At 54.5% G+C, this 41689-nt stretch carries 38 protein-coding genes, 1 tRNA gene, 2 rRNA genes and 1 pseudogene; 18 read left to right on the forward strand and 24 right to left on the reverse strand.

What is annotated here, in order from left to right; all coding sequences use genetic code 11:
- The 8 genes and pseudogenes from AC22LX_RS24160 to mdh all read right to left on the reverse strand — a co-directional run.
- A pseudogene (locus AC22LX_RS24160) lies at window positions 1-367 on the reverse strand (sodium-extruding oxaloacetate decarboxylase subunit alpha); the annotation flags it as partial.
- A gap of 15 nt (window positions 368-382) precedes the next feature.
- Window positions 383-631 (reverse strand): oxaloacetate decarboxylase subunit gamma, encoded by a 249-nt coding sequence (locus tag AC22LX_RS24165; RefSeq protein ID WP_059355816.1) that lies wholly within the window; start codon window positions 629-631, stop codon window positions 383-385.
- Window positions 632-770: 139 nt separating this feature from the next.
- On the reverse strand, window positions 771-1388 hold the full coding sequence (gene ttdB, locus AC22LX_RS24170) for a L(+)-tartrate dehydratase subunit beta (RefSeq protein WP_015703618.1): 618 nt from the start codon (window positions 1386-1388) through the stop codon (window positions 771-773).
- A complete protein-coding gene (gene ttdA, locus AC22LX_RS24175) occupies window positions 1388-2287 on the reverse strand; it encodes a L(+)-tartrate dehydratase subunit alpha (protein ID WP_487334257.1) in 900 nt (299 codons plus the stop codon). The genes ttdB and ttdA overlap by 1 nt, the downstream gene beginning before the upstream one ends.
- Window positions 2288-2319: 32 nt before the next feature.
- Complete coding sequence (locus AC22LX_RS24180) at window positions 2320-3588, reverse strand: SLC13 family permease (protein WP_045397215.1); 1269 nt, start codon at window positions 3586-3588, stop codon at window positions 2320-2322.
- A gap of 200 nt (window positions 3589-3788) precedes the next feature.
- Entirely contained in the window at window positions 3789-4454 is a 666-nt protein-coding gene (locus AC22LX_RS24185; protein ID WP_045397216.1) for a GntR family transcriptional regulator, read from the reverse strand.
- Window positions 4441-5070, reverse strand: a complete 630-nt coding sequence (locus AC22LX_RS24190) for a GntR family transcriptional regulator (protein WP_045397219.1) — start codon at window positions 5068-5070, stop codon at window positions 4441-4443. The genes AC22LX_RS24185 and AC22LX_RS24190 overlap by 14 nt, the downstream gene beginning before the upstream one ends.
- 131 nt (window positions 5071-5201) lie before the next feature.
- Entirely contained in the window at window positions 5202-6140 is a 939-nt protein-coding gene (gene mdh / locus AC22LX_RS24195) for a malate dehydrogenase (RefSeq protein ID WP_045397222.1), read from the reverse strand.
- 540 nt (window positions 6141-6680) lie between these two features.
- Between mdh and argR the strand changes: the two genes are divergently transcribed.
- From argR to yhcN-B, 3 genes are all read left to right on the forward strand, one after another.
- The gene (gene argR / locus AC22LX_RS24200; protein WP_015369474.1) at window positions 6681-7151 is read left to right on the forward strand and encodes a transcriptional regulator ArgR; all 471 of its coding nucleotides are present in this window, start codon (window positions 6681-6683) and stop codon (window positions 7149-7151) included.
- Window positions 7152-7531: 380 nt separating this feature from the next.
- Window positions 7532-7795, forward strand: a complete 264-nt coding sequence (gene yhcN / locus AC22LX_RS24205) for a peroxide/acid stress response protein YhcN (RefSeq protein WP_015369473.1) — start codon at window positions 7532-7534, stop codon at window positions 7793-7795.
- Window positions 7796-7895: 100 nt separating this feature from the next.
- Window positions 7896-8162, forward strand: a complete 267-nt coding sequence (gene yhcN-B, locus AC22LX_RS24210; RefSeq protein ID WP_015369472.1) for a DUF1471 family stress response protein YhcN-B — start codon at window positions 7896-7898, stop codon at window positions 8160-8162.
- 50 nt (window positions 8163-8212) lie between these two features.
- On the opposite strand, the gene AC22LX_RS24215 is transcribed toward yhcN-B, so the two are convergent.
- From AC22LX_RS24215 to aaeX, 4 genes are all read right to left on the reverse strand, one after another.
- Complete coding sequence (locus AC22LX_RS24215) at window positions 8213-8488, reverse strand: barstar family protein (RefSeq protein WP_045380213.1); 276 nt, start codon at window positions 8486-8488, stop codon at window positions 8213-8215.
- 84 nt (window positions 8489-8572) lie between these two features.
- Window positions 8573-10540 (reverse strand): p-hydroxybenzoic acid efflux pump subunit AaeB, encoded by a 1968-nt coding sequence (gene aaeB / locus AC22LX_RS24220; RefSeq protein WP_045397225.1) that lies wholly within the window; start codon window positions 10538-10540, stop codon window positions 8573-8575.
- A gap of 5 nt (window positions 10541-10545) precedes the next feature.
- Entirely contained in the window at window positions 10546-11478 is a 933-nt protein-coding gene (gene aaeA, locus AC22LX_RS24225) for a p-hydroxybenzoic acid efflux pump subunit AaeA (protein ID WP_045397228.1), read from the reverse strand.
- Window positions 11479-11485: 7 nt separating this feature from the next.
- Window positions 11486-11689: a p-hydroxybenzoic acid efflux pump operon protein AaeX gene (aaeX, locus tag AC22LX_RS24230; protein ID WP_002918640.1), complete on the reverse strand. Its 204-nt coding sequence runs from the start codon at window positions 11687-11689 to the stop codon at window positions 11486-11488.
- 130 nt (window positions 11690-11819) lie between these two features.
- Here aaeX and aaeR point away from each other — a divergent pair, with 130 nt between their 5' ends.
- Window positions 11820-12749: an HTH-type transcriptional activator AaeR gene (gene aaeR / locus AC22LX_RS24235; RefSeq protein ID WP_015703623.1), complete on the forward strand. Its 930-nt coding sequence runs from the start codon at window positions 11820-11822 to the stop codon at window positions 12747-12749.
- Between the two features lie 44 nt (window positions 12750-12793).
- Here the strand turns inward: aaeR and tldD are convergent, their stop codons facing one another.
- The 8 genes from tldD to csrD form a co-directional block, all read right to left on the reverse strand.
- The gene (gene tldD / locus AC22LX_RS24240; RefSeq protein WP_015369467.1) at window positions 12794-14239 is read right to left on the reverse strand and encodes a metalloprotease TldD; all 1446 of its coding nucleotides are present in this window, start codon (window positions 14237-14239) and stop codon (window positions 12794-12796) included.
- 114 nt (window positions 14240-14353) lie between these two features.
- Window positions 14354-18151 (reverse strand): AsmA2 domain-containing protein YhdP, encoded by a 3798-nt coding sequence (gene yhdP / locus AC22LX_RS24245; RefSeq protein ID WP_047047140.1) that lies wholly within the window; start codon window positions 18149-18151, stop codon window positions 14354-14356.
- 89 nt (window positions 18152-18240) lie between these two features.
- On the reverse strand, window positions 18241-19710 hold the full coding sequence (gene rng / locus AC22LX_RS24250; protein WP_015369465.1) for a ribonuclease G: 1470 nt from the start codon (window positions 19708-19710) through the stop codon (window positions 18241-18243).
- A 2-nt stretch (window positions 19711-19712) separates the two neighbouring features.
- Entirely contained in the window at window positions 19713-20294 is a 582-nt protein-coding gene (locus AC22LX_RS24255; RefSeq protein ID WP_015369464.1) for a Maf family protein, read from the reverse strand.
- An 8-nt stretch (window positions 20295-20302) separates the two neighbouring features.
- Entirely contained in the window at window positions 20303-20791 is a 489-nt protein-coding gene (gene mreD / locus AC22LX_RS24260; RefSeq protein ID WP_015369463.1) for a rod shape-determining protein MreD, read from the reverse strand.
- Window positions 20791-21789, reverse strand: coding sequence for a rod shape-determining protein MreC (gene mreC, locus AC22LX_RS24265; RefSeq protein WP_015369462.1), 999 nt, complete (start codon window positions 21787-21789; stop codon window positions 20791-20793). The genes mreD and mreC overlap by 1 nt, the downstream gene beginning before the upstream one ends.
- Window positions 21790-21859: 70 nt before the next feature.
- Window positions 21860-22903: a rod shape-determining protein MreB gene (mreB, locus tag AC22LX_RS24270; RefSeq protein WP_002918653.1), complete on the reverse strand. Its 1044-nt coding sequence runs from the start codon at window positions 22901-22903 to the stop codon at window positions 21860-21862.
- A gap of 300 nt (window positions 22904-23203) precedes the next feature.
- On the reverse strand, window positions 23204-25144 hold the full coding sequence (gene csrD / locus AC22LX_RS24275; protein ID WP_015369461.1) for an RNase E specificity factor CsrD: 1941 nt from the start codon (window positions 25142-25144) through the stop codon (window positions 23204-23206).
- Between the two features lie 214 nt (window positions 25145-25358).
- Here csrD and acuI point away from each other — a divergent pair, with 214 nt between their 5' ends.
- The 11 genes from acuI to fis all read left to right on the forward strand — a co-directional run bounded on the left by acuI (window position 25359) and on the right by fis (window position 34873).
- Window positions 25359-26333, forward strand: a complete 975-nt coding sequence (gene acuI / locus AC22LX_RS24280) for an acrylyl-CoA reductase (NADPH) (RefSeq protein WP_487334258.1) — start codon at window positions 25359-25361, stop codon at window positions 26331-26333.
- 77 nt (window positions 26334-26410) lie between these two features.
- Complete coding sequence (msrP, locus tag AC22LX_RS24285; protein WP_045397237.1) at window positions 26411-27412, forward strand: protein-methionine-sulfoxide reductase catalytic subunit MsrP; 1002 nt, start codon at window positions 26411-26413, stop codon at window positions 27410-27412.
- Window positions 27412-28011: a protein-methionine-sulfoxide reductase heme-binding subunit MsrQ gene (gene msrQ / locus AC22LX_RS24290; RefSeq protein WP_047047133.1), complete on the forward strand. Its 600-nt coding sequence runs from the start codon at window positions 27412-27414 to the stop codon at window positions 28009-28011. The genes msrP and msrQ overlap by 1 nt, the downstream gene beginning before the upstream one ends.
- Window positions 28012-28244: 233 nt before the next feature.
- On the forward strand, window positions 28245-28697 hold the full coding sequence (gene aroQ, locus AC22LX_RS24295) for a type II 3-dehydroquinate dehydratase (RefSeq protein ID WP_015369457.1): 453 nt from the start codon (window positions 28245-28247) through the stop codon (window positions 28695-28697).
- A gap of 22 nt (window positions 28698-28719) precedes the next feature.
- Window positions 28720-29181: an acetyl-CoA carboxylase biotin carboxyl carrier protein gene (accB, locus tag AC22LX_RS24300; RefSeq protein WP_015369456.1), complete on the forward strand. Its 462-nt coding sequence runs from the start codon at window positions 28720-28722 to the stop codon at window positions 29179-29181.
- A 10-nt stretch (window positions 29182-29191) separates the two neighbouring features.
- The gene (accC, locus tag AC22LX_RS24305) at window positions 29192-30541 is read left to right on the forward strand and encodes an acetyl-CoA carboxylase biotin carboxylase subunit (RefSeq protein ID WP_015369455.1); all 1350 of its coding nucleotides are present in this window, start codon (window positions 29192-29194) and stop codon (window positions 30539-30541) included.
- 110 nt (window positions 30542-30651) lie between these two features.
- The gene (locus AC22LX_RS24310; RefSeq protein ID WP_015369454.1) at window positions 30652-30894 is read left to right on the forward strand and encodes a DUF997 family protein; all 243 of its coding nucleotides are present in this window, start codon (window positions 30652-30654) and stop codon (window positions 30892-30894) included.
- Window positions 30884-32335: a sodium/pantothenate symporter gene (panF, locus tag AC22LX_RS24315; RefSeq protein ID WP_045397242.1), complete on the forward strand. Its 1452-nt coding sequence runs from the start codon at window positions 30884-30886 to the stop codon at window positions 32333-32335. Before AC22LX_RS24310 ends, panF begins: the two co-directional genes overlap by 11 nt.
- 11 nt (window positions 32336-32346) lie before the next feature.
- On the forward strand, window positions 32347-33228 hold the full coding sequence (gene prmA, locus AC22LX_RS24320; protein WP_045397245.1) for a 50S ribosomal protein L11 methyltransferase: 882 nt from the start codon (window positions 32347-32349) through the stop codon (window positions 33226-33228).
- 358 nt (window positions 33229-33586) lie between these two features.
- Window positions 33587-34552 (forward strand): tRNA dihydrouridine synthase DusB, encoded by a 966-nt coding sequence (gene dusB, locus AC22LX_RS24325; protein WP_015369451.1) that lies wholly within the window; start codon window positions 33587-33589, stop codon window positions 34550-34552.
- Window positions 34553-34576: 24 nt separating this feature from the next.
- Window positions 34577-34873 (forward strand): DNA-binding transcriptional regulator Fis, encoded by a 297-nt coding sequence (gene fis, locus AC22LX_RS24330; protein ID WP_000462905.1) that lies wholly within the window; start codon window positions 34577-34579, stop codon window positions 34871-34873.
- A gap of 85 nt (window positions 34874-34958) precedes the next feature.
- Here the strand turns inward: fis and envR are convergent, their stop codons facing one another.
- Entirely contained in the window at window positions 34959-35615 is a 657-nt protein-coding gene (gene envR, locus AC22LX_RS24335; RefSeq protein WP_045397249.1) for an acrEF/envCD operon transcriptional regulator, read from the reverse strand.
- A 355-nt stretch (window positions 35616-35970) separates the two neighbouring features.
- Here envR and AC22LX_RS24340 point away from each other — a divergent pair, with 355 nt between their 5' ends.
- From AC22LX_RS24340 to AC22LX_RS24350, 3 genes are all read left to right on the forward strand, one after another.
- A complete protein-coding gene (locus AC22LX_RS24340; RefSeq protein WP_045397252.1) occupies window positions 35971-37110 on the forward strand; it encodes an efflux RND transporter periplasmic adaptor subunit in 1140 nt (379 codons plus the stop codon).
- Between the two features lie 13 nt (window positions 37111-37123).
- Window positions 37124-40234, forward strand: a complete 3111-nt coding sequence (locus AC22LX_RS24345) for an efflux RND transporter permease subunit (RefSeq protein ID WP_063447774.1) — start codon at window positions 37124-37126, stop codon at window positions 40232-40234.
- A gap of 277 nt (window positions 40235-40511) precedes the next feature.
- Window positions 40512-40733, forward strand: coding sequence for a hypothetical protein (locus tag AC22LX_RS24350; protein WP_015369447.1), 222 nt, complete (start codon window positions 40512-40514; stop codon window positions 40731-40733).
- Window positions 40734-41334: 601 nt separating this feature from the next.
- Here AC22LX_RS24350 and rrf (AC22LX_RS24355) read toward each other — a convergent pair.
- From rrf (AC22LX_RS24355) to rrf (AC22LX_RS24365), 3 genes are all read right to left on the reverse strand, one after another.
- Window positions 41335-41450: ribosomal RNA gene (gene rrf, locus AC22LX_RS24355) — 5S ribosomal RNA — on the reverse strand.
- Between the two features lie 37 nt (window positions 41451-41487).
- Window positions 41488-41563, reverse strand: a tRNA-Thr gene (locus AC22LX_RS24360).
- Between the two features lie 14 nt (window positions 41564-41577).
- Window positions 41578-41689, reverse strand: a 5S ribosomal RNA gene (gene rrf / locus AC22LX_RS24365); the annotation flags it as partial.

Raw genomic sequence — 41689 nt, forward strand, 5'->3', positions numbered from 1 at the left:
TGCGCGGGTCGTTCATGGCATCGAAAACGCGGAACACGTCCATGCCGTTTTTGACGGCGCGCTCGACAAAGCGCGCCACCACGTCGTCGGCGTAGTGGCGGTAGCCGAGCAGGTTCTGGCCACGCAGCAGCATCTGCAGCGGGGTTTTCGGCATCGCCTTTTTCAGTTCGCGCAGGCGGACCCACGGGTCCTCGCCGAGGAAGCGGATGCAGGCGTCAAAGGTGGCGCCGCCCCAGCATTCCAGCGAGCGGTAGCCGACGTCGTCGAGCGCGGCCGCAACGGGCAGCATATCGTCGAGACGCAGGCGGGTGGCGAACAGGGACTGGTGGGCGTCGCGCAGGACGACATCGGTAATGGCAACGGTCATGAATTCCTCCGTGAATTAAGAATTAAGGCGGCGATGGTGGTGAATGGCGGCGACAATCGCCGGTTTTAAGCGGGCGAAGTCGTCGGCGGGCGCGACGGCGGCCGGCGCCGCTTTGGACGCGGCAGGCGGCTCAGGGAACAGACGGGTAACGGCGAGAGACATCCCCCGGATGGCGAAAATGAGCAGCAGCAGGAACGCCAGCACGAAGCCCATGCCAAGAAACATCAGGGTGAAGCCCTCGCCTAACAGCGCAGCATCAGTCATAAAATAGCCTTTGGAGGGGCGCAATAATGGCGTGATGAACCCGCGATAGCAGAGTGGATTTCCCCGGACCACATGGTCAGAGCCTCTTTATCGCGGAATTTAATTCTCGCCACTACTGCGCAATATATTTAGCCAGGAGTTATTTAATAAAACTTACGTGCTGACAGATCTCATCAGCGACAATCTCTTTGCGCTGATTAAATATCACTTTATTCTGCTCAAACAGGTTATTTCCATGGGTATCGATCGACACAATAAGTGGGCCGAATTCTTTTACCCGGCAAACCCATAAGGTTTCCGGCATACCTAAATCACGCCACTGGGCGTCTTCAATTTCTTCCACACAGACCGCGGCAACCACCGCGCAGCCGGCCGGGAATACGCAGTGCAGCGCTTTATGTTCGGCGCAGCCTTCTTCGGTACCTTTGCCCATGCCGCCTTTACCGACAATGAGTTTCACACCGGTCTTAGCAATAAATTCTTTTTCAAATTTCTCCATACGCATACTGGTGGTTGGTCCAACAGAGACCATTTCAAATTTATCTTCTGTACCTTTAATCGGCCGCACAATTGGCCCGGCATGTAATATCGCGCCGCCGGCAACGTTGACCGGCAATTCGCGACCGCCTTCAATTAAACGACGATGAGCAACATCACGACAGGTAACAATATGACCATTAAGATAAATAATATCGCCCGCTTTAATATCAGCTAAATCTTCATCTTTAATTGGCGTAGTAAGTATTTTTTTAGTCATCAGAAAGCCACTCCTGTGTGAGACGTAATGGTGTAATTCAAATCTTTATCGAAAACGATATGTCCTTTGCGGTGCGACCAGCAGCCGACGTTGACCGCCACGCCAATGGTGGAAGGGTGGCGTGCGGTATTTTCGATATTGACGCCCATCACGGAGGTATTGCCGGACATCCCCTGCGGGCCAAGGCCAATTTTATTAATGCCGTCTTCGAGCATTTTCTCCAACGATGCGGCGCGTTCATTCTCATTGCGCGATCCCACCGGACGCATCAGCGCTTTCTTCGACAGCAGCGCCGCCGTTTCAACGGAAGTCGCGACGCCAACGCCAACCAACAACGGCGGACAGGCGTTCAGGCCATAGCTGGTCATGACATCCAGCACGAAACGGGTTACGCCTTCGTAACCAGCGCCCGGCATCAGCACCATCGCTTTACCCGGCAGCGAGCAGCCGCCGCCGGCCATATAGGTGTAAATACTGCACTGGTCAGAATCAGGGACAATCTCCCAGAATACCGTCGGCGTACCTTTACCCACGTTTTTACCGGTGTTGTATTCGTCAAAGGTCTCTACGCTGTTGTGGCGCAGCGGAGAATCCACGGTGGCTTTAATCACCGATTCGCGCAGCAGCGCTTTCAGCTCGCCAATCAGCGGGAAGTTGGCGCCGCACTCAACCAAAAACTGAATCACGCCGGTGTCCTGGCAAGAGGGACGATCCAGCTCTTTGGCCAGACGCTGGTTTTCAATCATGGTGGTAAAGATGACGTCCGCCAGCTGGCTGGTCTCTTTCTTATGCAACTCTTTCAGTTTTGCAGTGACGTCATCAGGCAATACTTTGCCGGTATATCCCACGAATTTGGCCATAATATCGGTCATTCGGGATATCTGTTCGCTTTTGCTCATAAAGGCTCCTTAGTCAGAACAGCGTCCGTAAATTACGGGTGAAAAGGGAAAAGAATTGGCAGCAGTACAAGGCTGACAATGGTAGAAACGATAATCAGAGGAAGGCCCGATTTGGCGTAATCGACAAACTTATAGCCGCCTGCCGATAGCACCATCATGTTGGCGGGCATACCGATCGGCGTCGCGTAGGCGCAGGAACTGCCGATTACGGTCGCCATCAGAACCGCTTTCGGATCGGCGCCCATTCCGGCCGCGATCGACAAACTCACCGGTACCAGTAGCGCGACGGTGGCGGTATTGGACATAAAATTGGTCATGATGACGGACAGCGCAAAGACCACCACCATCAACATGAACGGGGAAGAGTTCTGGCCCAGCATGCCGATGACATGATCGGCAACCAGCTTGCCAGCACCGGTCATTTCCAGCGCTTTTGCCAGCGCCAGCGTGCCGCCAAAAATGAAAATAGTCTGTGAATCAATCGCCTTATAGGCCTGCTTTTCCGTCAGCACGCCGGTAAACACCAGTACCAACGCACCGATACAGCCTGCCACCGTCAGGCTAATACCAGTCTGTTTCTCAAAAATCATGCCGAGGATCGTGGCGATCAGCACCACCAGCGACAGGATCTGTTTCCAGCGCGGAACGTGGCTGTAATCACGCTGTTCGCCGACGCTACCGACTTCACCGCTATTCGCGGTAGCAGGCAGAAATTTATAGCCAATAGTCAGGAAATAGAGGATGCCGCAGAGCAGCATCGGTAAACCCACTTTCGCATACTCAAAGAAGCCAAAGCCGCTACCGATATTCTGCAACGCCGATTGCGCGATCAGGTTGCCGGGCGCGCCAATCAGAGACAGGTTGCCGCCGAGCGCGGCGGCAAATACCAGCGGCATCAGCAGACGCGAGCGGGCAAAACCCGATTTCGCCGCGACGCCAATTACTACCGGGATCAATACCGCCGCCGTACCGGTGTTGGAAAGAAAACCCGACATCACGCCGACGACCACCATGATGGTGAAGATCAGCTGTTTTTCGGTTTTGGCGAAGTGAGTGATCACCCCACCGACTTTATTGGCCATCCCGGTTTCAAATAACGCCCCGCCGACGATAAACATGGCGACAAAAAGAATGACGTTGGAGTCGATAAAACCGGCAAAAGCTTGTTTTAGATCCAACACGCCGGTGAGCACTAACGCCACGCAGACCACCATGGAAGTCACTGCCAAAGGCACCTTCTCCCAGACAAACATGACGATAGCGAACACCAGCAAACATAAGGTGATGGTAATCGGTTCCATATTTATAATTATCCCTATCAATGATATATGATATTGTATCCAATATTGACGAAGGAGAAATTATGCCCATGCAAAAAGTAAGTCAATGCGTTTTTAAACAAAGATCGCGCAGTGCGATCTGCATCAAGATCCTCTGCAGATCGTCACAAGAGATGATTAATAGCGTTGATGAATACGACTAAAACCAACAGGCTTTAGCGCTATACAGAGGTTTCGGGAAGGTATCGCGTGAGCATATTTTCCATTGAGCGAATAATATGCTCGCGCATGCGCTGACGCGCCAGTTCTTCATTATGCTGTTCAAGTGCCTGTAAAATCTCCTTATGTTCGCGAATGGAGATAGCGGCGTATTCTGCTTCGGTGACCTTGTGCCCCATCGACAGTCCGTTCCACATATTACAGAGCAGCATCTTCATTTTTTCGTTGCCCGCGGCGTTCCAGATCTCCATATGGAAGGCCTGGTTCAGGTCGGAATATTCAGTGAAGTTATTATCGGCCAGCGCTTTTTCCGCCGCATCGTGTACCCGGGCAATGGACGAAATATCCGTGCCGGGACGGGAGGCTTTCGCCACCGCCTCACTTTCCAGCAGCGCGCGAATTTCATAATGCTCGCGAATCGTCTGTTCGTTGATCCCCAACACCACCGCGCCTTTATTAGGGCGGACTTTAATCAGGCCATCGGCGGCTAAAATCTGAAACGCTTCGCGCACCGGCATGCTGGAAACGCCGACCATCCGGGCAATGCCTTCGAGAGTTATCTCCTGCCCTTCCACTAAATCCCGCGAAAGAATCGCTTTGCGTAATACCGCAGCGACCTGCTCTTTCGCCGAAAGAAGCTTAATTTTCCCTAATTTAGGCTTCTGCACTTTCCCAATCCTTCATATGTTGACGCATAATTTCCGCAAGCATGAGGAAATAACGCTGTGTTGCCTGAGCAATATTGCCCACATCGCCGCGGCTAATGGCTCCAGCCAGTTCATGTAGTATCAGTGCCGATTCCTGGCTATCGTCTTTCAGATACAGAATGACATAAGAGATATAACCATCCAAAAATTGCTGATACGCCTTCGCCAGATAGCGGTTATCAAGATAGGAAATCAGCAACTGATGAAAATCCAGTTCGCGAGTTTTGTCGCCAGGCTGCGCCAGCGCTTGCGCGCGCCCGAGCAGCAATTCCCCCTGGTTTGCCGGCACGAGAGTGAACAATTCGGCAGCCATCACCGCGATCACGCGAAAAATATGGCTAACATCATCGGGCACCAGCTTTGATACCTGCATATGACGGTTAGGCAAGCGCACCAGAAACCCCTCTTGTTCAAGAGACTGCAACGCTTCTCTAACCGGCATACGTGAAAGCCCTAGCTGCTCAGCAATACTCTCCTGCGCCAGCTCATCTCCCGGTTTTATCGCTCCGGAAAGAATTTGATAGCGAATGATTTGCGTAATGTGGTCCCTGGTCTGCTTTCTTTCGATCTTTTTCACAACGTCCTCATTGCGTGGGGCTTAAGACGCGGGGATTTTAGCAGATTTAGCCGCCAGGCGGCGCATTCGGCAGGGAGATGAGGCGATAAAAAAGCCGGAACGACGGTTCCGGCTTTTCTGCTAAGGAGATGTTACTTGTTGACGAAATCCTCGCCGAGGGCGATATCTTTCTTCAGCGTATCCAGCATGCCTTCCAGCGCCTGCTGTTCAAAAGCGCTGAGTTTACCGATAGACTGACGCTCTTCCACGCCATTTTTGCCCAGCAGCAGCGGCTGCGAGAAGAAACGGGCATACTGGCCGTCACCTTCGACGTAGGCACATTCAACCACGCCTTTTTCACCCTGCATGGCACGCACCAGTGAGAGCCCGAAACGCGCAGCCGCCTGGCCCATCGACAGCGTCGCCGACCCGCCGCCCGCTTTCGCTTCCACGACTTCCGTCCCGGCGTTTTGAATACGTTTGGTGAGATCCGCGACTTCCTGCTCGCTAAAGCTGACGCCAGAAATCTGCGACAGTAAAGGCAGGATAGTGACGCCAGAGTGGCCGCCAATGACCGGAACTTCAACCTCGGTTGCCGACTTGCCTTTCAGCTCGGCGACAAAAGTATTAGAGCGAATAATGTCGAGCGTGGTGACGCCAAACAGTTTGTTTTTATCGTACACGCCGGCTTTTTTCAGCACTTCGGCGGCGATAGCGACGGTGGTATTTACCGGGTTGGTGATAATACCGATGCAGGCCTGCGGACAGGTTTTTGCGATCTGCTGCACCAGATTTTTAACGATACCGGCGTTAACATTAAATAAGTCGGAACGATCCATGCCGGGCTTGCGCGCGACGCCGGCGGAAATCAGCACCACATCAGCGCCTTCCAGCGCCGGGGTTGCATCTTCACCGGAGAAACCTTTGATTTTTACATCTGTGGGAATATGACTTAGATCTACCGCCACGCCCGGCGTAACCGGAGCGATGTCGTACAACGAGAGCTCTGAACCTGAAGGCAGTTGGGTCTTAAGTAGTAGGGCAAGCGCCTGGCCGATGCCACCAGCGGCGCCGAGGACTGCAACTTTCATCCTAAACTCCTTATTATGGTTAATTTACACCCTAAATAATTCGAGTTGCAGGAAGGCGGCAAGAGCGTGAATCCCCAGGAGCTTACTGAAGTAAGTGACTGGGGTGAACGATTGCAGCCAACGCACATGCAGCTCGAAGTATGACGGGTATAGTCTTTCGTTATTCCGTCGCCTGGACCTTAATTCACAAGATGAACAATTACAATAATTATGGCTGAAGAATGCGGGGTACGCGCAATGATGCAGCAAATTCGCATTTTTCTTCCTGAGACTGGCCATCCAGCAAAGCCGTAGTACCGGATCGACTATTGGTTACAATACACCCAGCCCGCTCGGCAAAACAATATCAATTTCATAACATTTATTTCACTTTTACAGCAATTTACCCGCTGTGATGCAGGCATGTTCCTCATCAGGGTTATTTGCTAAAATATGCGCCTTTCATAACATTATTTACGCTATTCCTTTGCGGATTATTTGCATAAAAATGCACTTGTATGCATAATGATGTTGTTTTTACCACCATAATCTGGGTGACTTATGCGTAGTTCGGCAAAACAAGAAGAACTGGTTAAAGCGTTTAAATCGCTGCTTAAAGAAGAAAAATTCAGCTCGCAAGGCGAAATCGTTCAGGCGCTGCAGGAAGAAGGTTTCGAGAACATCAACCAATCGAAAGTTTCCCGCATGCTGACAAAGTTTGGCGCCGTTCGCACGCGTAACGCCAAAATGGAAATGGTCTACTGTTTGCCTGCCGAACTCGGCGTGCCGACGACCTCCAGCCCGCTGAAAAACCTGGTGCTGGACATCGATTATAACGATGCGGTGGTAGTGATTCACACCAGCCCCGGCGCGGCGCAGCTGATCGCACGCCTGCTGGATTCCTTAGGTAAAGCCGAAGGTATTCTCGGTAGTATCGCGGGGGATGACACTATCTTTACCACCCCTGCCCGCGGTTTTTCCGTTAAAGATCTCTACGACGCGATTCTGGTCCTGTTCGAACAGGAACTCTAAGCGCTCCCCCTCTGGTTCCCGCCAGAGGGCTCTTCCCCGCAAAACGCTCCCCCTCAAACCTTCAAATAAAGCAGCATTTTTTTAACATTTAGTGTGGTTTTCCACCTCTATACATTCCTTTACCGAATGATAACGGCTAAAGCGCACAAAAGATCAAAGCGCAATATCTATTTGATTTAAATATAAATAATCATGACATTCACCCCATGAATGACATTTCTAATTCTTATACGTTATAAAAACGACATTTCTTGGAAATTATTTACACTGAAAACAATTAGCATGGTATTAATATTTTTGGTGATTAGTGTATACTTGATTTTGTGATGAGGGTCACGAAACAAAGCCCCCTAATAATAAAATTCGACGAGGTGAACATCATGAAAATCAAAACCACTGTAGCCGCACTCAGCATGCTATCCGTACTGTCCTTTGGCGCTTTCGCCGCTGATTCAATCAACAGCACTCAAGCGGAAAGCCGCCAGTCACTGGGCACCGTATCTATCGGCGCGGTAGGTTCTTCCCCGATGGATATGCACGAAATGCTGAACAAAAAAGCACAAGAAGAAGGTGCTTCTTCTTATCGCATTATCGAAGCTCGCACCGGCGACCACTGGCACGCCACTGCTGAACTTTATAAATAAGCTTTAACGATTGTCGGTCATTAACTGAAACAGTATCTCTTCAGCGGCCTGGGTTCATACGAAATCTCCCGCCGCTGCACAAATGGTTGGAGTAAAGATTATGAAAAGCGCAATTATCATCGCATCCCTGGGTCTGGCATCTGTTCTCTCTTTCGGCGCAAGCGCAGCCGTACAGCAAGTGAACGCCGATCAAGCACAAAATCTGCAACCAATGGGCACTATCTCTGTATCTCAAGTAGGTAGCGCGCCAATGGATATGCGCCAGGAACTGGCGGCTAAAGCCGAGAAAGAAGGCGCCAGCAGCTACCGCATTATTGAAGCTCGTACCGGCGACAGCTGGCACGCGACTGCTGAGTTGTACAAATAAACCCTCGTCGTCTTATCCGACGACTTGCCCCCGCCCTGCCGGGGGCTTTTTTATGCCCAACGGGCATTGAAACGTAGTAGTCCTTCCAGCTCCTCTTCCGCTTCATCGAACAGCAAAATTAACGCGCCAAAGCGACGACGCTGTTTTTCATCCAGATGAACAAATTCAATCTCCAGCGGGAACGGTAAGCGCCCTCCCGTCACCGCGCTCCACAGCGCGTCGAGGTTATCCACCTGCTTATCCGGTAGCGCGAAGGCGCGGGAAAACTCGCGATAGAAATCCTGTTGCTCAGCTATTTCATCAAAATCAAAGGTATAAATAGTCATTGCCCGGCGCCCCTTAAGCTCTGTCCCTCTACACCAAATAAGTATAGCGATAAAAAAACCGACGCCGGGGCGTCGGTTCGCAGCTTAGCTGTTGGTGAGCACGTGCTGATATTTCTTCAGCATATCGACCAGCCGTCGCACCGGCTCAGTGACCTGGGGCGACGCCTGCCAGTGAAGGAGTTTTTCCTGATAAACATCAAGCTCTTCCAGCAGACGGTTAAAGTAACGGCGGCGCTTATCATCGCTGCCGGCGGAGATAACGTGATCGGCGGTTCGCCGCAGCTGGCGGTGGAAGGCCGACAAATCCTCGTTTACCGGCACCGGGGCATCGCGTAGACGCTGGTGCGCGATAATCAGCGTCAGCGCCAGCCGGAAGCGGGCGATATCGCCGGGAAACTTGTTCAGCAGTAAAAATAGCTGTTGATACAGCGCCGGCAAATGGTTCTCTTTACGCCGGGCGCTATTCGTGGTCAGCGAAGAGACCGCCGCCGAGACGAACTGGTTCAATAGCACCCGTCCGGTGCGGGCCTGCGAGTTATCACGCACTAACAGAATCACCATCAGCGCGAGGAAACAGCCGACAATCTGCCCCAGGGCGCTATCGAGGAACTGGCTAAACTGGAACTGCATCGGGTTATCCAGCACCAGAATATTGATGGTGCTCGCCAGGGCCCCAAGCGATCCCAACCGCCGCTTTTGTACCTCAATGCCGATAAAGAACGCCATCGCGGCAAGGCTGATACACAGCAGCAGCATGCTCTGCTGCGTCGCAGGCATGACGACAAGGAAGAACAGCGCGCCGAGCGGTAGAGCGGCAAGGGTGCCATAGAGGAAGTCTAAGGCCACCATCCGCGGGTTAGGCAGACGCATCGCCAGCGCGGTCACCACGGCAATCATAACCATCGCCCCGCTACCGGATGTCCAGCCGGTCCACAACCAGAACAAGGTGCCGAGAATACACGAAATAGAGGTTCGCCAGAAATTGACCATCGCGTGGTGACGCTCGGCGGACTCAACCTTCACCACCGTTTCGCCGCGTAAGACTTCATCTTCGATACGGCTGATTTTGGTATTGCCGACCACGCCGCGCTTCAGCAGCAGGTAACGCGTCGCCGCGCCGACCCAGCTATAAATCGTAACTGGCGTATTGTGTTCACCTTTCCAGGTCAGGAAGCGGCGCATACGCTTAAGCTGTTGATGCACATCCTGTACGGTTTCTACGGGCTCGGCAAACAGCTCGCGGTAGTCGTCAGTCACCATCTCCGGGCGAGAGTTCTGGATCAGATAGGTTTCGCAGGCCTGAGTAATCAGCGTCAGCGATAGCGTGTTGATCGCCTTTAGCCGCTGGTTTACCTTCGCCCAGCGCGAAGATTCCATGATCAGGTTGCCGCGCATCCCCTCCAGCGCGGCAGTACGACGCACCAGCGCTCCCCAGGCTTTATCCACCACCTCGCTATCGCCATGGGCGACACAAAGCTGCATCAGGCGATACTGATCCAGCAGCAGGTTATCCAGTTCGAGGTCGATCTCTTTTTTGATAGAACGCGGAGAAAATAGCAGGTCAGCGACGATGGCGCTGACGATCCCGATGACAATTTCGCTGCAGCGCTCGACGGCAAACTGCGGCGCCAGCATCGGGTCGGTATGAATGGTGATGATGATAATCAGCGCCGTATAACCCGCCAGCCCCCAGGCGTAGGAGTTTTCGACCTTCACCAGCGAGGAGATCCAGGTGCAGAAACCGGCCCAGAGACAGCAGACCAGCATCATCAATAGCGGCGCGCGGATCATGAGGATGATGATCGCCAGCGCGGCAATACAGCCGATAAACGTCCCGGCAATACGCAGCATCCCGCGGTAGCGAATCGCCCCGGAATAGGGCTCACCGCCAGCGGCAAATGCCGGACCGGCGGTCACGATAGCCGCGGTCAATACGGCCCAGCGCGGCGTCTCAAGCTGAAAATGAAAGCCGACGAACAGCGCCAGCACCACCGCGCATGCAAGCTTAATGGCAAAGCGGAGATGCCGGGGAGCAATGGTATAGGTCCCCATGGCGATTAACCAAACTCACGCAAGCGCATGGCGACTTTCTGGAAGAAGTTGGCCTGGCTGGCGTCGCGATCTTCTTTGCCGGTGATGACAACGGTCGCAGTGGTGCCCGACGGCCAGAGGTTGCCCTGCTGCTGGTCAAGACGGATACGTACCGGCACGCGCTGCGCCAGACGTACCCACTCAAGGTTGGAGTCAACGGAAGCCATGCCTTTCGCATCGCTGCTGCTGCTGGCGTTGGTTACGCCCGCGGCAACGCTGTCGACGGTACCTTTTATCACCTTACTACTGCCGAGCGGGGTGATTTCGGCGCGGTAGCCTGGACGCACGCCTTCCAGCTTGGTCTCTTCCAGATAGGCCATCACGTAGAAGGTATTTTGTTTCACCAAAGCGACCGCGGTCGAACCGCGGGTGATGAATTCGCCGGAGTAGACGTTCAGGTTGGTCACCCAGCCATCAGCAGGCGCACGGATAACCGTACGTTCAAGATCCAGCTTGGCTAAGTCGCGGCTGGCCACCGCTTTCGCCAGCTGATGCTCAACGGTTTGCAGTACGTTGTTGGCCTGGTCAATCTCTTCGCGCGACATGGCCTGCACGCCGAGCCTGTTACGGCGCCCGGCTTCAACGCGTTTTTCCTGAGCCAGCGTCTGGTAATAAGAGACGTCGGCTTCCGCCTCCGCCAGCGCTTTTTGGTAACGAGGTTGGTCAATAACGAACAATACCTGGTCTTTCTTAACCAGTTGGTTATCCTTGACATTCACTTGCGAAATGAGCCCCGACACGTCCGGCGCGATGGCGACGATATCGGCGCTAAAGCGCGCATCGCGCGTCCACGGCGACGCGGTGTAGTACACCCATGCGCGAAAAATAGCGATAAACGCCAGAATAACCAGTATCACAGTGATGGCAGTACGCAGGATATTTCTTGTTAGTGTTTTCACATCGACCTCAAACGAACAAGCGCGATATCAGATAAAACAGACAGCAATACAGCGCAGTATTAAACAGTGCAGGGTGCCAGACAAAATCATAAATACCGGTCGGAACCAGCAAACGGTGCACCAGCCAGAAGATGGCTAGCGACAATAGCAGCTCAAAGAAGATCGGCGGAAACGATAGGCCGAAAATCACTATGACAGGAAACAGACTCATGATGACCTTGATAAGAAGCGTACAGGTGGTAGCGTGATGCGTTTATTATGTAGCTAACTATATATTAACGTAACAATTGCAGCCTTATCTATAATATGTGATCTAAATCACTTTTAAGCCAGAGTGAATAATGGAACGACTAAAACGCATGTCGGTGTTCGCCAAAGTGGTTGAGCTGGGCTCTTTCACCGCCGCCGCACGCCAGCTCCAGATGAGCGTTTCATCTATCAGCCAGACCGTTGCTAAACTGGAAGACGAGCTTCAGGTAAAGCTGCTCAACCGCAGCACCCGCAGCCTGGGCTTAACAGAAGCGGGTAAAATTTATTACCAGGGCTGCCGAAGAATGCTCTTTGAAGCGCAGGACGTCCATGAACAGCTGTATGCCTTCAACAATACCCCTATCGGCACGCTGCGCATCGGTAGCTCTTCAACTATGGCACAGAATGTGCTGGCGCGCATAACCGCCGAAATGCTCAAAGAATATCCGGGTTTATCGATTAATCTGGTGACCGGCATCCCCGCGCCGGACCTGATTGCCGACGGCCTCGACGTGGTGATACGCGTCGGCGCATTGCAGGATTCCAGCCTCTTCTCGCGGCGGTTAGGCTCAATGCCAATGGTGCTCTGCGCGGCGAAAAGCTATCTTCAGCACGCGGGATGTCCGGAAAAACCAGCGGATCTTGCCAGCCACTCGTGGCTGGAATACAGCGTACGGCCAGATAATGAGTTCGAAATTATCGCTCCGGAGGGGATCTCAACGCGCCTGATCCCACAAGGACGCTTCGTCACCAACGACCCGATGACGCTGATCCGCTGGCTGACTGCCGGCGTTGGCGTGGCCTACGTTCCGCTGATGTGGGCGATCGACGAGATCAACCGCGGTGAACTGGAGATCCTGCTGCCGAGCTATCAATCGGATCCGCGACCGGTCTATGCGCTATATACCGAAAAAGATAAGCTACCGCTGAAGGTGCAGGTATGTATTAACTATCTGACGGATTATTTTGTCGAAGTGGCGAAGATCTATCAGGGAATGCACGGGCGCGGGATGACCCGTTAACTGACATCCCGGCAGCGGCTTCGCGCCGCCGGGACCAGCCGTTATCAGGCGGTGCCGCCAACGGTAAGGTTGTCGACTTTCAGCGTCGGCTGGCCGACGCCGACCGGGACGCTCTGCCCTTCTTTACCGCACACGCCAACGCCGCTATCCAGCTTCAGGTCGTTACCGACCATGGAAATCTGCTGCATCGCTTCGATACCGGAACCGATTAGCGTCGCGCCTTTGACTGCCTTGGTCACTTTACCTTTTTCAATCAGATAGGCTTCCGAGGTCGAGAAGACAAATTTACCGGAGGTAATGTCCACCTGACCGCCGCCAAAGTTCGGCGCATAGATACCGTAATCGACCGATTCGATAATCTCCTGTGGCGTCGACTTACCGGCCAGCATATAGGTGTTGGTCATCCGCGGCATCGGCAGATGCGCATAAGATTCGCGGCGACCATTACCGGTCGGCGCGACGCCCATCAGACGCGCGTTGAGCTTATCCTGCATATAACCTTTCAGGACGCCGTTTTCGATAAGCACGTTGTATTGACCCGGCGTACCTTCGTCATCAATCGCGACCGAACCACGGCGATCGGCCATGGTGCCGTCATCCACGACGGTGCACAGTTCAGAGGCGACTAATTCGCCCATGTGACCGCTGAAGACCGAGGTGCCGCGACGGTTAAAGTCACCTTCCAGGCCGTGGCCGACGGCTTCATGCAGCAGCACGCCAGGCCAGCCCGCGCCAAGCACCACCGGCAGCATACCGGCTGGCGCCGCAACCGCGGACAGATTGACTAATGCCATACGTACCGCTTCACGCGCCCAGACATCCGCCCGTACGTCGCCATCCAGCGGCGCGAGGAAATAATCATAGCCAAACCGTCCTCCGCCGCCACTGGCGCCGCGCTCGCGTTTGCCGTCTTCCTCCACCAGCACGCTCACGGAGAGACGAACCAGCGGACGGACATCAGCGGCCAGCGTCCCGTCCGTTGCCGCTACCAGGATAAGCTCGTAGACGCCGCTCAGACTGGCGGAAACTTCCTGCACGCGCTTATCGGCGGCACGCGCCACCTTATCGACGCGGCGCAGAATATCCAGTTTCTCTTCGCGGCTCATGCTCTGCAGCGGATCGACGCTGGTATAGAGAGAGCTGTACTCCACCGCGCCGAGCGTCTGCACTTTGCCGTCGCCATGGTCGCGGACGATAGTACGCGCCGCCTGCGCGCTCTGCTCAAGCGCCAGTTTGCTGATTTGGTCCGCATAGGCAAAACCAGTTTTCTCGCCGCTTACCGCCCGGACGCCTACGCCCTGGTCAATATTGTACGACCCATCTTTAATGATGCTGTCTTCCAGAACCCAGGATTCGTGATAGCTCGACTGAAAATAAAGATCGCCGTAATCGAGACGGCGCTCAGCCAGTTGGCCAAGAATGGCAAACAGGTCCTGATGATTCAGGCCATTTGCCGACAGTAATTGTTCACTTACCAGGTTCAAACTCATCGTTACGCTACTCGTTTGTTGCCGCCTGACACAGGGGAATGCCATGCGGCGAAAAAGATGACGGGGAGAAAATGCCCTCTATTGAGAGTGCGATAATTCCCCGTACTCGTCAAATCATTGCTTTTTGTTGCTGCGCGCCTGGCGCAGCACTTCGTTGATTTCCGGCTGATCGATTGGACCCGTAATGCGATAGCGCAGAATCGACACTTTGTTCCACAGCGGCCCAAGCACCTTGCTGGCGGCAAAAACCGCCGCGCCGACGATCGGGTTGACGGCGAATGCCGCCGCTACGCCCACGGTCGCCGATATTTCCGGCGCCACCACCGCTTGTAAATCTAAACGACGGCGCACCAGATCGACCGAACCTTTCATCGCGATGTCGGCTTCAAGGCCATCCACCAGCGTATCATCCGTATTCAATACGCCGTCTTTAATCCATGCCGTACTGCGAATCGAATCAAACCAGAAGCCTTCCTGGAAAGTGTCGCTGAAATCGAAGCGTAGCTTACGCAGCAGCGCGTCAACGCTCAATAGCCGTAACAGCTGACCGGCATGACCGGTGCTCAGGTCAGTAAACTCGCCTTTGCCGAGGCGGCTTTTGAGGATCCCGTTCAGCGAAGCGACATCAGGCTGCCATGGCGGCGCGCGCCAGTGCAGATCGTAATCGACATCAAACGACGAGCCTTTTACCGGCGTCGAAACGCCAAAGAAGTTCACGAAGTCATCCGTTTTATTACCGTGCAGCTTGCCTTTCAGCGAGGTACGCACGCCGCCGGGCGCATTCACCCAGACGCCATCGGTAGTGAGCCGGCCAAAGCCGGTATCCACCAGGCCATTACTGAGGGTGAGCGTATCGCCCTTGATATCGAAGTCACCGTCGATTCGCCCATATTTTTGCCCCCACAGCCAGCACTCTTTACAGCGCAGCTGTAAATCAGGCCAGCCGCGGAAATCCAGACGGGTATCAGCCAGCGGGCCGCTCTCTTTTTTCGCCGTGCCGTTGTTATCGCTGGAAGGGTTGTAATAGAGATAGCGAATAGCCGCCAGCCAGGGCGCGTTCTTATGCATCGTCAACGTAGCGTTGATTTCGCGCCCCTGCGCCTCCACCTTCGAGCCGCTACCGTCAGGCTGGGAGACCAGACTGACGTTATTCCAGTTTTGCCCGGCGAACGCCAGCGACGGTGTACGAAGCGTCACGCGCTCAGGGAAAGCCATATTACTGCTCACTTCGTTGACGGCCCCCCGCTGGAACAACGCCAGCCATTGCGCGCCATCCATCGCCGGCATGTTCAGCTCGACGCCTGATGCTTCAGGCAGCGAAGGAATCGCTTTGCTGTCGGAGGTCAGAATCGCCCGGTCGAGCGTCAGCTTATTATTCAGTAACCAGCGGCTATTGACGTGGTTCTTGCTGCCGATGTTGCCGGTCAGATCGAAGCTGTTTAAGCCACCGGTCACGTTGATTTTCACCGGCAACGGTTCGCCCGCCGATTTATTCACCGGCGCAGGTAAGTGACTACTCACATTTTTCAGATCGCCGTTGATATCGACTTTGTAGCTCGCGCTACCGTGATACGGTAACTCAATGGCCACTTTGCCATCCCAGGGGACGCTGCCGCTGAGTTCATCATTGACCGCTTTCGGCAGCAGGCCGGTACGCGTCGGCTGCCAGTTAGCGTTCATGCCGACGTCAACGAGGAAGGCTTTCGCCCCTTCAGTAGTGGTGAAATTGAGGTTCAGCGGTTGATTAAACCAGGTCGCGCTTAGCGGCCCGCTTTTTAAATCTCCGTTCTCAAAGCTGAACTGACCATTGAGGTTCTTCAGCGTCGCGTCAATCGGCTTGATAAACAGATCGTTATTTTTCAGCCGCACATCGCCTTTGGCGGTGGTCATCTCGCCATCGAGCGGGATAGCAAGATGTAAGCGAGCGCTCACATTACCATCCAGCTGCAGTTCATCCAGCGCCGAGCCGAGCGAATCCTTCAGCGGGGTCTGTTTGAAATAAGGGCCGACCTCTTTGCCCGGTCCGTTAACATCGGCATCAATAAACAGTTTTTCATGGGAATAGTCGGGGATCACCGCGTCAAGGTTGCTGGCGGTGACGTTGCCCAGCATCGCTTTATCCGCCTTCATCCACAGGCCGTTATTAACGAAGTTAAGGTTGATATCCAGGCCGGTCAGCGCTGGCCAGTCCGGCTGGAAGGCGAAGGTCGCGTTCTTCAGCGGTACCGAGACCTGGAATTGGCCTTCGTTATGCTCATAAGGGAACAGATGCGGGTTGCCGCCGTAAACCAGGGTGGCATTGCTGGCCTGGCCACCCTTAATTGCGCCGCTCAGGTAATCCACCAGCGCTTTGCCCATCAGGTTTTCCGGGAAATAACGCCACGCCTGGCCGCCATCGTTGGTACTGATACCCGCCAGGATGCCTAACCACGGCTCATCGCCTTCCGGCTGCAGATAGCGGAAGCCGCCGCGCGCGCGAACGCCGGTAGCCTGTACGTCGATATCGCGGCCATCCAGCATAAAGCCCTTGCTGTTCTTCTCCCAGCTCAGAGTCGCATCGCCCTGGGCTATCTCCAGCGGCGCGCGAAAGACCGTTTCATAGGGCATTTTCGCCTGGGTCATATGCGCGCGCAGTTCGCCGTTTTCAACGCTGCCGCTCAGGCTGCCGGAAAAGTGCTCGGCCCCCGGCAGCAGCTTCCACTGCTTCCACGCCAGATCGCTCCAGTCGGCCTGGAAACGGGTCTTTTCCGTTGCCTGCAGCGGGATATCCAATGCCAACAGGTTGATCTTGCCGCTCGGCTGGGTAGTTCGCCACACTTCGCCAAAGCTCGGCGCCAGCTTATCGGCCATCGGCTGCAGACCGGTCAGGCCGCCAAGCTCGAGATTGCTGGCGCGGATGCGCAGCTCATCGCTACGCTGATTGTTATTACCACCCACTTCCTGCGCCGGGATCCACGCCATCGCCAGCGCGCCGCGCGGCCAGGCTTTACCGTCTATCGAGATCCGCGTGTCGGGGATATGAAATGCCCAACTTTGATTTTCGCGTGTGATATGCGCCGTCAGGTTATCCACCGACAGCTGATGCAGATGCTTGTCACCCTGCCAGCTGGCGCCGCCTTTTTTCAGCCACACATCGCCGCTGGCGACATCGCCTTTATCGATGGTCATCCAACCTTCGAGACTAAAGCGCGCGCTCTGCAGGGCGATGTTGTCCTGCATCCAGCGCCCGAGCCAGGGTTTAACGTCGATGTCGTCGGCTTGTAACCAGAGGCGCCCCTTATTGAGCAGGCCGTTCTCGTCACGTAAATCCATCCGCACCTGCATGACGCCGTGCTGGCCGGTGAGGCTCGAAAGGCTCAGTTGCCCCTCGGCGCGGTGGCGGTTTTTACCGTTAAGCCAGGTAAGCTGCGGGATCGCCAGCTCCGCGCGCTGACCGGAAATCGTCAGGAAGCTCAAATGGCTATCGCGGAGAATAAAGTGGTCAAACTGACGCAGGAACAGATCGCTGATTCGGTCGGTCTTCAGGCTGGCGCCGTCGTCGTTGGTCTGGATGGGGGTATTGGTGTGGATTTGCAGCTGCCAGAAGGTCAGGTCGCGGAACTGCCAGCGCATATGTAGCAGGCTTTGCCAGACGTCGAGCGCAAGGGTAACCCGTTTGATCGTCATTTCGCCACCGTCTTTCAAGGTGGCTTTAATATCGCGAACGTCCAGCGTCGGGCCGAAGTTTTCCCAGTTGGCGTTGATCTGCGAGGCATCGACCGCCACCCCGGATACCGCGGTAATTTTCTCCAGCAGTTGGGGACGCCAGTTATTTAGCTGCGGCAATGCCAGACGCAGGCCGCTCACCAGCAGCGCAACAATCACCACCACGGTTGCCACGGTGAGCAGTAATATCCCGGGCCATCGCCTCAACGCATCTCTCCTTGTCAGCCTGTTACGCCTCATCCTTCAGCCCGCCTGTTTACCGCCCCCGACGCCATCGGGAACGACGGGCTGAATGATTACATCATTACCACATCGAACTGCTCTTGATTATAGAGCGGCTCAATTTGCACTTTAACCTGCTTGCCGACAAAGATTTCGACTTCCGCCAGCGCGTGGGACTCTTCCCCTTTCAGAGCTTCCGCGACGGCAGGTGAAGCATAGACCAGGAAGCGGTCTGAGTCATACGCATGATGCACGCGGACTATCTCGCGCATAATCTCATAACAGACCGTTTCGACCGACTTTACCGTGCCGCGTCCATGACAGGTAGGACACTCGTTACACAGCACATGTTCCACGCTTTCGCGGGTGCGCTTGCGGGTCATCTCGACCAGCCCCAGCTGCGAGAAGCCGTTAATGCTGGTTTTCACCCGGTCTTTACTCAGCGCCTGCTCCAGCGAATGCAGTACCCGACGACGATGATCTTCATTATTCATATCAATAAAATCAATGATGATAATGCCGCCCAGGTTACGCAGACGCAGCTGGCGCGCGATGGCCTGCGTGGCTTCAATATTGGTATTGAAGATAGTGTCGTCGAGATTGCGGTGGCCGACGAACGCCCCGGTGTTGATATCAATGGTGGTCATCGCTTCGGTCTGATCGATGATCAGATAGCCGCCTGATTTCAGCTCGACTTTACGCTCCAGCGCGCGCTGGATTTCGTTCTCAACGTCAAAGAGATCGAAAATAGGCTGGCGGCCGCTGTAATGTTCCAGCTTGCTGGTCATTTCCGGGATGTATTCCGCGGTGAACTCCAGCAGCGCCTCGTAGGTCAGGCGCGAATCCACGCGAATGCGGTCAAGCTGAGCATCGGCGAAATCGCGCAGCACGCGCTGGGCCAGCGCCAGCTCGCCGTACATCTGATAACGGGTCTGGTTGCGCTTTTTGCGCTCCATGACTTTGGTCCAGACGCGCTTAAGGTAGGCCGCATCCGCCGCCATCTCTTGCTCATGCACGCCTTCCGCCGCGGTGCGGATAATAAACCCACCCTGCTCGTCGCAATATTCGGTGACCACGCTTTTCAGGCGTTCGCGCTCGGCCTCGCTTTCAATACGCTGCGATACGCCGACGTGCGAAGCGCCGGGCATAAACACTAAATAGCGGGAAGGTATGGTGATGTCGGTGGTCAGACGCGCGCCTTTGGTGCCCAGCGGATCTTTCACCACCTGTACCATCAGGTCCTGGCCCTGACGCACCAGTTCGGAAATATCGCGAACGGTAAACTGCTTCTGCTCTTCACCCGCCACGCACTCGGTGTGCGGCATGATATCGGAAGCATGCAGGAAGGCGGCCTTATCCAGGCCAATATCTACAAAAGCCGCCTGCATTCCAGGCAACACGCGACTGACACGACCTTTGTAGATATTGCCTACGATTCCGCGCCGCGCTTCTCTCTCAATATGAATTTCCTGCAGGATCCCGCCATCGATATACGCGACGCGCGTCTCGGATGGCGTTACGTTAACTAATAATTCAGCCGTCATCTTTATCCCTTTTCTTCACGCAGTGAGTTAAAGTTACTCAGCAACTCATACGTTTCCACCAGCGGTAAGCCGACTACGGCGTGATAGCTGCCATTTATCTTCCTGACAAAACAACCACCCAACCCTTGAATACCGTATGCGCCTGCTTTATCTAAAGGTTCGCCGCTGGCTACGTAGGTAGCGATATCCTGCTCGGAGAGCAGACGGAAGGTCACTTCCGTCACCACCAGACAATCCAGCGTTTGCTGCTTATCCGCCAACGCCACCGCGGTCATCACCTGGTGGGTTTTTCCGGAAAGCATGCGAAGCATTTCTGCGGCGTGCCCGGCATCGCGCGGCTTTTCCAGCACTTCGCCGTTAAGAATGACAATCGTATCCGCCCCCAACACCGGCAGATCTCGCGGCGCCATAGCCACGCCAGCCAGCGCTTTTTCTCGCGCCAGACGCGCAACATAATGCGCAGCGCTCTCCTGAGGGCCGCGCCGTTCCTCAATACCCGGAACCAGGCGTTCGAAAGAGAGGCCAAGCTGAGTTAACAGTTCCTGCCGACGCGGGGAACCAGAAGCCAGATACAGAGTTGTCATATCAACCTTTATTGAACCGCAAATTGCTGACGCACTTTACGCATTAGCAGGAATAGCCACGGCCAGAGCACACCGTTTACTACACTACTCCAGAACACTTCCGGACGGAAAGAGACGTTGATCACTAAAAACTCTGCCCAGAAAACAATGATATCAACGGCAAGAGACAACAGCATGACCACCAGCGCCTGTTGCCAGAGCGCCAGATTACGGAACAGCTGATATTTTAAAGCGACCAGATAGGCAACGATACTTAACGACAGCGCGCGTACGCCAAGCGTCGAACCGCTGATGAGGTCGAGAATCGCCCCCATCACAAAGCCGGTACCGACGTTAACCCGATGCGGCAGCGCCAGGATCCAGTAAAGCAGAATCAACAACACCCAGTTTGGCCGGAAGACGGTGATGTCCTGCGGCCAGGGCATAATCTGCAGCAATAGCGCAATAAGAAACGAGAGCCAGATAACCCAGCGTCCCTGGCTACGATAACTTGCCACTATTGCCCCCCTGCTGGCAGAGGTTGCGCGGACGGCGGCGGCGTCAGGCCCGTCGCCGGCGCCGGCATCTGCGGCCCCATCGCATCAGGCGCAGGCAGCACCTGCGGCATCATTTGCATCAGGCGTTCATTGGCAACGCGGTGAACCTCTTCCGGGGTCATTGGGTTGGCGCCGTTACGATCGGCGCCCCACAGCAGCAGCAGATAGCGTAAACGCTGCAGCCCGGCAGTCGGACGAGCCTGGATTACCGTGTAAGCACGCTGAGTATCCAGACGTACCGAGGAGACCACCCCAACCGGATACCCTTCCGGGAAGCGTCCGCCGAGCCCGGAAGTCACCAGCACATCGCCGACGCGAATATCGGTATTCGCCGGCAGATGTTCAAGCTGTAAATCATCAGTGCAGCCGTTGCCGGCGGCAATCACGCGGATATCGTTACGCAGTACCTGAATCGGCAAGGCATGGGTCGCATCGCAAATCAGCAGCACGCGGCTGGTCATTTTCGCTACCGCCACCACCTGACCGACAACGCCCTTGTCGCTGATAACCGGCTGGCCTTCATAAACGCCGTTAACGCTGCCCTTGTCGATAACGACCTGATCGCTGTAGGGGTCGTTAACCGTCGAGATAACCTGAGTTACCATCTTCTGCTCGTCCTGACGCAGCGGCGAGCCTAGCAGTTCACGCAGGCGGGCATTTTCTTGTTTGTATTGGCCAAGCATCAGCAGATCGCTGTTTTTCAGCAATAACTCCTGACGCAGCGCGCGGTTTTCCAGTTCGAGCTGATCGCGGGTCGCCAGCGATTGCGATACGCTGTCGAGCAGTTCCCGGGGACCATTTGAGATAAAGTAGAAAGGACTGACGGCAGTATCCATGTACGTTCGAATCTGGCTGAACGTACCCAGGCGGCTGTCGGCGATAATGACGCCAAGCGCCACCAAAACCGCCAGAATAAGGCGAATCTGTAGCGACGGGCCACGGCTAAAAATTGGCTTCATAGGCTATGCGTATTCTCGTGTCAGTAAAGACCAGAGGCAGCCCTTAAGCTGCCCCAGACCTTCAGGCTGACTACTCTTCGCTGAACAAGTCGCCGCCGTGCATATCGATCATTTCCAGCGCCTTACCGCCGCCACGAGCGACGCAGGTCAGTGGATCTTCTGCAACTACGACAGGGATCCCTGTCTCTTCCATTAACAGACGGTCAAGGTTGCGCAGCAGCGCACCGCCGCCGGTCAGGACCATACCGCGCTCGGAGATATCGGATGCCAGCTCCGGCGGGCACTGCTCCAGCGCGACCATAACGGCGCTGACGATGCCGGTCAGCGGCTCCTGCAGCGCTTCGAGGATTTCGTTGGAATTCAGGGTGAAGCCGCGTGGAACGCCTTCAGCAAGGTTACGGCCGCGCACTTCGATTTCGCGTACTTCATCACCCGGGTAAGCGGAACCGATTTCGTGTTTGATACGCTCAGCGGTCGCTTCGCCGATCAGGGAACCGTAGTTACGACGCACGTAATTGATCACGGCTTCATCGAAACGGTCGCCGCCGATACGTACGGAAGAAGAGTAGACCACGCCGTTCAGGGAGATAACCGCGACTTCGGTAGTACCGCCGCCGATATCGACAACCATAGAACCGGTCGCTTCAGAAACCGGTAAGCCTGCGCCGATCGCGGCCGCCATCGGCTCTTCGATCAGGAAAACTTCACGGGCGCCAGCACCCTGCGCGGATTCGCGGATAGCACGACGCTCAACCTGGGTCGCGCCAACCGGCACGCACACCAGCACACGCGGGCTCGGGCGCATAAAGCTGTTGCTATGCACCTGTTTAATAAAGTGTTGCAGCATCTTTTCAGTCACGAAGAAGTCGGCGATAACGCCGTCTTTCATCGGGCGAATCGCCGCGATGTTGCCCGGCGTACGGCCCAGCATCTGCTTCGCTTCATGACCTACAGCGGCAACGCTTTTCGGCGAACCGGCACGATCCTGACGAATGGCCACAACGGAAGGCTCATTCAATACGATGCCTTGTCCTTTTACATAAATAAGGGTATTCGCGGTACCCAGGTCAATGGACAGGTCATTGGAAAACATGCCACGAAATTTTTTTAACATACTAAGGGATAATCCTGAAAGCTGGGGCGGAAAACAAAATCCGCTTACTTTACCAACCACACGCAGCAGCGACAAGGCGCAAAAATCATCTGCTACGGTGAAAATTAGTGCAGTTCATTTCCTTTGTTACAAACATTTACGAAGTCCCTTCGGCGCTGAATAAATCAGCTGCGCTCCGTGCTCTGTTTGTACCTGTCAAAGGTCAGTCTTGCGTAAGTTGCGACATTCCGGCGGGTAGACAAGCACACCCCCTTTACTATGGCGCGCGTTATTCTACGTGAAATCACGCCAAACGGCAGATCAAACAGAGTATCTTTGCGAATATTTTTTCACATTTGTGTCAAGTGGCTGTGAGGCGGCAAAAAATTCCCCCTGCCCGCCGGTCACGCCGCATTGCGACAGCACCTGCCACTCGCTGCGACTGCGTACTCCCGTCGCAAAAACCTGTACCGGCATCCCTTTACAGGCCTCCACCAGACTTTGAACCAGTAACTGGTTCTCGCTGCGTTTTTCAATATTGCGCGATAGCCCTTGATGCAGCTTGATCACTTCCACGTCCAGCTGCTTGATCCAACTGGTGCCAACCAACGTCAACCCGGCCTGAACCACGGCGACGCGAATGCCCAGCGCGTTTATCAACCGCATAACCGGGTGTAAACGGCCGATATATTGACAAACATCCGCCTCTGCAAGTTCAAAAATAATCCGCCGACGTTGTGATTTTTCGCACTGCATCATGGTATCGCGCAGCCAACGCTGGAAACGCGGGCGAATCAGCGACTCCACGGTCACCTGCAGGGCCAGCGTTTGATCAGGCCAATAACTTAATAACGGCAGCAAACGCGTAATCTGTAGGCGATCGTACTCTTCCGCTAAGCCAAACTGCTGCACCATTGGCATATACTCGGCGGCAATCACCTCTTCTTTACCGTCATAGATGCGACACATTAGCTCGCGATGATGTACCCGCCCATCGCGCATGACCGCCGGTTTCTGATACAAGCGCGGGCCGCCGCGGCTAAGCATCTGCTCGATAAGCGTCCGCCAGCGCACGTTGCCGCGCCCTTTCTCCGGCAGTGAATCATCGTAAACCGCCCAGCTATTACTCCCCTGTAGCACGGCGTTGCGGGTAGCCGCTTCGGCGTGTTCCATCACCTGAGAAGTGGACTGGCCGCTGCGGAACGCGCAGATGCCGATATGCATCGTGTCGTCTTTATCCAGCACCCGTGTTGACGGCAGCGCATCCATCGCCTTGAGTAACTGCCCGGCGATACTATCAGCCTCTTTTAAAGTGCGATGCGGCAATAAGACGGCGAAATCGCTACGGTGATAGCGCGCCAGTAGCGAGCCGGGATAGCGCATAATAAAAGTAGACAGCAAATTAATTAGCGTGAAGTAATGCTCTTCCGCCGCCGCCCGTCCCCAGTTGTCGCGCAGCAGATCAAACTCCGGCAGGCGAATCATCATCACGATACCGTGCGCCCCCACCTTTTCCTGATCGTCCAGCAGCGTCGCCAGCTGGTTATCAAAGAACAGGCGGTTATTGAGGCCGGTTTTGGAATCCTGGGCGGCGTAGGAGCGAATCAGGGTATCCATGCGGCTGCGCTGATCGCTGGCGAACTGCAGTTCCGAGAGCAGCATATCCAGCGCGCTGCTGGTACTGGCCGGCCATTCATGAACAGAACCGCGCACCTGCGGCCCGCGCTCGCCGCTGAGAATGCGCCGCGCGCGCAGCTCCAGTAGTTCTTGCCCCGCCAGCTGGCGGCGGATCCAGCGAATCGAAAAGAAGATAATCAGCACCATGAAGCCGATGGCGAAGGAGAGCGGCGCGGTGACGTGAAGCGAGCGGAAATAATTGACCATCGGGTCCATGTAGACCAGACGAATCGAAATTCCGGGATGTTTGAGCGAGGGTACCGTCATTTCACGATACTGGTTGTTACTGCCCAGCGGACGATAACTGTCGCCGCGGGTATGGCTGTAAAGCGATTTGCCGTTGAGCAGAAAATCAATATGTTCGACTTCTACCGGCGTCAGCAGCTCGTCCATTTGCGGTTCGAGCTTTTCAAAAGAGGTGGTTACCAGGCGGCTGTCCAGCATCGTCGCCACCGCCTGCACGCGATTCTCAACTTTAATCTGAATGCCGTTGTAAAAGCTCAGCGACGCGCCGATGAGCGTGACAAAAATCGTCAGGCTGGTGAGCAGCGTAACAAATGCTGAGAATTTCGTCGTTAATCGCATCCCTGTGTTAACTCCGCGTGTGAATAACTACCCGAAGGGCATTCGGGCCCCTTTTAAGACTTTTGCTTAAGTAAGTACTAACTTTCTGAAGCGACGCATACTACCAAAGCTGGCGTATCTGGCAATTTATTGCGTTACATCCACGTAATAATGCCGTTAGCGAGTATAGTCTGCAGAATAATTTTTCCAATCTTCAAACCGTGAGGAACCACATATGCAGGCTTTAATCTTAGAACAGCAGGATGGCAAAACCCTTTCCTCGGTGCAAAACATCGATGCCAACCTGTTGCCGCCAGGCGATGTGACGGTCGATATTCACTGGTCGAGCCTCAATTATAAAGATGCCCTGGCCATTACCGGCAAAGGAAAAATTATCCGCAACTTTCCGATGATTCCTGGTATCGATTTTGCCGGTACCGTCCACGCCAGCGAAGATCCGCGTTTTCACGTTGGCCAGCAGGTATTACTCACCGGTTGGGGCGTGGGAGAAAATCACTGGGGCGGCCTGGCCGAGCGCGCCCGCGTCAAAGGCGAATGGCTGGTGGCCATGCCTGAAGGTCTCGACGGACGCAAAGCGATGGCGATCGGTACCGCAGGTTTTACCGCCATGCTATGCGTGATGGCGCTGGAAGACGCCGGGGTGCAACCGCAGGATGGCGAGATCGTCGTAACAGGTGCCAGCGGCGGCGTTGGCAGCACGGCGGTCGCTTTGCTGCATCATCTGGGTTATCAGGTGGCGGCGGTTTCCGGTCGCGAAAGCACCCATGACTATCTGAAAAGCCTCGGCGCGCAGCGTATTTTAGGCCGCGACGAGTTCGCTGAGAGCCGTCCGCTGGAAAAACAAATCTGGGCGGGCGCTATCGATACCGTCGGCGATAAAGTGCTGGCTAAAGTACTGGCGCAGATGAACTACGGCGGCTGCGTCGCGGCCTGCGGCCTGGCGGGCGGTTTCGCGCTGCCGACCACCGTGATGCCGTTTATCCTGCGCAACGTACGCCTGCAGGGCGTCGATTCGGTAATGACCCCACCTGCGCGCCGCGCAGAAGCCTGGCGCCGGCTGGTGCGCGATCTGCCCGAGTCTTTTTACGCGCAAAGCGCGACCGAAATCACCCTGGCCGACGCCCCGGCCTTCGCCGACAAAATCATGAACAACCAGATCCAGGGACGTACGCTGGTCAAAATCGGCTAATCTGCAATTTTTCGTGACATATTCGCGATCGCGCTCCGCCTCCGTCATGCTTAGGAAAAAGTATGACGGAGGACGCCATGAAAACCAGAAAACTGACGGAAGCCGACGTAACGGCGGAATCGGTATTTAACCTGCAGCGCCGCCAGGTGCTGAAAATGCTCGGTATCGGCGCGACGGCGATGTCGCTCTCAACGAAGGCCCACGCCGACCTGCTCGATTGGTTTAAAGGCCACGATCGCCCGCCGGCGCCTGCCGGAAAGGCGCTGACCTTTGATAAACCCGCAGCATGGCAAAGTAAGCTCGCCCTCACCCCGGAAGATAAAGTCGCCGGCTACAACAACTTTTATGAATTCGGCCTCGATAAAGCCGATCCGGCCGCTAACGCAGGCAGCCTGCGCACTGACCCCTGGACGCTTACCATCGGCGGCGAAGTCGCCAAACCCCTGACGCTCGATCACGACGACCTGACCCGTCGTTTCCCGCTGGAAGAACGAATTTATCGTATGCGCTGCGTGGAGGCCTGGTCGATGGTCGTACCGTGGGTCGGCTTCCCCCTGCATAAACTGCTCTCGCTGGTGGAGCCCACCAGCAACGCCCGCTACGTCGCTTTCAAAACGCTGTATGCGCCGGAACAGATGCCGGGACAAAAAGATCGCTTCATCGGCGGCGGCCTGGCCTATCCCTATGTCGAAGGGTTGCGCCTTGATGAAGCGATGCACCCGCTCACGCTGATGACCGTTGGCGTCTACGGGAAAGCGTTACCGCCGCAAAACGGCGCGCCCATCCGCCTGACCGTGCCGTGGAAGTACGGCTTTAAAGGGATTAAATCGATCGTGAGTATTGAGTTAACCCGCGAGCGGCCGCCGACCACCTGGAATCTGGCGGCGCCGGATGAATACGGTTTCTATGCCAATGTGAACCCGCACGTCGATCATCCGCGCTGGTCGCAGGCCAGCGAGCGGTTCATCGGCGCCGGCGGCGTACTCGACGTAAAACGCCAGCCAACGCTGCTGTTTAATGGCTATGCCGAGGAAGTCGCCTCCCTGTATCGCGGGCTTAACTTACGGGAGAATTTCTAGTGCGTCTGAGCGTTAAACAGATAGGCTGGCTGAAAGTTGTGCTGCATTTAGCCGGTTTTTTACCGCTGGTCTGGCTGTTCTGGGCCGGGCATCAGGGCTACTTCAGCGCCGATCCGGCGAAGGATATCCAGCATTTTACCGGACGGATGGCGCTGAAGTTTTTGCTTGCCACCTTGCTTATTACGCCGCTGGCGCGTTACGCTAAACAGCCATTATTGATACGCACCCGTCGTTTATTAGGGTTATGGTGCTTTGCCTGGGCAACGTTGCATCTCACCAGCTATACGCTGCTGGAGCTCGGCATTAACAATCTGGCGTTACTCGGTTCCGAGATAATCAACCGTCCGTATCTCACGCTTGGTTTAATCAGTTGGCTGGTTTTACTGGCGCTGGCGGCGACGTCAACCCAGTACATGCAACGAAAATTAGGCCGTCGTTGGCAAACATTGCACAACTTCGTCTATCTGGTCGCGATCCTCGCCCCTATACATTATCTATGGTCGGTGAAAATTTTATCGCCGCAGCCGCTGATTTATGCCGGGCTGGCAATGGTACTTTTAGCCAGCCGCTATAAGAAGTTTCGCCAGTGGTGGCGCTAATCTCCGGATATGTGCAGTTCCCCGCAGAACGTTTATCAACCGCGACTCTTTTTACGATAGCGGTTGATAATCTTCCCTGATAAGACCAGTATTTAGCTGCCAATTGCTACGAAATCGTTATAATGTGCGACTTTGGTTTTCCTGAAGGGATTTTCGAACCCTGAAAAGGTGACAAGCGCGCATCGAAGGTATATTTTGTTTTTTGCCCGAGATTAGCAGGAGATAGCTGCACAATGGCTGACAAGTTTCGCATTTTGCTTTTGAACGGACCAAACCTTAATATGCTCGGCAGCCGTGAACCCGAGAAGTATGGTTCGCTAACGCTGGCAGAAATTGTTAACCGTTTAACCGCAGAAGCGGAAGCGCTAAACGTGACGCTCGACCACCTGCAATCCAATGCGGAGTTCGCGCTCATCGACCGAATTCATCAGGCTAAAGACTCTGTGGACTATATCCTGATCAATCCGGCCGCGTTTACGCATACCAGCGTGGCCATCCGCGACGCGCTGCTTGCCGTGAGTATCCCGTTTATCGAGATCCACCTGAGCAACGTGCATGCGCGCGAGCCGTTCCGTCACCACTCGTATCTGTCTGATGTCGCCTCGGGCGTTATCTGCGGATTAGGTGCGGACGGCTATTCATACGCTTTACAGACGGCGGTAAAACGCCTGTCACAAACACACTAAACAAAGAGTACGGAACCCACTCATGGATATTCGTAAGATTAAAAAACTGATCGAGCTGGTTGAAGAATCAGGCATCTCCGAACTGGAAATTTCTGAAGGCGAAGAGTCTGTACGCATCAGCCGTGCAGCGCCGGCCGCCAGCTATCCGGTAATGCAGCAAGCTTATGCTGCGCCAATCGCCCAGCCTCAGGCGCCAGCCGCCGCAGCGCCGGCAGCAGCACCTGCCGCTGAAGCGAAAGCGGAAATCAGTGGTCACATCGTACGTTCCCCGATGGTCGGTACTTTCTACCGCACCCCGAGCCCGGACGCGAAAGCCTTTGTGGAAGTCGGTCAGAAAGTTAACGTGGGCGACACCCTGTGCATCGTAGAAGCGATGAAAATGATGAACCAGATCGAAGCCGACAAAGCCGGCGTGGTTAAAGCCATTCTGATCGAAAGCGGCCAACCTGTAGAATTCGACGAGCCGCTGGTTGTCATCGAGTAACGAGGCGAACATGCTGGATAAAATTGTCATCGCTAACCGTGGCGAGATCGCACTGCGCATCCTGCGTGCCTGTAAAGAACTGGGCATCAAGACCGTTGCTGTGCACTCCACCGCGGATCGCGATTTAAAACACGTATTATTAGCGGATGAGACGGTCTGCATCGGCCCGGCTCCGTCCGTAAAAAGCTATCTGAACATCCCAGCTATCATCAGCGCGGCGGAAATCACCGGCGCGGTAGCGATTCACCCGGGTTACGGCTTCCTGTCCGAAAACGCTAACTTTGCCGAGCAGGTTGAGCGTTCCGGTTTCATCTTCATCGGCCCGAAAGCCGACACTATCCGCCTGATGGGCGACAAAGTGTCTGCCATCACCGCAATGAAGAAAGCTGGCGTTCCGACCGTTCCAGGTTCTGATGGCCCGCTGGGCGACGACATGGACGCAAACCGCGCGCATGCCAAACGCATCGGCTATCCGGTTATCATCAAAGCCTCCGGCGGCGGCGGCGGTCGCGGTATGCGCGTCGTGCGCAGCGACGCTGAACTTGCGCAATCCATCTCCATGACCAAAGCGGAAGCGAAAGCGGCTTTCAACAACGACATGGTCTACATGGAGAAATACCTGGAAAATCCTCGTCACATCGAGATCCAGGTGCTGGCGGACGGCCAGGGCAACGCTATCTATCTGGCAGAACGCGACTGCTCCATGCAGCGTCGTCACCAGAAAGTCGTCGAAGAAGCGCCGGCGCCGGGCATTACCCCGGAACTGCGTCGCTACATTGGCGAACGTTGCGCGAAAGCCTGTGTGGATATCGGCTATCGCGGAGCGGGTACCTTTGAATTCCTGTTCGAAAACGGCGAGTTCTACTTCATTGAGATGAACACCCGTATTCAGGTAGAACACCCGGTTACCGAAATGATCACCGGCGTCGACCTGATCAAAGAACAGCTGCGCATCGCGGCGGGTCAGCCGCTGTCTATCAAGCAAGAAGAAGTCCAGGTTCGCGGCCATGCGGTAGAATGCCGTATCAACGCCGAAGACCCGAACACCTTCCTGCCGAGCCCGGGTAAAATTACCCGCTTCCACGCGCCGGGCGGTTTTGGCGTGCGCTGGGAGTCTCATATCTACGCCGGTTACACCGTACCGCCGTACTATGACTCAATGATCGGCAAACTGATCTGCTACGGCGAAAGCCGTGATGTGGCGATTGCCCGCATGAAGAACGCGCTGCAGGAACTGATCATCGATGGCATCAAAACCAACGTTGAGCTGCAGATGCGCATTATGAGCGACGAGAACTTCCAGCATGGTGGCACCAATATCCACTATCTGGAGAAAAAACTCGGATTGCAGGAAAAATAATCCTGTACTCGCTGCAAAAGGCCGGATAATCCGGCCTTTTTTCTTTTTCTCTCCCCTCGACTTTTCCATGCGGTACAATCCCCGCTTTCTTCATCCTCAAGGGACAAAAAATGGACAAAAGATTTGTTCAGGCCCATAAAGAAGCGCGCTGGGCGCTGTGGCTGACCCTTCTCTATCTTGCCGCCTGGCTGGCTGCGGCCTATCTACCGGGCGTCGGTATTGGCTTTACCGGGCTGCCACACTGGTTCGAACTGGCCTGCCTGCTGGTGCCGCTGCTGTTCGTTCTGCTGTGCTGGGCGATGGTGCGCTTTATCTTCCGCGATATCTCTCTGGAGGATAACGATGCAGCTTGAGATTATCGTGGTGCTGATCGCTTATCTGTTTGTGGTCTTCGGGCTGTCTCTTTACGCGATGCGTAAACGCAGTACCGGGAACTTCCTTAGCGAGTATTTTCTTGGCAGCCGATCGATGGGCGGTTTTGTATTAGCGATGACCCTCACCGCCACCTATATTAGCGCCAGCTCGTTTATCGGCGGTCCCGGCGCCGCCTACAAATATGGACTGGGCTGGGTACTGCTGGCGATGATCCAGGTACCGACGATCTGGCTCTCTCTCGGGATCCTCGGCAAGAAGTTCGCGATCCTGGCGCGCCGCTACAACGCCATTACCCTTAACGATATGCTGCAGGCGCGCTACCAAAGCCGCGCGGTGGTATGGATTGCCAGCGTCAGCCTGTTGGTGGCCTTTGTCGGGGCCATCGCGGTGCAGTTTATTGGCGGCGCGCGCCTGCTGGAAACCGCCGCCGGTATCAAATACGAAACCGGACTACTGATATTTGGCATCACGATCGCGCTCTATACCGCGTTCGGCGGCTTCCGCGCCAGCGTACTCAACGATACCATGCAGGGAATGGTGATGTTGATCGGGACGATCGTCCTGCTGGTTGGCGTAGTGCATGCCGCTGGCGGTCTGCATCAGGCGGTAGATACGCTCCAGCGGATCGACCCGCAGCTGGTGTCGCCTCACGGCGCCGATGATATCCTCACGCCAACCTTTATGACCTCGTTCTGGGTACTGGTCTGTTTCGGCGTCATCGGCTTGCCGCATACCGCCGTGCGCTGTATCTCCTATAAAGACAGCAAGGCCGTGCACCGCGGGATCGTTATTGGCACCATCGTGGTGGCGATTCTGATGTTCGGTATGCATCTCGCCGGCGCGCTTGGCCGCGCCGTCCTGCCGGGCCTCACCGTCCCCGATCAGGTGATCCCGACGTTGATGGTCCAGGTGCTGCCGCCGTGGGCCGCGGGGCTATTTTTAGCGGCGCCGATGGCCGCGATTATGTCTAACGTTAACGCCCATTTACTGCAGGCATCGGCTACGATCATTAAAGATCTGTGGCTCAGCGCTCAGCCTACGAAAAAGCGTAATGAGCAGAAGCTGAAGCGGATCTCAACGATCGCCACCTTAGTGCTCGGCATACTTATGATGCTGGCCGCCTGGCGGCCGCCGGAAATGATTATCTGGCTTAATCTGCTGGCCTTTGGCGGCCTGGAAGCGGTGTTCTTATGGCCGCTGGTGCTGGGTCTCTACTGGGAGCGGGCAAATGCTGCTGGCGCGCTCAGCGCGATGTTAGTGGGCGGCGTACTGTATGCCGTGCTCGCGACGTTTAATATTCAGTACCTGGGCTTCCACCCTATCGTGCCCTCGCTGCTGCTAAGTTTGTTGGCTTTTGTCGTCGGGAACCGTTTCGGTCAGCCCGTACCGCCAGCCCCTATTATGACTACTGATAAATAAAGAGTTTTGCCATGCCTTGGATCCAACTAAAACTGAATACGACCGGCGCTCACGCGGAAGAACTGAGCGACGCGCTGATGGAGGCCGGCGCGGTCTCGATTACCTTCCAGGACACCCACGACACGCCGGTGTTTGAGCCGCTGCCGGGTGAAACCCGTTTGTGGGGCGATACCGACGTTATTGGCCTGTTCGACGCGGAAAGCGACATGAACGAAGCGGTTGCTATCCTTGAGCAGCATCCGCTGCTCGGCGCAGGCTTCGCGCATAAAATTGAACAGCTGGAAGATAAAGACTGGGAACGCGAGTGGATGGATAACTTCCACCCGATGCGTTTCGGCGAACGCCTGTGGATTTGCCCGAGCTGGCGCGATGTTCCTGATGAGAATGCAGTCAACGTGATGCTTGATCCAGGACTAGCCTTTGGTACCGGTACTCACCCAACGACCGCGATGTGTCTGCAGTGGCTCGATGGCCTTGACCTTCAGGGCAAAACGGTTATCGATTTTGGCTGCGGTTCCGGCATCCTGGCGATCGCCGCGCTGAAGCTGGGCGCCGCCAAAGCTATCGGTATTGATATCGATCCGCAGGCCATTCAGGCCAGCCGTGATAACGCCCAGCGTAATGGCGTCTCCGAACGCCTTGAACTCTATTTGCCGCAGGATCAGCCAGAATCCATGAAAGCCGATGTGGTGGTCGCAAACATCCTGGCAGGCCCGTTGCGTGAGCTGGCCCCTTTAATCAGCGTCCTGCCGGTTACAGGCGGCCTGCTGGGCCTTTCTGGAATCCTGGCAAGCCAGGCGGAAAGCGTTTGTGAAGCCTACGCCCCGCTCTTCACCCTCGACCCGGTGGTGGAGAAAGAGGAGTGGTGCCGAATTACCGGACAGAAAAACTAAGTCAGACTGCGGCCTACGGGCCGCATTTTTGTTTCCAGTAACCGCCGAATATTGCCAGGAAATGAGAGCCGGATCGCATTACGATGCCCTTTTTTGACTACAAAAACAGCGTTTTATCCCGTCTCGTATCGCCTTCGTCTCAGAAAAATCGAGAAGTTTTGCGATTTTATAATTGGACACAAATTATCCCATTGCTAATAACGCAATGATTAATATGATAATTTATTCATGACTATTACGTTACTCCTGGATTCATTGATCTGTAACAGAGGATTGGTCAAAGTTTGGCCTTTCATCTCGCGCAAAAAATGCGTAATATACGCCGCCTTGCAGTCACAGTATGGTCATTTCTTAACTCATGCGCATCGGACACCACCAGCTCAGAAATCGCCTGATCGCAGCACCTATGGCTGGCATCACTGACAGACCATTCAGGACGCTGTGTTACGAGATGGGAGCAGGTTTAACCGTCTCCGAGATGATGTCCTCCAACCCGCAGGTATGGGAGAGCGACAAGTCCCGGTTACGGATGGTGCACATTGATGAGCCCGGTATTCGTACCGTGCAAATCGCCGGTAGCGTACCGGAAGAGATGGCCGCGGCCGCCCGTATTAACGTGGAAAGCGGCGCCCAGATTATTGATATCAATATGGGGTGCCCGGCTAAAAAGGTGAATCGTAAGCTCGCTGGTTCAGCCCTCTTGCAGTATCCCGATCAGGTGAAGTCAATCCTGACCGCGGTCGTCAAGGCAGTGGACGTTCCGGTGACTCTCAAGATTCGCACCGGTTGGGAACCGGAACACCGTAACTGTGTAGAGATTGCCCAACTGGCTGAAGAATGTGGCATTCAGGCTCTGACTATTCACGGACGCACTCGCGCCTGCTTGTTTAACGGAGAAGCTGAATACGACAGTATTCGGGCAGTTAAGCAGAAAGTTTCCATTCCGATTATCGCGAATGGCGACATTACTGACCCGCTTAAAGCCAGAGCCGTGCTCGACTACACGGGGGCTGACGCCCTCATGATAGGCCGTGCGGCTCAGGGAAGACCCTGGATCTTTCGGGAAATCCAGCATTATCTGGACACTGGGGAGTTGCTGCCCCCCCTGCCGTTGGCAGAGGTTAAGCGCTTGCTTTGCGCGCATGTTCGGGAACTGCATGACTTTTACGGTCAGGCAAAAGGGTACCGAATCGCGCGTAAACACGTCTCCTGGTATCTCCAGGAGCATGCTCCAAATGACCAGTTTCGGCGCACATTCAACGCCATTGAGGATGCCAGCGAACAGCTGGAGGCGTTGGAGGCATACTTCGAAAATTTTGCGTAATAGAAATAAAGAGCTGACAGAACTATGTTCGAACAACGCGTAAATTCTGACGTACTGACCGTTTCTACCGTTAACTCTCAGGATCAGGTAACTCAAAAGCCCCTGCGTGACTCGGTTAAACAGGCACTGAAGAACTATTTTGCTCAACTGAATGGTCAAGATGTTAATGATCTGTATGAGCTGGTATTGGCTGAAGTTGAACAGCCACTGTTGGACATGGTGATGCAATACACCCGTGGTAACCAGACCCGCGCTGCCCTGATGATGGGTATCAACCGCGGTACTCTGCGTAAGAAACTGAAAAAATACGGCATGAACTGATATTAATCAGTAAATTGCTGAATTAAAAAGGCGCTCTTCGGCATGGGGAAGCGCCTTTTTTTATGGCCTGATTTTTGATACTGATCTACTGCCCCACGGCAGCCATCGGCCACCCGCTATGGCCAGGTTGCTGCAGCGATAACGCCGACATAATATTGTCTACCAGCACGGGCGCCTGCTCATAGAGATTGAATTGTTCAGGATCCATTAACCAGTTCTTAATAATTCCTGTAAAAGCGCCATGTAATATAATTAACGTGATTTCGATATTTGTTTCCGCCGGTAATAACCTGTTTCTGACACAACGCTGTAGTACGTCACGGACAATCGCGTAATTAAAGCCAATTCGCTTGCGGATTTCCGTTTCCGGCAGCATATCGCTGGCGAATTCGCATTTGTGATAAAGAATCTGTAACAGCGCCTGCTGTCGGGGTGTTTCGGCAATATATTGCAATCCGGTAATAAATTTTTTACGTAACCCCATTAACGGATTTTGGTTATCCAGTTCCCACTGCTGATGGGGCAATAACTCCCTAAGCGGCGGCTGCTGCTGCCACATTTCATTAAACAACTCCGCCTTACTGGAAAAATGCCAGTACACCGCTCCACGCGTGACGCCAGCGGCGTCGGCGATATCAGTCAGCGTGGTATTGGTAACGCCGCGCTGTGCGAACTGCTGGATCGCGGACTCAATCAGGAGCTGACGCGTTCTTAATGCGTCCTCTTTGGTTTTTCTGGCCATAACCTTTCCCACTAGCTGCCGAACGGTGAATACAAAATTTACTGATACTTTGGCCAATTTAGCATTCCATCAATATTATTATTTAGCAAAAATGCAGATACCATCACTTAATTCATCGATGTTTTAATACATCAAACAAATATAAAAATAAAACATATTCACCGGAATGATATTAATGAATGATGAGTAAAGAATGTGTCCTTTTTTTTGTTTTTGCGTGCCTTGTTCATTGTTCAAAAATAACTATCCCTTACATCCATCGGTGATTATTTGTAGGATAACGAACCGCTTTAATATTCATTATTTCTTCGCAGATTCGCCGCCCTATCCGGCCCGTAATCTATAAGGAACAGCAATGACGAGTCATGCCAGAGTTTCTCTTTTAGCCAGCCTAATTATCTCCACCTTGTTGCTTACCGGTTGTGATAATTCAGGCGATCAACAGGCGCAGCCGCAAGCGCCTCAGGTTAGCGTACATGTGGTGCGCAGCGAACCGCTCTCCGTTACTACCGAATTACCGGGGCGGACTTCGGCTTTTCGCGTCGCTGAAGTTCGCCCCCAGGTCAGCGGCATTATCCTGAAACGCAATTTTGTCGAGGGCAGCGATATCAAGGCCGGTGAATCGCTCTATCAAATCGACCCCGCCACTTATCAGGCCGCGTGGAACAGCGCCAAAGGCGACGAGGCGAAAGCCGAAGCCGCAGCGGCTATCGCCCATCTGACGGTGAAACGCTATGTCCCTCTGCTGGGAACTCAGTACATCAGTCAGCAAGAGTACGATCAGGCCGTCGCTACCGCACATCAGGCCGATGCCGACGTCGTGGCGGCTAAAGCCGCGGTCGAAAGCGCCCGTATCAACCTTGCGTACACCAAAGTGACCTCGCCGATTGACGGTCGCATTGGTAAATCCAGCGTAACTGAAGGCGCACTGGTGACCAACGGCCAGGCTGACGCCATGGCGACGGTGCAGCAGCTCGATCCGATCTATGTCGACGTGACCGAATCCAGCAACGATTTTATGCGTCTGAAACAGGAAAGCCTGCAGCGTGGTGATGATAGTAAAAGCGTGCAGTTGATTATGGAAAATGGCCAACCCTATTCCCTAAAGGGGTCGCTGCAATTTTCTGATGTGACGGTCGATGAAAGCACCGGGTCTATTACCCTTCGCGCGGTATTCCCTAATCCGCAACACACTCTCCTGCCGGGTATGTTTGTCCGCGCCCGTATCGATGAAGGCATCAATCCGCAAGCGATTCTGGTACCACAGCAGGGGGTTACCCGCACGCCGCGCGGCGATGCCACGGTGATGATCGTCAATGCACAGAACCAGGTGGAAAACCGTGAAGTCACCGCCGCGCAGGCGATAGGCGATAAATGGTTGATCACCAGCGGTCTGCAAAACGGCGACAAAGTCATCGTTAGTGGATTACAAAAGGTTCGCCCTGGCGTCACCGTGAAGGCGACGGAAGATACCGCTGCCCCAGCTGCACAATAAGGTATGAATCGCTATGTCTAAGTTCTTCATCCATCGACCGGTGTTTGCATGGGTGCTGGCAATCATCATGATGATTGCCGGTGGCCTGGCCATCATGCAGCTCCCTATTGCGCAATATCCTACGATCGCGCCGCCTGCGGTGGCGATTTCTGCTACCTATCCTGGCGCGGATGCGCAAACCGTGCAGGACACCGTCACCCAGGTTATCGAACAGAACATGAATGGTATCGATAATCTGATGTACATGTCCTCTACCAGTGATTCATCCGGTAGCGTGACCATCACTCTCACTTTCGAATCCGGCACCGACCCGGATATCGCGCAGGTTCAGGTACAGAACAAACTGCAGCTGGCGACGCCGCTGCTGCCACAGGAAGTACAGCAGCAAGGTATTAGCGTTGAGAAATCCAGCAGCAGCTTCCTGCTGGTTGCCGGTTTTATCTCTGATAATCCAAACACTACCCAGGATGATATTTCCGACTACGTTGCCTCTAACATCAAAGACCCTATTAGCCGCCTTAACGGCGTTGGCGATGTGCAATTGTTCGGCGCGCAATATGCCATGCGTATCTGGCTTGACGGCAACCTGCTGAATAAATATAACCTCACGCCGGTCGATGTTATCAACCAACTGAAGGTGCAAAACGATCAGATTGCCGCCGGGCAACTTGGCGGAACACCATCTGTTAAAGGTCAGCAACTTAACGCCTCGATTATTGCTCAAACTCGCCTGAAAGATCCGGAGGAATTCGGTAAAGTCACGCTGCGGGTTAACGCCGATGGTTCCGTCGTTCGCCTGAAGGATGTGGCGCGCATTGAATTAGGCGGCGAGAACTATAACGTTGTCGCCCGCATTAACGGTAAACCCGCCTCTGGATTGGGGATTAAACTGGCGACTGGCGCCAATGCGCTGGATACCGCTACGGCGATTAAGGCGAAACTTGCCGAGCTGCAGCCCTTCTTCCCGCAAGGGATGAAAGTTGTTTATCCCTACGACACCACGCCGTTCGTTAAAATCTCCATTCACGAAGTGGTGAAAACGCTGTTTGAAGCCATTATCCTCGTCTTCCTCGTGATGTATCTGTTCCTGCAGAACATCCGTGCGACGCTTATCCCGACGATTGCCGTGCCGGTGGTTTTGTTGGGTACCTTTGCGGTACTGGCGATGTTCGGCTACTCCATCAATACGCTAACCATGTTCGGTATGGTGCTGGCGATTGGGCTACTGGTCGATGATGCCATCGTGGTGGTAGAGAACGTCGAGCGCGTCATGGTCGAGGAGAAGCTTTCCCCGGTTGAAGCCACCGAGAAATCAATGGAGCAGATCCAGGGGGCGCTGGTTGGTATCGCCATGGTGCTCTCGGCGGTATTCGTCCCGATGGCCTTCTTTGGCGGCTCGACCGGGGCGATTTATCGTCAGTTCTCCATCACTATCGTTTCCGCGATGGCGCTGTCTGTACTGGTCGCGCTGGTACTGACCCCGGCACTGTGCGCAACCATGTTAAAACCGGCATCCGCAGACCATCATGGCAAAAAGGGGTTCTTCGGCTGGTTTAACGCCAGGTTTGACCAAAGCGTTAACCACTACACCAACAGCGTAAGCGGGATCCTGCGCGGCACCGGGCGCTATCTGGTTATCTATCTGCTAATTGTTATCGGCATGGCCGTACTGTTTGTCCGCCTGCCGACATCATTCTTACCGGATGAAGACCAGGGTGTGTTCCTGACCATGGTTCAGTTACCTGCTGGCGCTACGCAAGAGCGTACGCAAAAGGTGCTCGACTCCGTCAGCGACTACTATCTACAGAAAGAGAAAGCTAATGTTGAGAGCGTGTTCACCGTTAACGGCTTTAGCTTCAGCGGACAAGGACAAAACTCCGGTATGGCGTTTGTCAGTCTGAAACCATGGGAAGAGCGCAGCGGTTCGGAAAACGGCGTTGAAGCCATTATCAAGCGTGCCACCGCCGCATTTAGCCAGATTAAAGATGCAATGGTCTTCCCGTTCAACATGCCGGCCATCATCGAGTTAGGTACCGCGACCGGTTTCGACTTCGAGCTGATTGACCAGGGCGGCCTGGGACACACGCAGTTGACCCAGGCCCGAAATCAGCTTCTGGGCATGGTAAAACAACATCAGGATCAGCTGGTCCGTGTTCGCCCTAATGGCCTTGAAGATACACCGCAGTTTAAACTCGACGTCGATCAAGAGAAAGCGCAGGCGCTTGGCGTCTCGTTATCCGACATTAACGAAACGATATCAGCTGCGCTGGGCGGCTATTATGTGAACGACTTTATTGACCGCGGCCGCGTGAAGAAAGTCTACGTTCAGGCCGATGCCAGTTTCCGTATGCTGCCTGGTGATATCAATAACATGTATGTCCGCAGCTCTAACGGTGAAATGGTGCCGTTCTCGGCATTTGTTACTTCACGTTGGGTATATGGTTCTCCGCGCCTCGAACGTTACAACGGCCTGCCTTCGATGGAGATCCTCGGCGAAGCAGCTCCGGGTAAGAGTACCGGGGAAGCCATGGCCTTGATGGAGCAACTGGCCAGTAAACTGCCTGCGGGTATCGGTTATGACTGGACCGGCTTGTCTTATCAGGAACGTTTATCAGGTAACCAGGCGCCAGCGCTATATGCTATTTCGCTGATAGTCGTCTTCCTCTGTCTGGCAGCACTCTATGAAAGCTGGTCTATTCCATTCTCAGTTATGCTGGTTGTGCCATTAGGGGTTATCGGCGCATTATTAGCAGCTTCGCTTAGAGGGTTGAATAATGACGTTTATTTCCAGGTTGGCCTGCTAACGACTATTGGTTTATCTGCGAAGAACGCCATTCTTATTGTTGAGTTCGCCAAAGATCTTATGGATAAAGAAGGGAAAGGCATTATTGAGGCAACCCTGGAGGCATCCCGTATGCGTCTACGCCCTATATTAATGACTTCATTAGCCTTTATTCTTGGGGTCATGCCGTTAGTGATTAGCCATGGCGCTGGTAGCGGCGCACAAAACGCTGTCGGTACCGGTGTGATGGGCGGTATGCTTACTGCAACGCTATTGGCCATCTTCTTCGTGCCGGTGTTCTTTGTGGTCGTAAGGCGTCGCTTTACCCGTCACGCAGAATAATCGACTATAATTATCAAGGCGCCACGCGGCGCCTTTTTTTATATTTATCAGAACAACAAGTTAGTAGAAATATTAATTTTTCATCCCCAACTAACGCATTGGTATATCCCTTCCTGCATATTCTCTTCATTATTTCTCATTTCTCTTCACGATATTTACACTGCTCATAATTTGAGATTATTTCCCCTTCCAGGCCCGGGTCATTGCGGTGGTAAAATAAGCTATTCCGTTATGTGTTAACAACGTTGACAGCAAACGGTTATTTAGAGGTAATACCATGAAAAAATTAATATTAGTGACATTGTTAGCAACGTTGCTTGCTGGCTGTGCTCATGATTCCCCGTGCGTGCCTGTCTATGACTCGCAGGGCCGACTGGTGCATACCAATACCTGTGTAAAAGGCACAACACAGGATAACTGGGAAACGGCTGGCGCGATCGCCGGTGGGGCCGCAGCGGTTGCCGGTCTCACGTTAGGTATCGTGGCGCTGACTCGTTAGCAATTCCTCTCCATGAATGCTCAGCCTGGAGGCGTTCCCTTTGGCTCAGTCGCCAGAAAGACAAAAGGCCCAGTCGTATGACTGGGCCTTTTGTTTACGTTGATATGGCAGCGGCTTTCCCCGGAGGCGGTGCTGCGCACCTTTTCCGGGCTACGGGTTGCGTAGCCCCGGTAAGCGCAGCGACACCGGGGGAGATGGCGGCGTGTCTGGCCGCAAAAGACAAAAGCAGAAAGCCCGTCTTCCGACTGAGCCTTTCGTTTACGTTGCTATGGCAGCGGCTTTCCCCGGAGGCGGCGCGATGCGCCTTTTCCGGGCTACGGGTTGCGTAGCCCCGGTAAGCGTAGCGCCACCGGGGAACTGGTGCCGCGTCTGGCCGCAAAACATAAAAACAAAAGGCCCAGTCTTTCGACTGAGCCTTTCGTTTTATTTGATGCCTGGCAGTTTATGGCGGGCGTCCTTCCCGCCACCCTCCGGGCCGTTGCTGCGCAACGTTCAAATCCGCTCCCGGCGGATTTGTCCCTACTCCGTAGAGCGCTCACCGACAAACAACAGATAAAACAAAAGGCCCAGTCTTTCGACTGAGCCTTTTGTTTTATTTGATGCCTGGCAATTCCCTACTCTCACATGGGGAGACCCCACACTACCATCGGCGCTACGGCGTTTCACTTCTGAGTTCGGCATGGGGTCAGGTGGGACCACCGCGCTCTCGTCGCCAGGCAAATTCTTTACAAGTGCCGAACTTTAACCTAAAAAGTGGTGCTGATACCCAGAGTCGAACTGGGGACCTCACCCTTACCAAGGGTGCGCTCTACCAACTGAGCCATATCAGCACGCTAAATTTGATGCCTGGCAGTTCCCTACTCTCACATGGGGAGACCCCACACTACCATCGGCGCTACGGCGTTTCACTTCTGAGTTCGGCATGGGGTCAGGTGGGACCACCGCGCTATCGCCGC

This window comes from Klebsiella sp. PK01, assembly GCF_057624675.1.

Excerpts from the sequence above, each read along its gene's own strand:
- aaeR (WP_015703623.1), top strand. The coding sequence starts at position 11,820 with ATGGAACGACTAAAACGCATGTCGGTGTTCGCCAAAGTGGTTGAGCTG.
- aroQ (WP_015369457.1), top strand. The coding sequence starts at position 28,245 with ATGGCTGACAAGTTTCGCATTTTGCTTTTGAACGGACCAAACCTTAAT.
- AC22LX_RS24255 (WP_015369464.1), bottom strand. The coding sequence starts at position 20,294 with ATGACAACTCTGTATCTGGCTTCTGGTTCCCCGCGTCGGCAGGAACTG.
- prmA (WP_045397245.1), top strand. The coding sequence starts at position 32,347 with ATGCCTTGGATCCAACTAAAACTGAATACGACCGGCGCTCACGCGGAA.
- accB (WP_015369456.1), top strand. The coding sequence starts at position 28,720 with ATGGATATTCGTAAGATTAAAAAACTGATCGAGCTGGTTGAAGAATCA.
- fis (WP_000462905.1), top strand. The coding sequence starts at position 34,577 with ATGTTCGAACAACGCGTAAATTCTGACGTACTGACCGTTTCTACCGTT.
- argR (WP_015369474.1), top strand. The coding sequence starts at position 6,681 with ATGCGTAGTTCGGCAAAACAAGAAGAACTGGTTAAAGCGTTTAAATCG.
- AC22LX_RS24350 (WP_015369447.1), top strand. The coding sequence starts at position 40,512 with ATGAAAAAATTAATATTAGTGACATTGTTAGCAACGTTGCTTGCTGGC.
- ttdB (WP_015703618.1), bottom strand. The coding sequence starts at position 1,388 with ATGACTAAAAAAATACTTACTACGCCAATTAAAGATGAAGATTTAGCT.
- panF (WP_045397242.1), top strand. The coding sequence starts at position 30,884 with ATGCAGCTTGAGATTATCGTGGTGCTGATCGCTTATCTGTTTGTGGTC.
- AC22LX_RS24340 (WP_045397252.1), top strand. The coding sequence starts at position 35,971 with ATGACGAGTCATGCCAGAGTTTCTCTTTTAGCCAGCCTAATTATCTCC.
- AC22LX_RS24310 (WP_015369454.1), top strand. The coding sequence starts at position 30,652 with ATGGACAAAAGATTTGTTCAGGCCCATAAAGAAGCGCGCTGGGCGCTG.
- mreC (WP_015369462.1), bottom strand. The coding sequence starts at position 21,789 with ATGAAGCCAATTTTTAGCCGTGGCCCGTCGCTACAGATTCGCCTTATT.
- tldD (WP_015369467.1), bottom strand. The coding sequence starts at position 14,239 with ATGAGTTTGAACCTGGTAAGTGAACAATTACTGTCGGCAAATGGCCTG.
- AC22LX_RS24180 (WP_045397215.1), bottom strand. The coding sequence starts at position 3,588 with ATGGAACCGATTACCATCACCTTATGTTTGCTGGTGTTCGCTATCGTC.
- envR (WP_045397249.1), bottom strand. The coding sequence starts at position 35,615 with ATGGCCAGAAAAACCAAAGAGGACGCATTAAGAACGCGTCAGCTCCTG.
- dusB (WP_015369451.1), top strand. The coding sequence starts at position 33,587 with ATGCGCATCGGACACCACCAGCTCAGAAATCGCCTGATCGCAGCACCT.
- yhcN (WP_015369473.1), top strand. The coding sequence starts at position 7,532 with ATGAAAATCAAAACCACTGTAGCCGCACTCAGCATGCTATCCGTACTG.
- mreB (WP_002918653.1), bottom strand. The coding sequence starts at position 22,903 with ATGTTAAAAAAATTTCGTGGCATGTTTTCCAATGACCTGTCCATTGAC.
- AC22LX_RS24165 (WP_059355816.1), bottom strand. The coding sequence starts at position 631 with ATGACTGATGCTGCGCTGTTAGGCGAGGGCTTCACCCTGATGTTTCTT.
- yhcN-B (WP_015369472.1), top strand. The coding sequence starts at position 7,896 with ATGAAAAGCGCAATTATCATCGCATCCCTGGGTCTGGCATCTGTTCTC.
- mdh (WP_045397222.1), bottom strand. The coding sequence starts at position 6,140 with ATGAAAGTTGCAGTCCTCGGCGCCGCTGGTGGCATCGGCCAGGCGCTT.
- ttdA (WP_487334257.1), bottom strand. The coding sequence starts at position 2,287 with ATGAGCAAAAGCGAACAGATATCCCGAATGACCGATATTATGGCCAAA.
- rng (WP_015369465.1), bottom strand. The coding sequence starts at position 19,710 with ATGACGGCTGAATTATTAGTTAACGTAACGCCATCCGAGACGCGCGTC.
- msrP (WP_045397237.1), top strand. The coding sequence starts at position 26,411 with ATGAAAACCAGAAAACTGACGGAAGCCGACGTAACGGCGGAATCGGTA.
- AC22LX_RS24215 (WP_045380213.1), bottom strand. The coding sequence starts at position 8,488 with ATGACTATTTATACCTTTGATTTTGATGAAATAGCTGAGCAACAGGAT.
- accC (WP_015369455.1), top strand. The coding sequence starts at position 29,192 with ATGCTGGATAAAATTGTCATCGCTAACCGTGGCGAGATCGCACTGCGC.
- acuI (WP_487334258.1), top strand. The coding sequence starts at position 25,359 with ATGCAGGCTTTAATCTTAGAACAGCAGGATGGCAAAACCCTTTCCTCG.
- AC22LX_RS24345 (WP_063447774.1), top strand. The coding sequence starts at position 37,124 with ATGTCTAAGTTCTTCATCCATCGACCGGTGTTTGCATGGGTGCTGGCA.
- aaeX (WP_002918640.1), bottom strand. The coding sequence starts at position 11,689 with ATGAGTCTGTTTCCTGTCATAGTGATTTTCGGCCTATCGTTTCCGCCG.
- csrD (WP_015369461.1), bottom strand. The coding sequence starts at position 25,144 with ATGCGATTAACGACGAAATTCTCAGCATTTGTTACGCTGCTCACCAGC.
- aaeB (WP_045397225.1), bottom strand. The coding sequence starts at position 10,540 with ATGGGGACCTATACCATTGCTCCCCGGCATCTCCGCTTTGCCATTAAG.